Genomic DNA, 56,712 nt, shown 5'->3' on the forward strand with positions numbered 1-56,712 from the left:
GTCGACGTCCGAGCAGGCGAGGTCGAGGTGGGCGGCGGCGGGCCGGACGGTGTCCAGGCGCTGCAACAGGATGCGCAGCGGGAGCCCGGCGGGCGGCCGGACCAGATGGAACTCGGGGAGCGCGCCCGCCAGGGACTCCCAGCCGGTCAGCGCGGCCCAGAAGGCGGTCTCGGCGGCGAACGCGTCCGGCGCCACGTCGAGACACACCTGGTCGAGCCGGCTCGTCGCGCCGCCCGGCCCCCCGGTCACCGGCGGCCGCGCGGACTCGCCCTGCCAGGGCACCGCGCAGAACGACTGCCCGCCGGGGGAGCGCAGCACGGCCCAGCCGTCGTGCTCCGCGACGGTCTCGGCACCGAGCCCGAGGGCCCACGCCACCAGCGCCGGCACGTCCTCCACGGACAGGTCGAGATGCGCGCCCCCGGGACCGTCCCCGACGCCCTGCGCCTTCACACAGGCGTCCGCGCCGGCGGGCAGCAACGTCACGAACTCACCCCGGTCACCGCGTGGTTCCGAGACGGTCGTGCCGGTGACCGCGGTCCAGAAGGCCACAGCGGCTCCGAGCTCCGCCACGGGCCGGTCGACGAAGGCATGGGTCCACCGGATGTTCGGTCGCGTGCTCATCGGGACTGCTCCTCCTGCCGTACGGACGCTGCGGCTCGTACCGTCTCCTGGCCGATCAGCGCGCGCAAGGACGTTTTCATCCGGGAGACGAAGGCGTCCCGGACCTCGGGGGAGAGGGCGTCGAGGGACAGGTACGGGTTGAGGTCCTCCAGCTCGACGAGGAGCAGTCCGCCGTCCGGGGCCCGGCAGGCGTCGACACGCTGGATGCCGTACGTGATGTCGTTCCAGTCGACGAACCGCTGCGCGAACTCCCGGTCCTCGTCGGTGGGTTCGTAGGGCTCCAGGGCCCAGCGCCGCTCCGGGTCCGGTGCGTACAGGGCGTACTGGAGGGTGTCGTCGACGAAGTAGAACGACACCTCGTACCGGAAGTCGACGCGCGGCTGGACGAGGAGGTCGCCGAACGGCAGCCCGGCGAGCCGGTCGCGCGTCACGAACTCCAGGCCGATGGAGTCCGCGCCCTGTTTCGGCTTCACCGCGTAGCTGTCCGCCTCCGGCAGCCGGTCCAGGTCGGCCGCGCGGTCCACGGTGGGGATGACCGGGAACCCGGCGGCGGTCAGCTCCAGCAGGTACCCCTTGCCGGCCATGTCCCCCTTGCCGGACAGCTGGTTGTAGACCCGCACACCGTCGGCCAGCGCCCGCTCCCGGAACGCGTCGTACGCGGCCTGATGGTGCAGGACGGGCCCGCTGTTGCGGACCACCACGGCGTCGAAGCCGGCCATCAGCGCGGCCGCGTCCAGCGGATGGCACACGGCGATGTCGAAGTCCTCGCGCAGTCGCGCGGTGAGGGCGATGTCCTCGTCGCAGTACCGCCGTCCCCTGGCCGGATAGGCCAGGTCACTGACGTAGAGGACACGGGGGCGCGCGGACGGCACGGGGACTCCTCGGAGGACGCTCTGGGGCTCGGACCGCGGACGCGCCGCGGACACACGCACGTAGTGTCCCTCCCGAGGGAACCCGGTCTTCCGGCACCCCGGGCCGACGGCCGGTTCAGGCCTCCCGGCGGTTCTCCGCGAAGCGCAGCAGGTTGCCCGCCGGATCGCGGAACGCGCAGTCCCGCAGGCCGTACGGCTGGTCGGCGGGTTCCTGGAGGACCTCGGCGCCCGAGGCGCGGACCCGCTCGAAGAGGGCGTCGCAGTCGGTCGTCGAGAAGATCACCCCGCGCAGCATGCCCTTGGCCAGCAGTTCCGCCATGGCCTGCTTGTCCGCGGGGGAGGCGTCCGGGTCCGCCGCCGGGGGCTCCAGGACGATCTCCACGTCGGGCTGGAGCGGCGACCCGACCGTGACCCAGCGCATCCCCTCGAACCCGACGTCGCCCCGGACCTCCAGGCCCAGCACGTCACGGTAGAAGGCCAGCGCCTTGTCGTGATCGTCGACGGAGATGAAGCACTGGGAGAGTTTCAGGTCCATGCCCTACAACCTAGAGGCGTGTGCCCGGTTCCGCCTCGGGGTTGCGATGGCGGGCCGGGCGGGTCATCCGGCGGGCCACGCAGGACGGGATGGGCGCGCCGTGGTCGTGCGGACGGGCCCGGTACGCGCTCGGCGTCTCACCGACCAGCTCCGTGAACCGCGAGCTGAACGAACCGAGCGAGGTGCACCCCACGGCGAGGCACACCTCCGTCACCGTCATGTCGCCGCTCCGCAGCAGCGCCTTCGCGCGCTCGATCCGGCGGGTCATGAGATACGTGTACGGCGTCTCGCCGAAGGCGTCACGGAAGCTGCGCTGGAAGTGGCCCGGCGACATCAGCGCCGTACGCGCGATCGTCGCCATGTCGAGCGGCTCCGCGAACTCGCGGTTCATCCGGTCCCGCGCCTTGCGCAGCCGGACCAGGTCCTCCAGGACTCGGGGATTTCCCACCCGCCCAGAATGCCACGGGCCACCGACAACGGGCCCGGCCGCGCGCAACCGGTCAGGCGTCGGCCAGGACCTTGGCCTTGGCCTGCTCGAACTCCGCGGACGTGAGGTGGCCGCTGCTCTTGAGTTCCGCGAGCTTCGCGAGTTCGTCGGCCTTGCCGGTGGTCCCGGCGGTCTCACGGATGTAGGACTGCACGTCCTCCTGGCTCTTCTGGATGCGCTTCGCCTCGCGCTCGCCCATCCCGCGGCCCCGCGCGATCAGGTACACGAAGACGCCGAGGAAGGGCAGGATCACGACGAAGACGCACCAGCCGGCCTTGCCCCAGCCGCTCAGATCGTCGTCGCGGAAGATGTCCCCGATGACGCGGAAGAGCAGCATGAACCACAGGATCCACAGGAAGAACCACATCGTGGTCCAGAAGACGTTGAGCAGGGGATAGTCCGCTGCCAGTTCGAGCGTCGAGCCGTTCATGGTCGAACTCCTGTCGTCGTACGACATCGCCACGCTCGACCACAGTGCGTCGACGGCCCGCCCGGCCGCCTCACCCCCGGCGGGTGAGCTGGGGGATCCCCCAAGCGCCGACGATGGCAGGGGGATCGCGGCGGACCCCGGACCCGAAGGCGGGTCTCGAACCCCGGTCCTGAGGGAAGTGCTCGTATGCGCTACGAATTCCGCGTCGCCGGCATCGTGTCGGAGACGCTCGCCTCGGCGTTCTCCGAACTCGACAGCGTGCCCACGGCGGAACAGACGCTGTTCTTCGGCCCCGTCATCGACGACGCCCATCTGCACGGTCTGCTCGGCCGGTTCCAGGCGCTCGGCCTGCGCGTGGTCGAGCTGCGCCGGCTGCCCGCGTGACCGTGACAGCAGAACGCACCCGGACCGCCGGGCCACCGAGTTCGGCGGCCCGCGGACCAGGTGCGTGTCGCGTGACGTGCGGCCGGACGAACCGCAGGTCGGCGCGGCCGGACCCGAGAGGCCCGGCAACCCGGAGGTCCGGGGTCAGGCCTGCTTGGTCTCCCAGAAGATCTTGTCGATCTGGGCGATGTAGTCGAGGGCCTTCTGGCCGGTCGCCGGGTCGGCGGACGCCTTGGCGGCCGAGAGGGCCTTCAGGGTGTCGTTGACCAGCTGGTGCAGCTCCGGGTACTTCTCGAAGTGCGGGGGCTTGAAGTAGTCGCTCCAGAGCACCGACACGTGGTGCTTGGCGAGCTCGGCGCGCTGCTCCTTGATGACAACGGCGCGCGTCTGGAACTGAGGGTCGTCGTTTCCGGCCATCTTTTCCTGGACGGCCTTCACCGACTCCGCCTCGATGCGGGCCTGGGCCGGGTCGTACACGCCGCAGGGCAGGTCGCAGTGCGCGCTGACCTTCACCTTGGGGGCAAACAGGCGGGAGAGCATTGAGCTGTCCTTCCTCGTGATCGTCTTCTCAGGTGGGACATTACTCCGTAGGAGACCTGTTTTCGCGAGTGCCCCCATGGGCTTAGGACAAAAGTCCAGGGTGAGACTGGGACTGGTGGAGGATGGAACCGGGGAGGTGCCGGTGATGCCGGAGCTGTCGCAGGAGACCGAGCGGGGGAGGGCCCTGCTGCCGTTCGGGGCGGCGGAGGTGACGGGCCCGTCCATGGTGCCCACGCTCCAGCACGGGGATCGGCTCGTGGTGCAGTGGGGTGCGCGGGTGGGGCCGGGTGACGTGGTCGTCTTGCGGCATCCCTTCCAGCAGGACCTGCTCGTCGTGAAACGGATCGCGGAGCGGCGCGAGGGCGGCTGGTGGGTGCTGGGTGACAACGCGTTCGCGGGCGGGGACAGCACCGACTACGGAACCGTTCCCGAGGATCTCGTCCTCGGGAAGGTGCGGTTCCGGTTCCGGCCGCCGGGCGGTCAGCGTTCCCCGTTCGCCGTCGCCCGCTGGGTGCTGGTCGCCGCCAGGCCGGTGCTCTCCGCCCGGTCGGCCTCCAGGCGCTTGCGGGCACGGTAGGCCGCGACGTTGGCGCGGGTCGCGCAGCGGTCCGAGCAGTAGCGCCGGGAGCGATTGGTCGAGGTGTCCAGGTAGGCGTTGCGGCAGGGGGCGGCCTCGCACAGGCCGAGCCGGTTCGCGCCGTACTCGGTGAGGTGGAAGGCCAGGCCCATCGACGCGATCGCCGCGTAGCCCGCAGTCGCGTTCGACGGGTGGTCCGCCAGGTGCATGTGCCACAGCGGGCGGCCGTCGTCGTCGCGGTGGTCGTGCCCGGAGATCTGCGGGCTCACCGGGAACTCCAGGAGCAGCGAGTTCAGCAGGTCCACGGCGAGGGTCTCGTCGCCGGCGTCCGCCGCCTCGAAGACCGCGCGCAGCCGGGCCCGTACGGAGCGGAAGCGGGTGACGTCCGCCTCCGCCGCGCGGCGGGCCGCCGACGCGTTGCTCCCGAACAGGTCACGGACGGCCTCGACCGAGGTCAGCGTGTCCTTGCCGCGGGCCGGTTCCTCGCTGTTGACGAGACGGACGGCGTAATCCGCGTAATAGGCCAGTTCCACTTGTAGTCCTTACGGAGGGGCTCTATCGTCGTGACGGCGGTCAGGTAACAGATGATCGTGCTTACAGGGTATTACGTGGTCGAGTGGAGGAGGGGCTTTCATGGCCATCGGCACCGGAACGGACTGGCAGGCCTGGCAGCGGAGCTGGGACCGGCAGCAGGAGTGGTACATGCCGGACCGGGAGGACCGCTTCACGGTCATGCTCGACCTGACCGAGGCGCTCGTCGGACCGGCCCCCCGCGTCCTCGACCTGGCATGCGGCACCGGCACCATCACCGCCCGGCTGCTCGATCGCCTCCCCGGAGCCACCAGCACCGGCGTCGACCTCGACCCCGCGCTGCTCACCATCGCCGAGGGCACCTTCGCCGGCGACGACCGGGTCTCCTTCGTGACGGCCGACCTCAAGGACCCGGAGTGGCGCGCCCGGCTGCCGTACGACACGTACGACGCGGTGCTGACCGCCACGGCCCTGCACTGGCTGCACAGCGAACCCCTCGCGGTCCTCTACGGTCAGCTCGCGGAACTCGTCCGCGACGGCGGTGTCCTCATGAACGCCGACCACATGATCGACGAGACCACGCCCCGGATCAACGCGGCCGACCGGGCCCTGCGGCACGCCCGGATGGACCGGGCCAGGGAGACCGGCGCGCTCGACTGGGCCGAATGGTGGAAGGTGGCCGCGCAGGACCCCGTCCTCGCCGAACCCACCGCCCGCCGCTTCGAGATCTACGGGGAACACGCCGACGGCGACACGCCCTCCGCCGACTGGCACGCGCGCGTGCTGCGCGAGAAGGGCTTCGCGGAGGCCCGTGCGGTCTGGCGCTCGCCGTCGGACGCGCTGGTGCTGGCGGTCAAGTAGCCGAGTGGCCCACCGGAGACGGGGAAGGGGCGGTACGGAATCCCGTACCGCCCCTTTTTCCTCGACTTCTCGCGCGCAGGTCCTCAGGCTCTCCGGTCTCCCGGTTCTCCGGTCAGAGGACCTTCGACAGGAACGACTTGGTGCGCTCGTGCTGCGGGTCCGTCAGGACGTCGCGCGGGTTGCCGGACTCGACGACCACACCGCCGTCCATGAAGACCAGGCTGTCGCCGACCTCGCGGGCGAAGCCCATCTCGTGCGTGACGACGATCATCGTCATGCCGGACTCGGCGAGGTCGCGCATGACGTCGAGGACGTCACCGACCAGCTCCGGGTCCAGGGCCGAGGTCGGCTCGTCGAAGAGCATCAGCTTCGGGTCCATCGCCAGCGCGCGGGCGATCGCCACACGCTGCTGCTGGCCGCCGGAGAGCTGCGAGGGGTAGTTCTTCGCCTTGTCGGCGAGGCCGACGCGCTCCAGGAGCTGGCCCGCGCGTTCCCGTGCCTGGGACCTGCTGACGCCCTTGACCTGGACCGGTGCCTCCATGACGTTCTCGAGCGCCGTCATGTGCGGGAACAGGTTGAAGCGCTGGAAGACCATGCCGATGTCCCGGCGCTTCAGCGCGACCTCGCTGTCCTTCAGCTCGTAGAGCTTGTCGCCCTTCTGGCGGTAGCCGACCAGCTCGCCGTCGACGTACAGCCGGCCGGCGTTGATCTGCTCAAGGTGGTTGATGCACCTGAGGAACGTGGACTTGCCGGAGCCGGAGGGGCCGATGAGGCAGAACACCTCTCCGGACTTCACCTCCAGGTCGATGCCCTTCAGGACCTCGACAGGGCCGAAGGACTTGTGGACGCCCTCGGACTTGACCATCGCCGTGGCGGAGTCCGCCTTGGTCACGTCGGCGGTCATGCCGCACCTCCCGAGGGACGGCCCACCGACAGCACGTGGGTCTTGATCTTCTGGAACGGCGTGGCCGGGAGGCTACGGCTGCTGCCCCGGGCGTAGTACCGCTCCAGGTAGTACTGGCCGACGCTGAACACCGACGTCAGCAGCAGGTACCAGGCGGCGGCGAGGAACAGCATCTCGGCCGGCGCCCCCGAGGTCTGGCCGATGTCCTGGGCCACGCGGAACAGCTCGGAGTACTGGATGACGGCCACCAGCGAGGTCGTCTTCAGCATGTTGATGACCTCGTTGCCCGTGGGGGGCACGATCACACGCATCGCCTGCGGGATGACGATCCGGCGCAGGGTCTTGCTGTGGCTCATGCCCAGGGCGTGCGAGGCCTCGGTCTGGCCCTCGTCGACCGAGAGCAGGCCGGCCCGGCAGATCTCGGCCATGTACGCGGCCTCGTTCAGGCCCAGTCCCAGCAGCGCCGTCAGCAACGGCGTCATGAAGCTGGACCAGTAGTCCTTGTAGATCGGACCGAGGTTGATGTACGTGAAGACCAGGCCGAGGTTGAACCAGACCACGAGCTGTACGAGGACCGGCGTACCGCGGAAGAACCAGATGTAGAACCACGCGATGGACGAGGTCACCGGGTTCTTCGACAGCCGCATCACGGCGAGCAGAACGCCGCCGACGACGCCGATCAGCATCGAGAGGACCGTCAGCAGCAGCGTCTTGAGGACACCGTTGATGACGCGGTGGTCGAAGAAGTAGTCGGGGATCGCTCCCCAGTTGATCTTGCCCTGGGAGAACGCGTAGACCACGGAGACCAGGAGCGCGATCGCGATGACCGCGGAGACGTATCGCCCGTAGTGCCGGACCGGGATCGCCTTGATGGCTTCCGGTCGGGCCGGGGGAGCGTCCTCCGGGCCCGGTGTCTTGTCAGTGTCAACAGTCACGGGAGTTGTTGCCTTTCAGTGCCCGCTCGGTTCCGCGGTCACTTGCCGCCGTTGACCGCGGCCGCCTTGACGGCGCCGGCGTCGACGCCCCACTTCGCGATGATCTTGTCGTACTCGCCGTTCTTGATGATCGCGTCGAGCGCGGCCTTCAGGGCGTCCCGGAGCTGGGTGTTGGACTTGGCGACGGCGATGCCGTACGGAGCGGCCTCGACCTGGTCTCCCACGATCTCGAAGTCCTTGCCGCCGCCGGACGTCTTCACCGCGTACGCGGCGACCGGGAAGTCGGACGAGCCGGCGTCGGCGCCACCGCCGCGCAGCCGGGTCTGGGCCTGCTGGTCGTTGTCGTACGACTCGATGGCGATCTTCTTGCCACCCGTGCACTTCTTCGACTCGGCCTTGGCGAGGTCCTCGGAGACCGTGCCGCGCTGCACCACGAGCTTCTTGCCGCACAGGTCGGACCAGCTCTTGATGTTCTGGGTCTTGCCCTTGGGGGTGTAGATGGAGACACCCGCGGTGAAGTAGTCGACGAAGTCGACACCCTCGCCGACCTTCTTGCCGGTGTCCGAGTCGATGCCCTCCTGGCGGTCCTTGGAGTCCGTCATCGCGGACATCGCGATGTCGTACCGCTTGGAACGCAGACCCGTGAGCAGCGTGTCGAAGGTGCCGTTCTGGAACTCGAACTTCACGCCGAGTTGCTTGCCGAGCGCGTCCGCCAGGTCGGGGTCGATGCCGACGGTCTTGCCCGAGTCGTCCTTGAACTCGACCGGCGCGTAGGCGATGTCCGAGCCGACCTTGATGACGCCCGCGTCGCGGATCGCCTTGGGCAGCTTGCCGGCCAGCGGCGCCGAGCTCGTGCTCGCGGAAGAGTCGCTCGAGTCGTTCTTGGTCTGGTCACCGCAGCCGGTGAGGACAAGGGCGCCGGCGACCGCGATCGCGCCGACCGCTGCTATCCGGGACTGAGCGGTGGTACGACGGGTGGTGCTTGCGGTCATGAGGGTCCTCCGGCGGATGAGGGAGTAGCCGACAGGTCGACGAGAACACACACCTTCGGGTGTCGCGACCTCGTGTGATGACGGCATCTTGCCATTCGGACTGCGGCATTCAGGGTGCCCGCTATGTCAAAATCGGATAACGGGTGACCCCCGAACCGCTACGGGTCGGTACTACCTGACCGGATCTTGTACGGGAATCTCTTCTTCCGACCGGAAGATCTTCGGTACATCCCGCGACGCGGAGGGCCGCTATTGCGCGCCCCCGGACGAACGAGCGCATGTCCGGAAGTGTCAATGGATCACGGCATGAGTCATGTCACCGACGTGTGATCTTGGCGTTATGGACTCGTCCACGGCACCGTGCGTCGGGTAAGAAGGTTCTTTACACCCCTCATCCGGGGCTCAGGGCGCGTGTGCGGCGCGCCCGTCGCGCAGCCGCCCGTACGCAACCACGGCGGCAGGGCCTGCGCGGTGCCCGCCCACCCCTCAACCAGGAGTGGTCACCCTCAGACAATGAAGACTTAAGGGGTAAAACAAAGTGGCAGCGGAGATCGTCAATCCTCGCAGCGACAGCAGTACGGATCAGGAAGACGGGGCGGAGCCCCTCGACTCCTTCGACCCGGCTTTCGCGCTGCACCGCGGCGGCAAGATGGCTGTGCAAGCCACCGTGCCGGTCCGCAACAAGGACGACCTGTCCCTGGCTTACACGCCCGGCGTCGCGAAGGTGTGCAGCGCGATCGCCGAGCAGCCGGAACTCGTCCACGACTACACGTGGAAGTCGTCCGTGGTCGCCGTCGTGACCGACGGTACGGCCGTGCTCGGGCTCGGTGACATCGGCCCCGAGGCCTCCCTCCCCGTCATGGAGGGCAAGGCCATCCTCTTCAAGCAGTTCGGCGGCGTCGACGCCGTCCCGATCGCGCTGGCCTGCACCGGTGTCGACGAGATCGTCGAGACCGTGGCCCGGCTCGCGCCGTCCTTCGGCGGGATCAACCTGGAGGACATCTCGGCGCCTCGGTGCTTCGAGATCGAGCGGAAGCTCCAGGAGCGCCTGGACATCCCCGTCTTCCACGACGACCAGCACGGCACCGCGATCGTCACGCTCGCGGCCCTGCGCAACGCCGCCCGGCTGACCGGACGCTCCATCGGATCGCTGCGCGCGGTGATCTCCGGTGCGGGCGCCGCCGGTGTGGCCATCGCCAAGTTCCTGGTGGAGGCGGGCATCGGCGACGTCGCGGTCGCCGACCGCAAGGGCGTCGTGTCGCGGGACCGGGACGACCTCACGGACGTCAAGCGGGAACTCGCCGGGATCACCAACAAGGCCGGGCTCTCCGGTTCGCTGGAGTCCGCACTCGCGGGCGCGGACGTCTTCATCGGCGTCTCCGGCGGTACGGTGCCCGAGCCGGCGATCGCCTCCATGGCGGACGGCGCCTTCGTGTTCGCGATGGCCAACCCGAACCCCGAGGTGCATCCCGAGGTCGCCCACAAGTACGCGGCTGTCGTCGCGACCGGGCGGTCGGACTTCCCGAACCAGATCAACAACGTCCTGGCGTTCCCCGGCATCTTCGCCGGTGCCCTCCAGGTCCGGGCCTCCCGGATCACCGAGGCCATGAAGATCGCCGCCGCCGAGGCGCTGGCCGCGGTCGTCGGTGACGACCTCGCCGCGGACTACGTCATCCCCTCGCCGTTCGACGAGCGGGTGGCGCCGGCGGTGACGGCCGCTGTGGCCGCCGCGGCCCGTGCGGAGGGTGTCGCCCGCCGCTGAGGCACGCGCGTTCGCTGTGACCCCGCCGGGGGTTCCTCCCGGCGGGGTCATTGTTTTCGCCGCCCTCTCCGCCCCTACCCGTCCCGTAGCGGGGGCGCCGCCCCCGGACCCCCGCTCCTCAAGCGCCGGAGGGGCCGATTTCTCGCCTTCAGGGACGCGTGTCACAACGGGAGGCGGTTCCGCCGGGAGGGAGCGGAGCCTATCGTCGGGGCCATGTTCGCTGCCTATGCCGCCCGAATCGACCGTGACCAGCCGCTGAACGGCCTGGAGTTGGGGGAGCGTCCGGCTCCCGAACAGAGGCCGGGCTGGACCACCGTGAACGTACGGGCCGCGTCCCTCAACCACCACGACCTCTGGTCCCTGCGCGGGGTCGGTCTCGCCGAGGACAAACTCCCGATGATCCTGGGCTGCGACGCCGCCGGAGTCGACCAGGACGGCAACGAGGTCGTCCTGCACTCCGTCATCGGCCAGACCGGCCACGGGGTCGGCCCCGCCGAACCCCGCTCCATCCTCACCGAGCGCTACCAGGGCACCTTCGCCGAGCAGGTCACCGTACCGACCTGGAACGTCCTGCCCAAGCCCCGCGAGCTGTCCTTCGAGCAGGCCGCCTGTCTGCCGACCGCCTGGCTGACGGCGTACCGCATGCTCTTCACCAACGCCGGGGTACGACCCGGCGACTCCGTGCTCGTGCAGGGCGCCGGCGGCGGTGTCGCCACGGCGGCGATCGTGCTCGGCAAGGCCGCCGGCCTGCGGATGTTCGCCACCAGCCGCGACGAGGCCAAGCGGAAGCGGGCGCTCGAACTCGGTGCCGTCGAGGCCCTGGAGTCCGGGGCGCGGCTGCCGCAGCGCGTGGACGCCGTCATCGAGACGGTCGGCGCGGCCACCTGGTCCCACTCGATCAAGTCGCTGCGTCCCGGCGGCACCGTCGTCATCACCGGCGCCACCAGCGGGGACCGGCCCTCGCACGCCGAGCTGACGCGCATCTTCTTCCTCGAACTCAAGGTCGTCGGCTCCACCATGGGCACGAAGGACGAGCTGGAGGACCTGCTGGCGTTCTGCGCCACCACGGGCGTGCGGCCGGTCATCGACGAGGCGCTTCCGCTCGACCGGGCCCGCGAGGGCTTCGAGCGGCTGGAGGCCGGAGACCACTTCGGCAAGATCGTGCTGACGGGGAGCTGACCGGGAACGGGAGGCGGTAGGTGCCGCGTACGGCGGGTCCGGGTGTCCGGGCCCGCCGTTTCCGTTCCCTGTCCCCGGTCCTCGTCCTCGTCCTCGTGTCAATGTTGGTTGACATGACGGCACTGTCAACGTAAGTTGACAGCATGACCGAAGCAACGGATCTTGCCGAGCGCGCGGGTGATCGCGATCCGCGGGTCGGGCTGCGGGCGGTCTCCGCGCTGCGGAGGCTGCTGGAGCAGTTGGAAGCGGTGCAGGTGCGCAGTGCGCGCAATCAGGGCTGGTCGTGGCAGGAGATCGCCGCGGAACTCGGAGTGACCAGGCAGGCCGTGCACAAGAAGTACGGGAGGCAGTGATGTTCGAACGTTTCACGAAGGACGCGCGGGCCGTCGTCACGGGGGCGGTGTCGTACTCCGAGCGGGTGGGGGCCGCGACGGTGGAGGAGGAGCATCTGCTGCTCGCGCTCCTCGACCGTGAGGGCAGCCGGGGGTCGTTCGCCCTCGGATCGCTGAGGTCGGCCGGGCCGCGGGAGTCGCTGGAGCGGGACCTCGCCGAGGCCCGCCGCCGGGGCGGGCTGTCCCGTGCCGACGCGGACGCCCTCTCCGGGCTCGGTATCGACCTCTCGGAGATCGTCGCCCGCATCGAGGAGGCGCACGGGGAGGGGGCGTTGGAGTCGGGGAAGCGGTCCGGCCAGGGCAGGCGGACCGGACGTCGGCCCTTCGGGCGAAGCGCGAAGGAGACGCTCACGCGATCCCTGCGGGTCGCCGTCGCCCGGCGGGACCGTCACATCGGCGACGAGCACCTGCTGCTGGCCATCACCCTCCAGGGCGGGGTCGCAGGCGAGGTGCTGGGCGATCACGGCATCACGTACGGCTCGGTGACACGGGTGCTCTATGGAGAGGACGGCGTGGCCGAGGCGGGCTGAGAGCGGAACGCCCGGCGGGGCTCTGCGCGCGGGGGAGGCGATGCGCGCGGAGCCCCGCCGGTCCGGACGGTCGGCCGATCCCGGAGGAGCGTCCCGGAGGAACGCCCCGGAGGAACGCCCCGTGGGCGTTACGGTCGCCCGCTCCGCAGCGTCGATCCGATGTGCGCCGCCGCTGCCGACAAGTGGCGCCGGATGTCACGGAGTTGCTCTTCCGTCACGCCGTGGTCGCGGGAGGCGTCACGGATGTCGTCGCGGAAGCGGTCCAGGAGGCGGTCCAGGTCGCGGGCCGGGTTGCCCGTGGAGCCCTCGTGGGCCCAGGACGGTTCGTACTCCGCGGGGAAGTCCGCCGGGGTGGCCGTGTACTCCGGCTCGGCGCGGGTGCCGGACGGGGTGCGGCCGAAGCCGAACTCCTTGCCGAAGTCCTTCCCCAGGTCCTTGCCGAAGTTCTTTCCGAAGTCGCCGAACTCCTTGGCCAGTTCGGTCAGCCCCTCGCGGACGCCCGTCGGCCAGTCGCCCCGGGCGAAGTGGTCCTGAACCTGGTCCTGGACGCGCTTGGCCATGCGCTGCATCTCCTCCTGTGCCTGGGCGCGGGCGTGCTCCTGGGCCTCCTTGGCCTGGCGGCGGGCGCGCTGGGCCTCGTCACGGGCGCGGCGGCTCTCGTCCTTCGCCCGGCGGGCCTGCTCCTTCCACTCCTGCCGGACGCGCCGCATCTCCTCCTTGGCCGCCCGCCAGGACTCCCTGTCCTGGAAGTCGTCGGCGCCGGCGGAGCCGCCCGCCGCGGAGTCGTGCCGCTCGGCGCCGGCCGCGCCCTTGCTGCCGCCGCGCCGGGCCTCCGTGGCCGCGGCGCGCATCTCGCGGCGCAGGTCACCGGCCGCGCCCCGCACATCGGCGCGGATCTCCGCCGCGAGCTCCGCGACGGACTCACGGATCTCCAGTTCGAGGTCGGCCAGCTCACCGCTGCGGTCGGCCAGTTCGGCGCGGCCCGCGTCGGTGATCGCGTACACCTTGCGACCGCCCTCGGAGGTGTGCGTGACGAGTCCTTCGGCCTCCAGCTTGGCGAGGCGGGGATAGACGGTGCCCGCCGAGGGTGCGTACAGCCCCTGGAAACGCTCCTCCAGGAGCCGGATCACCTCGTACCCGTGGCGCGGCGCCTCCTCCAGCAGCTTGAGGAGGTAGAGGCGCAGTCGGCCGTGGGCGAAGACGGGAGCCATCTCAGAGCACCTTCTTGTCGGTCGGGGTGTCGGCCGGGCGGCCTCCGCCTGAACCGTCGCTCGCGGTGGCGTCGTCCGGTCCGGCGGTCTCGGGGCCGTCCGTGCCCTTCGTCAGGTCCGCGGCCTTCGCCGGATCGACGGCCTCGATGGTGTCCGTGGACGCGGGGGTGCTCGGTGACGCGGGAGGGCTCGTGGGCCTCGGGGAGTCCGTGGGCTGCGGGGCGTCCTCGAAGGGTTCCTCCTCCGCCGGGGGGCGGCGCAGCAGGGCGATGGAGCCCGAGACCGTCACCGCCTTCAGCCGGCCGTTGCCGGCGCCGAGCCGGCCGGTGATCTTCTTGGCGCCCCACTGGCCGGCGACCCGGAGGTCCTCGAAGGCGCTGGAGACGGTGCCGCTCGCGGTGTTGGCCTCCACTTCCGCGTCCGCCGGATGCGGGAGCCGTATGGCGATCTCGCCCGACACGTTCGACAGCTGGACGTCCGTCGGGGCGCCCGCGGCGTCGAGGTCGACGATCATCGAGCCGCTCACCGACTCGGCCCGCACCGAGGAGCCGGAGCCCTCGACCACGGTCAGGTCGCCGGAGACGGAGTTGAAACGCAGGTCGCCCGTGACGGCCTGGGCCTCCAGATTCCCGGAGACGGTCGTCACGTGGGTCGGGCCGGCGACGCGGACGAGGGTCGTGTCGCCGCTGACGCCCTTCACCTCCACCCGGCCGTCCACTCCGGAGACCACGGCGGCGGCGCCCACCACGCCCACCTCGACGCGGGTGCCGGCCGGAACGGCCAGCGAGACCACCGCCGAGCGGCGCCAGCCCTTGGTGTCGAACCACTTGAGGAAGCCCTTCCAGGGCAGGTCCTCGTACGCCACGGTGAGGGTGCCGTCCTGGTGGGCCACCTGGAGCGGGGGCCCGTCCAGCTCGGACACTTCCAGGCGGGCGGAACCCTCGTCGGTCCCCACGACGTTCACTGTTCCGTTGACGACGCGCACGTGCAGCGTCGTCACCGGGTCGTCGAAGGAGAGCTTCTTCGGCTCTGCCACGGACCACTCGGACATGGTGCAGACCTCCTCGACCGGGCCGGACCCGCTCGCGGATCCGAACTCGACGCGCCATATCGCGTCTAGCGCTATTCACGATATATCGCGGATGCGGAAAGTCAAGACATCCGTTCCGGTGCCATCGCTGAGCCGAGGTGGGCAAATCGCCCTAAAGTGACACCATGTCGACTGCCTCCGGCGCATCGGGCGACGGCCGCCCGCGGGGTGAGCGCCCGGCCCGCACCGCCGGCGCCCTCCTGTTGTGCCGGGCCCGCCCCGAAGCCGTCGGCCCGGCGGCTCCGCTGTTGCGCGAGCGGATGGTGCTCGCCGGAGCGGGGGTCGGGTGGAGCCTGCTGGTACCCGAGGGAAAGCCCTGGCAGGACGGCGCGGAACCGGTCGACCGCGTGCTCACCGGCTGGGCCACGGCACTCGCCGTCGGCGCCCCCTGGCCCGTCCTCGCCCTGTGGTGGGACGCCGACCGCAGCGGCTTCGTCCTGGCGTCCGGATTCCGCCGGCCCGTGGGCTATGAATGGCTCGCCGACGGCACCCCGGTCGGCGAGGACGAGGCGATGCGCACCTTCGCGGCCCGCCTCGGGCTCGACCCGGTCCTCGACGTACAGGCCCTGGAGCCGCTGACGCGACCCGATCCCGAGGCCGACGCCCCGGCCCGCGTGCGGGGACTGCTCGCCGTCCTCGCACGCGAGGGACTGCTGCTGCGGGCCGGTCTCACCCCGGGGGAGCCCGCCGACCGGCTCCGTGGCGCGGCCCGGATCCTGTACGACGCCGAGCAGATCGACCGGGTCGGCCGGCGTGCCGCCGTCGGAGCCGAACTCGACATCGTGGAGCGCGGCGCGCTCGGACCCTGGCTGCGCGGTCCACGCGCCCGCGCGCTCGCCGTCGCCCAGCTGGCGCTCGGCCTCCCGCTCACCGCCTGGGGGTTACGGCACCGCGGCGGCGGCTGGATCGTCGCGGGCTCGGTCCTGACGGCCCGCGGCGCCCTCGGCCTCGCGTACGACCGCCTGCGCGCCCACTCCTGACGCCTCTCCGTGAAGGGCGGCAGGGGACCGGACGGGAGTAGTCCCGGATCCGGACCGCACCGGACAAGGAACCGGTCAGGGAACCGGCCGACGTGGCAGGAGAGGCAGGCCAGGGGCGGCCGGGGGGAGCGCGGGACTACTCGTCGTCCTCGTCCTCGTCGTCCAGCCGCGCCAGCCACGTCGCCAGCCGCTCCACCGGGACCTCGAAGTCCGGGTTGAGGTCGACGAACGTACGCAACTGCTCGGCGAGCCACTCGAAGGTGACCTCTTCCTCGCCGCGCCGCTTCTCAAGTTCCTCGATGCCGCGGTCGGTGAAGTACATGGATGGTGCTCCGTCGGTGCAGGGGAAGTGGAACGCTGGGACGTGCTGGGAAAAGGATAGGCGGGCCGCCGTGCCCGTGAAGGGCCTCTGTCGTGTGCGGGGACCTGCGGCTAGCCTGCGAGGTCGGCGGTACCACGGGGGCGTGGGGGAACGGGGGATGCCATGGGTGACGCAGTGACCCGGATCGCACGGATCGAGATGCCGGACGGGACACCGGTGTGGGCCCGGATCTCGGGCGCCGACGAGCTGGAGGAACAGTCCGGGGAGCTGTCCCTGTCGGACGTCGCCTTCGGAGACCGGGTCGAGGCCCAGGTCGAGAGCCTGCAGTCCGTCATCACCAGTGTCGCGCGCTCGCTCGCGGCGCCGCTGCGTGCCGTGCGGCCCGACGAGGTGAGCGTCGAGTTCGGCATCGAGCTGACCGCGAAGGCCGGAAAGGTGGTCGGCCTGCTCGCGGACGGCGAGGCCAAGGCGGGCATCACCGTGACGCTCACCTGGAACGGCGGCCCGCCGGACCTGGACGACACCGCCGCCCCGCCGCACGCGGGCGCGTCTCCCGGCGCCCCGGCGCACGGCCCCGCCGGCGACGCCCCCGGCGGGGTCGGAGCATGAACGACGGGCACGCCCCGGGCGCACCGGGCGGCCCGGGCAACGGTCACCGTGCGCTGCACGACCTCGTCATGGCGGCCACCGTACGCATCCATCGCGCGGGCGCCGGGTATGCCCTGGACGAACCCGGCACGTTCCTCGGGAGCGGCTTCTTCATCGCTCCGAACTGGGTTCTGACCTGCGCGCACGTGGTCCGGAGCGGGGAGGGGGACGAGGTGACGGTGGTGTACGAGACAGGGCCGGGCCGGGGCACGTCCGCCGTCGCCGGAGTGGTGGCGACGGCCCTCCCCGACCATGTCGGCCTCCCCGTGCGCGGCACCTGGCCCTCTCCCGACCTGGCCCTGGTGCGGCTGAGCGAACCCGTGGACCACGACTGCGCCTATGTGACGGAACGCCCGGCGGCCTACTACGAGGAGGCCGTCGTCCTCTACTCCGGCTGGTCCGTGGTCGGCGGGGAGCTGCGCCGGCTGAGCGGCACCTGCACGGTGCAGGGCACCCTCGGCGGCTGGTCCGACGACGAACAGATCCGGCTGGGCGGCGACGTGCTGCCGCCCGGCGTCTCGGGCGGCCCCGTCGTCGATCCCGTACGCGGTGAGGTCGTCGGCGTCCTCAAGTCCCGCGCGGACCGCGGACTCGGGGGCACCTGCACCGGGGTCGAGCAGTTACGGTCCCTGCCGGTGCCCGCCGAGGAGCCGCGTGCCGAGCACGACGACAGCTATCAGGCCGTCTTCCACGCCCACGACCGCTACCACCGGGACCGGCAGCGCCATCCGGACACGGACCGCAGCACCTGGGCCGACGTGCAGAACCAGCTCGGAGCCCGCCCCGGCCGGGCGCTGAGCCCGGAGGAGCGGACCCAGCTGCTCGGCCGGCTCGCCGACCTGCCGCCGCCGGTCAGCACCCGCGCCCTCCTCGGCCTCCTCGAATCCCTGCTCGGCGACCAGACCGCGATCCCGCACCCGGCGCCGCGCGGCTGGCGCGACGGACTCGGCGCCCTCTACGAGAACTCCCGTCAGGACGCGGCCCTGGACCTCGTCCTCGACTACGCGATGCGGGCCATGTCCGCCGAGCGGCCCTTCGTCACCCCGGGCACCCAGGCCGCCGAGCGGGCGTTGTGGGAGTGGGTACGGCAGACCGCCGAAGGCCGACCGGGCCCCGGCTACCGGCGCCGCCTCGGCCAACAGTGGATCGAGCGGCTCCAGTTGCCGCCGCGCGGCCCGTCGGCCGCGGGAGCAGGAGCGGCGCGCACACCCGCGCGGAGCGCCGACCGTGCGCCCCGGCTGTTCGTCCTGCTCGAACTGGAGCAGCTCGGGTGGGAGCCGGGCCGCTGCGACTGGCACGTCGCGGTCGGCCGGCCGACCGGCGAGGTGGTGCGGCTGCGCGACGGCGAACGCACCCCGCTGGAGGACTTGCCGGCCGTCCTCGCGCCGGCTCTCACGGAGGCCTTCCGCCAGTGCGACGAACCCGGGCGGCCCGCCGACCTCCAGGTCGCGCTGCCCCATCTGCTGCTCGGACTCGACGTCGACGCATGGCAGTTGGGCCCCGACGAGCCACCGCTCGGCGCGCACCGGCCCGTCGTCGTGCGCTGCGCCGACCGGGAGCAACTGCCCGACCCCGGCGACGGGAACGGGCTCCCGGACGGCAAGGAGGAGCCGCTGCCCGAGGAGGAGCGACACGAACGGGAGGCGCGCTGGAAGTGGATCCACACGCACGGCGCCCAGGCCGAAGTCCTCGACTGTGAGGACGGGTTGCGGGTTCCCGTGCCCGCCGCGGAGTCGCTGCGCGGACTGCCGCACCGGACCGTCCCGGTGCTCTGCCGGTACGGCGACCACCGCTTCGAGGACGACCGGGTGGCGCTCGTGCGGATCGTGCACGGCGGCTACGGGGTGGCGCTGTGGCGGCGCTGGCGCGGGCAGGCCGACGCGGTCTGCGGCGAGTTCCACCGCCGGGCCGGCGACACGGTGGCCGGGGCGGGCGGCGCCGACCGGCTCCCCGAGCTGGTGCACGCGCTGCGCGCCGGTCTGCGCGCGGGCAAACCGGAGACCTACTGGGCCGACGGGATCGCCCTCTTCTACGACGATCCCCGCAGGCCCCTGCCCGGCACCGGAGACCTGCTGGAGGCGCCGTGACCGCGCAGGCCGGGGCATGGTCGCGTGATGCGCCGGGAGAGCCCAAGTGGGCTGCCGTGAGCCCGCCTTGGGACCTTACGGGGCCTCCCGAGGGTCGATACGGTGATGCAGACTCCGACGGCTGCCGTGGTGGACGAGTGACGACGAGGACTGGGCAATGACCGAATCCAGCGAGTGGCTCATCTACCGGGGTGCCGGCGAACCCCACGACGGCCTGGACCGCCTTCCGGCCCCGCCGCCCTGGCGCGACTTCGCGAGCCGGGAAACGGCCGGAGCCGGCGCCGACGGTTCCGAGGACCGCAGGCTGGGCGCGCACCGACACCTGGCCGAACTGCACCGGCCCGGCGCCGAGGAGCTGGAGATGATCAACGCGGCGCTGTACCTGCGCCGCCCGCTGCTCGTCACCGGCAGCCCCGGCGCGGGAAAGAGCACCCTCGCGCACTCGGTCGCGTACGAACTCGGTCTGGGCAACGTGCTGCGCTGGCCCATCGTCAGCCGTTCCACGCTCCAGGACGGGCTCTACCACTACGACGCGATCGCCCGGCTCCAGGACGTGCAGATCGCCGCGCCCCAGAGCGCCGACCCGGCCGCGCCCGGCGCCCCCGGCTCCGTCGAGGGCATCGGCAGCTACATCCGGCTCGGCCCCCTCGGCACCGCGCTGCTGCCGTCCGACACGCCGCGCGTGCTGCTCATCGACGAACTCGACAAGAGTGACATCGACCTGCCCAACGACCTCCTGAACGTCCTGGAGGAAGGCGAGTTCGCGATCCCCGAGCTGGAGCGCGTCGCCGACCGGCTGCCCGGCGGCGAGGCCGAGGTGCTCACCGCCGACGGCAGCAAGGCCCGGGTCCGCGACGGACGGGTGCGCTGCCGCGCCTTCCCCTTCGTGGTCCTCACCAGCAACGGCGAGCGCGACTTCCCGGCCCCCCTGATGCGCCGCTGCATCCACCTCGAACTGGGCCGCCCGGACCACAAGCGGCTCGCCACCTTCGTCCGCGCCCACCTCGGCGACGAGGCCGCCCGTGCCGGGGACGACCTCATCACCCACTTCCTGGAGCGCTCGCGCAGCGAACTCGTCGCCGCCGACCAGCTCCTGAACGCCATCTACCTCACCGACGCCGCCGCGCCGCCCAGTCGCGACCGGCTCGCCGACCTGCTCATCCAGCGACTCGACCGCCCGAGGTGACGCGCTGATGCCCGGCGGCGACCCGATCGCCGAACTCGTCGCCCGGATGCGGCAGATCGGGCTCGATCCCGACGCCGGACAACTGGCCGACGCGCTCTGGCTGGCGCGCTGGTCCCGTCCGACGGACACCGTGGAGCGCGGGCCGGGGAGCGTGCCCCGGGACGGCGCGGCGACGCCGGGCGACGATCCGGGTCCCGTACGGCCCGACCCGCGGCCCACCGACCCGCCGGCGCCCGGCGACAGGACCGGACCGCCGCGCCGGGACACCGGCACGGACCGGCGCGTCGCGCTGTACCCGGTCCCGCGCGACGGCGCGCCCCGCGGACCCGTACGGGGCCGAGCGGCGGAGCTGCCGGTCGGCGTCCCGGCCGCGCCCGCGTTCCCCGCCCCCCTCGAACTCCAGCGCGCCCTGCGCCCGTTGCAGGGATACCGCACCGCCGCGCCACCCCTGCGCACCACCCTCGACGAGACGGCCACCGCCGAACTCAGCGCCCGCGCGGGCGGACTGGTCCTCCCGGTGTTCCGGGGGGTCACCCGCGCGGACGCGGCACTCCAGCTGGTGATGGACGCCTCCTCGTCGATGCGTGTCTGGGACCGCATGTTCACCGAACTGGAGCAGGTCTTCAGCCAGTTGGGTGCCTTCTGGGGGGTCGAGGTCAGTCATCTGCACCAGGGGCCCGACGGCGAGCCCGCCGTCAGTCGCAGTCCCGAGCCCGGCGCGGCCCCGCTGCACTCCGCCGACCGGCTCAGCGACCCCACCGGCCGCCGGGTCACCCTCCTCGTCAGCGACTGCGCCGGCCCCCTGTGGCACAGCGGCCGCGCCCACCGGCTGCTCCACCACCTGTCCCGGCTCGGCCCCGTCGCCGTGCTCCAGCCGCTGCCGCAACGCATGTGGAACCGCACCCGCCTGCCGGTGTCGTACGGCCGGCTGACGCGCGGCGAAGCCCTCGCGGGTGCCGCCACGCTGAAGGTCAGGCTGCCCGCGGGAACCCCGCCGGAGGCGCGCGGGGGCGCCCTGCCGGTGCCCGTGCTGCCTCCCGAGCCCACCGCGCTCGGCGCCTGGGCGCGGCTGCTGTCGGGGGCCGGAGCGGGGCCCGTCGCCGGCGCGGTCGGATGGGTCCGCCACGACCACGGACCGGCCCAGGGACCCCGCGCCGGGCGACGGCCGTCCGGTCTCGAACTGGTCAGCCGGTTCCGGTCCAACGCCTCCAAGGCCGCCGGGAGACTGGCCGGATATCTCGCGGCGGCCCCCCTCAGCCTCCCCGTGATGCAACTCGTCCAGCGCACCATGCTCCCCGACTCCGGGCCCTCCGAACTGGCGGAGGTCCTGCTCAGTGGACTGGTCTCGCGCGCCAAGGCCGAGGACCACGGCGAGGACGGCGCCCAGTGGTACGAGTTCGCCCCCGGGGTGCAGGAGGCCCTGCTGTCACCGCTGGGCCGCGACGAGGCGATGCTCGTCCTCAAGCACTGCTCCGAGTACATCGAGTACCGCTTCGGCAGGGGCGGCCCCAACTTCCCCGCCCTGGCGCTCGCCCAGCTCGGCGACGGCGGCTCCGGACGGCCGTATCCGCCCGGCACCGGATACGCGGGCGAGAACGGCGACAACGGCGGCGCCACCCTCGTGCCGCAGCCCTTCGCCGAGGTCGCCGCGCGGGTGCTGGAGCGATTCATGCCCCTGCCCGAACAGTTCGCGCTGTACGGCGGACGCGGGCGGGACGACCTGCCCGGCGGCCGCCCCACGCACGCCGCCGTGACCCGGGCCCGCACCCTGGCCGGCCGGTTCGACAGCGACGGCATGGTGCAGGACCTCATCGACGCCGTCCAACTGCTGCGCGGCGCGACCGAACACGAACGGCCCGCGGGCGCCGACCCCGAACTGTGGGCCGAGTACGCCACCTGCGTGCTGCGGCTGTGGGAGGTGCAGGGCGGCGCCGACCTGCTGCGCGAGGCGGAGACCGCCGCCGAACGGGCCGTCGCGCATCCCCGGGCGCTGCGTGAACGCGCCGCCCTCGCAAGGGTGTTGCACGCCGCCGCCACCGACCGCAGGCGGCGCGGCGACCGGCGCGGCGCGCTCGACCTGCTGCGCCGCGCCGACCGCGAGTACGCGGTGGCCTGCGCCGCGCCCGGCCTGGAGGACACCGAGGCCCTGCGGCTCACCCTGGAGCGGGTCCGCGCCCTGGAGGCCCAGTGGCGCCTCGGCGGCGACAGCGCCCTCCTGCAGGGCGCGGTCGGCATGCTGGAGGCCTTCGCCGACGCCTGGCCCGACGAGCGGCCCCGCCCGACCGAACTGCCGCTCGCCCACGGCCGCGTCCTGCTGCGCCTCTCGGGCGCCACGGCCGACCACGAACAGTCCAGGCTCTACGCGGAACAGGGTGCCCACTCGCTGCGGGCCGCCCTCGAACCCGGCGGCCCGGCGACGGTGCCCGGCGTCGCCGACGAGACCGACCGCGTCCGGATCCTCCTCGACCTCGTCGACGCGGTCCTGCGGTCCGGCGGCCCGCTCGACGACGCCCGCACCCATGTCGACGAGGCCCTCGGACTGACCCGCGACCAGGGGCTGCGCGCCGCCCTGCACGTGCGGGCCGGCCGCATCCACGTCGCCCGGTACGCCGAGAGCGGCGACCCCCGTGAGCTCCAGGACGCCGCCGACCGGTTCCAGCAGGCCTCCCGCGGAGTGCCCCGGGACGCCCCCGCGCACGCGGACGTCCTGGCCGAGTGGGGCGAAGCCCTGCTGCACCGAGCCGTCCTGGACCGCGGCCCCGAGTCGCTGTCCCGGGCCATCCGGGTGCTGCGCGACTGCCGCGCCGAGACCCCGTCGGGCAGCCGCGACCTCGCCCACCGCCTGCTGCTGCTCGGCCGCGCCCTGATGCTGCGGTACCGCGCCCGCGGCGACCGGGTCGACCTGCGGGAGGCCGAACACCTGCTCGGGCTCGCGGCGCTGGAGGAGGGCCCGCCGCTGACCACCGCGCGCTGCTGGCTGGAACTCGGGCAGGCGCAGTTCGAGGCGTACCAGAGCCTCGGCCGCAAGGCCCGCCTCGACGAGGCCATCGACGCCTTCCGGGCCGCAGCCGAGACGGCGCGTGACGCCGAGGGCGAGGCGGAGACGGACCGGCAGCGCCAGGAGGCCGTGGAACTGGGAGCGCGGGCACAGCACTGGCGGGGTATGTCCTACGAGGCGGCGGCACGGCCACGGGCCGCACGGGAGGCCTACCGCGCCGCACGCACCGAGTGGTCCAGGCTCCCGGAGGGCGCCCTGAGCACGGGCGAGCCGACGGCCCGGCAGACGGCGCAGCGGCTGGCCGAGCTGGAGTGAACGAGCAGGTGCCCGCCGGCGACCGCCGGTGCGGCGACAGGGAGACCCAGGGGGATGACATGGGCGTACGGGACGAAGCACGGGACGCGGACGTCACGGGGGACGGGCCGGCGGGCCCGCCGGAGCCGTGGGAGGCCGGGGAACTGCCCGACCTGCTGGACCTGGACCTGGCGGGCCTGCGGGCCGTCCGGCACCCGGTGCTGGACGAGGTGCTGGCCGATCTGCGGGAACGCGCCGCCCGTCCCAGCGAGATCCTCTGGGGATTCAACAACTCCTTCTGAGGGACGGGATGGACGGGGGGGGGGAACGCCGGCACGGCCGGCGCAAGGCGTCGGTTCCGGTCCCCTCCGGTGGCTGAACCGGACAACTTCCGACGCGCCGCGTTTGTGTCCGGGCCCCGCCCGGGAATGCCGCCCCGTACGGGCAGGGGCCGAGGCGCGGTGCGCGCCGCGGAACCGCGGGGCCGTACGTCATGGGGGTGCCGGAGTGTCGGACGAGGTGACCTCCGCGCTCCCCACGACGTCCACCCCGCACCGGGACACCCCACATCCCGGTCCGCGCGCCACCGCGACCTCCCGTCCGCCGGACCCCGCCCCGGCGCCGGACCGAGCGCACCGCACCGGCGAACCGCCCTTTCCCTTCCGGCAGTTCATCGTCAAGATGCACGGCCGCTGCAACCTCGCCTGCCGCTACTGCTACCTCTACGAGGGCCCCGACCACGGCTGGCGCGCCCGCCCCGCCGTCACCCCGCCCGCCGTCCTGGAACGCACCGCGCGGCGCATCGGCGAACACGCCCGCGCGCACGGTTCGACGGCGCTGTCCCTGGTCCTGCACGGCGGCGAGCCGCTGCTCGCCGGCACCGGCACGCTCGCCCGGTTCACCGACCGCGTCCGCCATCTGGTGCCGGACGACTGCACGGTGCACGCCACCGTCCAGACCAACGCCACCCTGCTCACCGAACGCCGGCTGGCCGTCCTCGCCCGGCACGGCATCCGCGTCGGCATCAGCCTGGACGGCGGACTGCCCGAGCACAACACGCTGCGCACCGACCGCGCCGGACGCCCCTCCTGGCCCGCGGCGACCCGCGGCGCCCGCCTCGCCGCGACACACCACCCGGGGGCGTTCGCCGGAATCCTCACCGTCGTGGACCCCGCGACCGACCCGGTGGAGCTGTACGAGTCGCTGCTCGAACTGCGGCCGCCCGCTCTCGACCTGCTGCTCCCGCACGGCAACTGGTCGGCGCCTCCCCTGCGGTGGACCGCCGGGGCGACGCCGTACGGGGACTGGCTGAGCGCGGTCTTCGACCGCTGGTGGGGAGCGGGACGGCGGGAGACGCGCGTCCGGCTCTTCGAGGAGTGCCTCGCCCTGCTCCTCGGGCTGCCCGCCGCCACCGAGTCGCTCGGACTCGCGCCGTTCGACGCCGTCGTCGTGGAGACCGACGGTTCCATCGAACAGGTCGACTCGCTGAAGTCCTGCTACGCGGGGGCCGCGGAGACCGGACTCGACGTCTTCCGGCACGGCTTCGACGAGGCGCTCGGCCACCCCGGGATCGCCGCCCGGCAGGCGGGCGCCGCCGCGCTCGCCGCGGACTGCCGGGCCTGCCCGCTGCTCACGGTCTGCGGCGGCGGCCACTACGCCCACCGGTACCGCGCCGGACGGGGCTTCGCCAACCCGTCCGTCTACTGCGCCGACCTCCAGCGCTTCATCCGGCACGTCGCGCGGAGACTGGCCGGGGCCGTCCCCGCGGCTTCCGAAGGAGGCGTCCCGTGATCCCGCCGCCGGTCCCGGACCGGGCCCTGACCGAACTGGGCCGTACCGAAGGCGGTCCCGAGACCCTCGGGCTGCTCGTACGCGACCAGCACACCCGCCGGCTGCTCCTGCTCCGCGCGGTCCTCGACGCCGCGGAGGCCGCCGGCCCGCGCGTCCTGCCCGCCGCCGCACTCGACCGGCTGCACGAGGACTGGGCCCTGCTGGAGGAGGCGGAACACCTGGAACGGGCCGCCCACCGCACGCGCCGGGCGGCCGGGCCGAGACCTGAAGCAGGTCCGGTGCCCGGCGCCGCTCCGAGGGAACCGGGCGCCTTCACCGGGGTGTTCGGTCCGGCGGGCGGTGTCGTCCCCCAGGGCGCGGCCGGACGGCCCGCCCGCGACGCGGACGCCTGCGGGCCCCCGCCCCCGGCCGGACGGCCCCTGGACGGCGAGAGAGGGCGGGCCCCGGGGCGCCGCGCGCCGTCGCCGACCCGCACTCCGCACCGGACCGGCGACGGCACCTCCGCCCCCGTTCCCCCCGACCCGCCTCCGAGCGGCGTCCGGGCCCTGATCCTGCACCCCTTCATCGGGCCCTGGGCCCGTGACGCCCTGCGCGGACTCGACACCGTGACGGGCCCGGGCGCCGAGCGCGACCCCCGCGAACCGGCCCGCGCCCTCGCCCACTTCGGGGCGCTCGCCGCCGTGGCCGCCGTCCGCGCCGGGGTGTCCTGCGCCGTGCGCCTGAGTGCCCGCGACGGCGTCCTCACTCTGCCCTCGCTCGGCGCACTGCGCACCGGCCGTCCCGGGGACACCGAGGTGGGCCTCGTGCACCGGCGGGGACGGCTGACGTTCCGGCAACCCGGCGAGGCCGACGTGGTCGTCCACGTGCAGAGCGGCGTCGGCGCCTGGTCCGAGGCAGCGGCCTGGACCCCCGCGTACGCGCTGCCCGGGCTGCTGCCGGGCTCCGCGCCCGTGCCGCTCGACGACCTCGACCCCTACCGGACGGCGCGCGACGGCCCCCGGGCGCACACCCTCAGCGGCCCCGTCACCCTCGACGACGCCGACCGCAAGCACTGGCTGCACGCCTGGTCCGGTACGGCGGCGGCACTCGGGCTCGGCGGCGAGCGGCGCCTGACGGAAGCGGCGGCCCTGCTGCGCTGCCTCGTCCCCCTCTCCGCGCCCCCCGGCGCGGTGCCGGGCCGGCCGGCCGGAAGCTGCAGCGCCACCCGCCGTGAGGCCTTCGGCGCTGTCCTGAGCAGCACCCCGGCGACGGCCACCGCCTTCGCCGCTACCCTCGTCCACGAGATCCAGCACACCAAACTCGCCGCGCTCAGCTCCATGGTGACGCTCCATCAGGCCGGTTCCGAAGCGCGGCACTTCGCGCCCTGGCGGCCCGACCCCCGCCCGTACGACGGCCTGTTGCAGGGCGCCTACTCGCACCTCGCGCTGGCCGACTTCTTCCAGCGCACGGCGCTCGCCACCCCGAACCCCGTGCGGAGGGACACCGCCTGGGCCCGGCACGCCCGCTATCAGGAACAGGTCGGCGCCGTCCTGCCCGCGCTCGTCGGATCCGGCGATCTCACCCCGCGGGGACGCCAGTTCGTCGACCGCATGGTCGAGGTGTACGAACGGCTCGCCGAGCAGCCCGCGCCGCGCGGCCAGACCGCACGGGCCACCGCCTATGTGCGGGCCGCCCGCACCCTGTGGACACAGCGGCACACGCCGGGCCGGTGAACGCCTTCACGCCACCGGCCGGATCGAGCCATCCTCGCCGAAAGCCGCGGCTTCCCGGACGCGGGACCCTCCGTGCGCCAAGATCGTCGCTGAACACGTTTGACCCAGGACCGTGGGCAGGCGACGGGCGGCCGTGTCGGCGCCCTATCGCAGGCCCTCGCGGCGGTTCTAAAATCACGCGCGGGGAGGCCGCTGCATGTCTGGAGCTCGTACGCCGGTCCGGCCAGCCGAGAGGGGGGCCGTGAAGCAGACCGTCACGATCAGCTTCGCCGGGTTCAACCGGGCCTGGGCCGCCTGGATCGGTGACCGCCTGGAGCGGCGCGGCCATCGCGTGGTCTACCAGCGCTGGGACTCCCCGGCCGAGATCCCGCTCGTCGACCTGCTGCGCGACCTGACCCTCGCCCAGGGGCGGATCCTGATCGTGGTCAGCGAATGGTACTTCCAGCTCGGCCCGCGCACCCAGGAGGAGTGGAACACCGCCCTGCGCGAGGTCGTCGCCCCCGATCCGTCCCGGTTCGCCGCCGTGTCCGTCACCACCAGCCCGGTCCCGACGGCCACCGCCGTGCTCGGCGCCGTCGACCTGAACAACATGGGCGCCGACGAGGCCGAACGCCGCGTCCTCGACCGCCTCGACCTGCCCTCCGACGCGCTGCCGGAAGCCACCGAGACCGCACGCCGCGGCCCCCGCTATCCGGCCGCCATGCCCGAGGTCTGGGGCGGCGTCCCCCGCCGCAACACCCGCTTCACCGGCCGCGAGCCGCTCCTGAACGACGCCTACCACCTGCTCCAGGGCGCCGAGCCCGGCGCAGGCGTCGTCACCCTGCACGGCATGTCCGGCGTCGGCAAGACCCAGCTCGCCGCCGAGTACGTCTACCGCTTCGGCTCCGAGTACGACGTCGTGTGGTGGGTCAACGCCGAGAAGCGGGTCACCTACCGACGCCGACTGGCCGAGCTGGCACCGCAGTTGGGGCTGAGCACCGGCGCCGAGTACGGCGAGCGGCTGCGTGCCGTACGCGATTCGCTGCGCCGAGGCGAACCCTTCGGACGCTGGCTGCTGATCCTGGACGGCGCGGACGAGCCCGACCAGATCTACGACCTCGTGCCCACCGGCCCCGGACACGTCCTGATCACCTCGCGCAACCCCGAGTGGAGCGAGCACAACAGCAAGCTCCTGGAGGTGCCGGTCTACGACCGCGACGAGTCCGTCGCCTTCATCCGCCGCCGCGCGCCCCGCCTCACCGAACCCGAGGCCGACCAGCTCGCCGAGGCACTGGAGGACCTGCCCCTCCTGCTGGACCAGACGGCCGGGTGGCTCAACGACTCGGACCTGTCCGTCGAGGAGTACATCGCCCTCCTCGACGGCGGTATCGACCAGGACGTCGTCAAGATCTCCGCCGACTTCCCGGTCGCCTTCCAGACCGCCTGGTCGATACTGCTCAACAAACTCCGCGACACCGTCCCGGAGTCCGTCGACCTGCTCCGCCTGTGCACCTTCTTCGCACCCGGCTTCATCCCCGTACGGCTCCTCAAGGAGATGCCCCACGACCAGCTCCCCGAGCAGATCGCGGGCCTGCTCAACGACCCGCTGCTGTGGAACCGGGCGATCAACCAGCTCCGCCAGTACTCCGTCGTCCGCCTGGAGTCCCACGAGGCGGCCGGCGACGAGACCGCCTCCTCCGGCGAGTCCCTCTACCTGCACCGCATGGTCCACCAGATCGTGCACAAGGACATGCCCGACGAGGACCGCCGTGAGTTCGTCGACGTCGTCCGGCGTGCCCTGGCCGCCGCCGACCCCCGGCGGCCCACCGACACCCGCCTGTGGCCCGGCTACGCCGAGATCGTCCCGCACCTGAAGTTCGCGGACGTCCTGCAGAGCAAGGACCCCGCGGTGCAGTCGCTGGTCTTCAACTGCCTTCGCTACATGTACATCTCGGGCGAGTACCGGGCCGGCACCAAGCTCGGCGAGCGCGCCCTGGCGGCCTGGAAACCGCTCCTCGGCGAGAACCACCCGCGCGTGTGGGAACTGACCTACCACTACGCCAACCTGCTCCGCGCCGCCGGCGACTACCAGGCCACCGAGGTCCTGGAACGCGCCACCGTCGAGCACCTGTACGAGCAGCGCGGCGAGCAGGACCTCGACCATCTGCGGGCCCTCGGCGGACTCGCCGCCGACCTGCGGGGCCTCGGCCGCTACGACGAGTCCCTGCGCCTCTCCGAACGGCTGCTGGCGCTGTACCGCGACCTCCTGGGCGACGCGGACTCCCGCACCCTGAACGCGCAGAAGAACCTGGCCGTCTCCTTCCGCCTCCTCGGCCGCTACCAGGAGGCCCACGACGCCGACCTGCGCACCCTGGAGTCCCGGCGCCTCCTGCTGCGCGGACGGCACCCCTGGACGCTGTACTCGGAGATCTCCTACGCGACGGACCTGCGCCTCCTCGGCCGCTACGCGGAGGCCGAGTCAGCGCAGCGCACCAGCGTCCGCGAGCACCGCAACGTCATGGGCCGCGACAACCCGCAGACCCTGGACGCCGAGCACAACCTCGCCCTGTGCCAGTACCGCAGCGGCGACCGCACCGCGGCGGGCCCCATGTTCGCCAGCGTGCTGGAGCGCTGCGAGCGGGTCCTCGGCGAGACCGACCCCCAGACCCTGCGGTTCGCCGTCGGCACGAGCTGCTTCTACCGCGAGCACGGCGACATCGACCAGGCCCGGGAGATCGGTGAGGCCGTCCTCGCCCGGTACGAGGTGATGCTGCCCGAGGGACACCCGTTCATCGTCGGGGCCCGCGCCAACCACGCCCTGATCCTGCGCGGCGTGGGGGAGTGGGACCAGGCCCACGAGGTCGTCGAGCAGGCGCTGGCCGACATGACGGCCGCCGTGGGAGAGCACCACCCCTGGACGCTCGGCTGCGCCCTGAACGCCGCCGCCCTGCGCAACCTCGTCGTCGGCCCCGAACCGGCCACTGAGCTGAGCCGGGAGACGGTCGCGCGGGCCACCGAGACCCTCGGCCGCACCCACCCGCTCACCCTCTCCGCACGCGTCGCGCTCGCCGCGGACCTGCGCGGCATGGCGGACCGCCAGGAGGCCGAGAAGGTCGAACAGGAGGCGCTGGCCGACCTGGACGCCACCCTCGGCGCCCGGCACGTCCACACCATCTCCGCCCGCTCCCGCAACCGGCCCCACTGGGACTTCGAGCCCCAGTCCACCTGAGCCCGGTGCCCCGCACCCCCGCGGGGAGACCCCGGGGGCGAACGACGAAAGGGCCCGGCCCGAGTCCACAGGGACTCGGGCCGGGCCCTTCGTTCGTACGGCCGTGACCGAGGGAGCCGAGGACTAGGCCTCGAACACCTCACGCACCAGCTGCTCCTGCTCCGCCTGGTGCCGCTTCGCGGAACCGACGGCGGGCGACGAGGAGTGCGGACGCGAGATGCGGCGCAGCCGCTCGCCGTGCGGGACGTCCGCTCCGACCGCGAGGTCGAGGTGGTCGATCAGGTTGAGCGCGATGAACGGCCAGGCACCCTGGTTCGCCGGCTCCTCCTGGGCCCACAGGTACTTCTCGGCGTTCGGGTACTTGGCGATCTCCGCCTGGAGCTCGGCACCCGGCAGCGGGTACAGGCGCTCGATGCGGATGATCGCCGTGTCCGTGGAGCCGCGCTTCTTCCGCTCGGCCTCCAGGTCGTAGTACAGCTTGCCGGCGCAGAACACGACCTTGCGCACGGCGGCCGCGTCGACCGTGTCGTCGCCGATGACCGGGCGGAACTCGCCCGTCGTGAACTCCTCCGCCTTCGACGCCGCCGCCTTCAGACGCAGCATCGACTTCGGGGTGAAGACCACCAGCGGCTTGTGGTGCGGGTTGTGCACCTGCCACCGCAGGAGGTGGAAGTAGTTCGACGGGAGCGTCGGCTGCGCGACCGTCATGTTGTTCTGCGCGCACAGCTGGAGGAAGCGCTCGATCCGGGCCGAGGAGTGGTCCGGGCCCTGGCCCTCGTAGCCGTGCGGGAGCAGCAGGGTGACGCCGGACGTCTGGCCCCACTTCTGCTCGGCGGCCGAGATGTACTCGTCGACGACCGTCTGAGCGCCGTTGACGAAGTCGCCGAACTGCGCCTCCCACATGACCAGCGCGTCCGGGCGGGCCAGCGAGTAGCCGTACTCGAAGCCCATGACCGCGTACTCGGAGAGCAGCGAGTCGTAGACGTTGTAGCGGGCCTGCTCGTCCGAGAGGTACTGGAGCGGGGTGTAGTCCTCGCCGGTGACCCGGTCGATCAGCACCGCGTGGCGCTGGCCGAAGGTGCCGCGGCGCGAGTCCTGGCCGGACAGCCGGACCGGCGTGCCCTCCAGGAGCAGCGAACCGATGGCGAGGGTCTCGCCCATGCCCCAGTCGATCGTGCCGTCCTCGATCATCGCCGCACGGCGCTGGAGCTGCGGGAGCAGCCGCGGGTGCACGGTGACGTTGTCCGGGATGTTGACCTGGGACTCGGCGATCCGCTTCACGACCTCCTGGGAGACCGCGGTGGGCACGGCGACCGGGAACTCGGCCTGGACGTCCGGGGTGTGCGCCTCGGGCGCCTGGGCGACGGCCTCGCGGACCTCCGTGAAGACCTTCTCCAGCTGGCCCTGGAAGTCCTGCAGCGCCTGCTCGGCCTCTTCGAGGGTGATGTCGCCGCGACCGATGAGGGACTCGGTGTAGAGCTTGCGCACCGAGCGCTTCTTGTCGATCAGGTCGTACATCAGGGGCTGCGTGAACGCCGGGTTGTCGGACTCGTTGTGACCGCGGCGGCGGTAGCAGATGAGGTCGATCACGACGTCCTTGTTGAACGCCTGACGGAACTCGAACGCGAGCCGCGCGACCCGGACGACGGCCTCGGGGTCGTCGCCGTTCACGTGGAAGATCGGCGCCTCGATCATGCGGGCCACGTCGGTGGCGTACATGGAGGAGCGCGACGACTCCGGGGCGGCGGTGAAGCCGACCTGGTTGTTGATGACGATGTGGACCGTGCCGCCCGTGCGGTAGCCGCGCAGCTGCGACATGTTGAGCGTCTCGGCGACCACACCCTGGCCGGCGAAGGCCGCGTCACCGTGCAGGGCGACCGGCAGGACGGTGAAGTCCGTGCCGCCCTTGTTGATGATGTCCTGGCGGGCGCGGACGATGCCCTCGATGATCGGGTCGACCGTCTCCAGGTGGGACGGGTTCGCGGCCAGCGAGACCTTGATCTGCTCGCCGTCGAGGCCCGTGAAGGTGCCGTGGGCGCCCAGGTGGTACTTGACGTCGCCGGAGCCGTGCATCGACTTCGGGTCGAGGTTGCCCTCGAACTCGCGGAAGATCTGCGCGTACGACTTGCCGACGATGTTCGCGAGGACGTTCAGCCGGCCGCGGTGGGCCATGCCGATGACGACCTCGTCCAGGCGGGACTCCGCGGCGCTGTCGATGACGGCGTCGAGCAGCGGGATGACGGACTCGCCGCCCTCCAGGGAGAAGCGCTTCTGGCCGACGTACTTCGTCTGCAGGAAGGTCTCGAAGGCCTCCGCGGCGTTCAGCCGGCGCAGGATGCGCAGCTGCTCCTCGCGCTCCGGCTTGGAGTGCGAGCGCTCGATGCGGTCCTGGATCCACTTGCGCTGCTTCGGGTCCTGGATGTGCATGAACTCGACACCGGTGGTGCGGCAGTACGAGTCGCGCAGCACGCCGAGGATGTCGCGCAGCTTCATCAGGGACTTGCCGGCGAAGCCGCCGACCGCGAACTCCCGCTCCAGGTCCCACAGGGTGAGGCCGTGCTCGGTGATGTCCAGGTCGGGGTGCTTGCGCTGGCGGTACTCCAGCGGGTCGGTGTCGGCCATGACGTGGCCGCGGACCCGGTAGGAGTGGATCAGCTCGAAGACACGGGCGGCCTTCGTGACGTCGTCGTCGTGGCTGGCGTCGATGTCCTTGAGCCAGCGGACCGGCTCGTAGGGGATGCGCAGCGCCTCGAAGATGTCGTCGTAGAAGCCCTGCTCGCCGAGGAGCAGGTTCGCGACGATCCGCAGGAACTCGCCGGAGGCGGCGCCCTGGATGACCCGGTGGTCGTAGGTCGACGTGAGCGTCATGACCTTCGAGATGCCGAGCTTGTTCAGGGTGTCCTGGGAGGTGCCCTGGAACTCCGCGGGGTAGTCCATGGAGCCGACGCCCATGATGACCGACTGCGCGGGCATCAGGCGCGGCACCGAGTGGACGGTGCCGAGGCCGCCGGGGTTGGTCAGCGAGACCGTGACACCGGAGAAGTCGTCCATCGTCAGCTTGCCGTCACGGGCCCGGCGGACGATGTCCTCGTAGGCCTGCCAGAACTCGAAGAAGTTCAGCGTCTCGGCCTTCTTGATGCCGGCGACGACGAGCTGGCGGTCGCCGTTCGGCTTCACCAGGTCGATGGCGAGACCGAAGGTGACGTGCGCGGGCTTGACGAGGGTGGGCTTCCCGTCCTTCTCCGCGAAGTGCCAGTTCATCGACGGCATGGCCTTGATGGCCTGCACCATCGCGTACCCGATGAGGTGGGTGAAGGAGATCTTCCCGCCCCGGGCCCGCTTCAGGTGGTTGTTGATCACGATGCGGTTGTCGAAGAGCAGCTTCACCGGGACCGCGCGCACGGACGTGGCCGTGGGCACCTCCAGCGAGGCGTTCATGTTCTTCGCGACGGCACCGGCGGGACCGCGCAGGGTCACGTACTCCGGGCCCTCGGGCGCCTCCGTGGCCGGCTCGGCCTTCGGCTGCGCGGCGGCCGGAGCGGCCTTCGCGGGAGCCGGGGCGGCGGCAGCGGGCTTCGGAGCCGCGGGAGCGGCCGCCGGAGCGGGCGCGGGCGCCGGAGCGGCGGGAGCCGCCTGAGGGGGAGCCTGGCGCGCCGCTGGCGGCGCGGGCGCGGCCGGAGCGGCCGGCGCGGGTGTGGTGGTCCCTGCGGCCCCCGCGGCCGCAGTACCCGCCGGAGCCGAGGCGGCGGGCGCCCCGGGCTTGTAATCGGCGAAGAAGTCCCACCAGGCTCGGTCTACGGAGTTCGGGTCCTGGAGGTACTGCTGATAGATCTCGTCGACGAGCCACTCGTTGGGTCCGAAGGCGGCAGCGGGGTTCTTCCCGGCTTGGCCCTCGGTCGAAGTGCTCGAGTTACTGGGGGACTGTGGCGACACGGCGGCAACCGCCCTCTTCCGCTTCACAAGGTGATGGACAGCGGGAATAAAGGCTACGCCTCCCCGGCCGGGTAGGTCAGGCCGGGCCCGTCCAACGTCGTGCAAGTCACATCGGAATCCGTGTTTCGCGCAGGGAAATGGCGGGAAACAAGCGGGGTTCCGCTTCTGGAAGCGTACGCCCGGACACGCCGGACACGGGCTGCGGCGCGACCCGCGCGGCCGTGTGCCTGATCACACGTGTACGTGTGCGGCGACCCTGATGGATCTTGCGGCTCCGCTTCGAACTTTACGTCAACTTGGCAGAGAAGGAAGTCCCGGAAGGATGACCTGGATCCGGCAACCCCGCTCGGATTCGGCCACACCGATCCGGCCGCCGTGCAGATCGACCGCCCAGCGGGCGATGGCCAGGCCGAGGCCCGTACCGCCGTCGCTGCCCGGGCCGTGCGGTGCGGGTACCCCGCCGCGGTTGAACCGCTCGAAGACGCGGTGCCACTCCGACTTCGGGATGCCGGGTCCCTCGTCCAGGACCTCCAGCGACAGCGACTCCGGGTGATCGCCGCGTCGCGCCCTGACCGTCACCCGGCCGTGCGCCGGACTGTGCTTGACGGCGTTGTCGATGAGATTCGCCACGACCTGGTGGATGCGCTCCGGGTCCGCGTGCGCGGTCAGCTCCGGAGGGGACACGTCGAGGTGCAGATGGACGTCGGTGCGGGTGTGGCTGCCGGAGCCGGACGCGATGTCCGCGCGCGCCGAGGCGACCATGTTGGCCTCCTTCAGCACGCCCGACAGATACGGCCACACCTCGAAGCGCCGGCGGCGCAGCGGGACCACGCCGTTGTCCAGGCGGGACAGGTCGAGCAGCGTCTCCACGAGACGTCCGAGCCGCTCCGTCTGCTTCAGCGCCGTGCGCATCGTCTCGGGGTCGGCGGCGGACACCCCGTCCACGACGTTCTCCAGCACGGCCCGCAGTCCCGCGATGGGGGTGCGCAGCTCGTGCGAGACGTTCGCCACGAGTTCCTTGCGCTGGCGGTCCTGGGCCTCCAGTTCGTCCGCCATGAGGTTGATCGTCTGGGCGAGGTCGCCCAGCTCGTCCCGCCGGTCGTCCCGCACCCGGCGCGTGTAGTCGCCGTGCGAGATGGACCGGGCCACCGCGTTCATCTCGTCCAGCGGCGCGGTGAGCGAGTGCGCCACGAACTGCGTGATCAGCAGAGTGGCGATCATCGAGAACACCGTGATGAAGCGGAGTTCCGTCTTGGTGTGCACCGCGATCATGGACAGACCGGTGGTGATGAGCACCGAGATGACGACCAGGGTGCCCAGCTTGGTCTTGATCGAGAAGGGCCGGAGACCGCCCCAGGGGCCCGTGCCCCTGTGCTCCCCGGAGGAGCGCGCACCGAGCCCGCGCCCCCGCTCGCCGAGCACGCTCATCCCATCAGCCCCTCACGAAGGTCCCGGCCATGAAGGTCCCGACGTTCCGACGGCGGCCCCGCTCAGGGAGTCGGGGTCTCCAGCGCGTAGCCCACGCCGTGCACCGTACGGATCCGCTCGGCACCGATCTTGCGGCGCAGCGCCTTGATGTGACTGTCCACGGTCCGGGTGCCGGACGCGTCGGCCCAGTCCCACACCTCGGCGAGCAGCTGCTCGCGCGAGAGTACGGCACGCGGGGTGTTCGCGAGGCAGACCAGCAGGTCGAACTCGGTGGGCGTGAGGTGCACGTCCTCGCTGCGCACCCGCACCCGGCGCTGTGCGTGGTCGATCTCCAGCTCGCCGAGGCGCAGGATGCCGCTGCGGGGTGTGGAGGCGGCGACCACGGCGCGCTCGACCCTGCGCAGCAGGACGTGCACGCGAGCGGCCAGCTCACGCATCGAGAACGGCTTCGTCATGTAGTCGTCGGCGCCGACGCCGAGTCCGACCAGCATGTCGGTCTCGTCGTCACGCGCGGTGAGCATCAGCACCGGCACCGGGCGGGCGGCCTGCACGCGACGGCAGACCTCCAGGCCGTCGAAGCCGGGCAGCATGATGTCGAGGATCAGCAGATCGGGCTGCCAGGCCTCGGCCGTGTCCACCGCGGCGGGACCGTCGCCCGCGGTTTGCACGAGGAATCCCTCGGCGCGCAGGCGGGCCGCGATGGCCTCGACGATCGTCGGGTCGTCCTCGACCACCAGCACCCGGCGCTGAGCGCCCTGTGTCGCCGCCGTGCCGTTCTGGGAGGTGTGTGTCTGCTCCATCGCCCGCCCCTGAGTGTGCTTTCCGGAATCCGTGGGGTGATCCCATGACTGCGCTTGACGCTTGAATGATCCGCGTCAGGAAAGCAGAGTACGGGCAGGCAAGGGGCCTCGGCTATCCAGGCCTTACCGCGAGATGCACCACGTCGGGAACGCCCCGGGCAACGGGGATCTCTTCGGTACGGACCCGTTGGAATCCGGCATTCCGCAAGGTTCCTTCAAATTCCGGAGAGGGCTGGGCCGACCACACGGCCAGTACACCGCCCGGCTTCAACGCCCTTGCGCAGCTTGCGAGTCCGGCCTCCCCGTACAGGCCCGCGTTGCCCTCCGTGACCGTCCAGCCGGGTCCGTTGTCGATGTCGAGGCACAGGGCGTCGAACGTGTCGGAGATCTCATTGACGTAGTCGAGGAGATCGTCCTCGACGATCTCGGTCCGCGGGTCGGCCAGGGCCGTCGCCGACAACTCGGCGAGGGGACCCTCGCGGTGCCAGTCGACGATGGCCGGCTCCCGCTCGACCACCGTGATCCGCCCCCAGCGCGCGTCCGCGGCGGCGTGCGCGAGGGAGAATCCGACGCCGAGCCCGCCGATCAGCACGCTCGGCTCCGGCCGTGCGCCCAGGGCGTCGCGGGCGGCGTCCACCAGCAGGCGCTCGGAACGCCCGTCGGAGGTGTCCATCAGGAAGCACCCGTTGGCGATGATCTGGAGCAGCGCCCCGTGACGCCGCAGTACCACCTCGCCGTACGGGCCCTGGCGCCGGTCGAGGACCACAGGCGTGTCGTACGTGGCAGTCATGGCCGCCATCCTGGCACCGGTGCGGGCGCGGAGGGGTGGAATATCCGGGGTGGTGCACCGGTCCGAGGCCCAGGGGATGCCTCAGTGGGCGTCGCCGTCCCCCTCACGCCGCCTCGCTCCGCGCTCTCTGCCTCTCCCTGCCTCCCTGCCTCTCCCCTCTTTTCTTTGCTTTCCGCATCGCGAGGAATCCCGGAGGTGTCCTGAGGAGTTGCTGTGAATCGCCCCGTACGCGCGGTGCCGGTCATGGACGGCGGCTGACGGGGAACGGAGCCTGGGACGCGAGGGAAGGGGTCCCGCACGGTGAACCGGAACAGCGACGGGCGGCACCCGGCCGACGGGACGTCCGCCGAGCGTGGCGTGGCTCGCGTGGAGCGGTCCCTCACCGGTGGCCCGTCGGGACCGGGCGGGACCGGGCCGGGGCTTCTCGGCGGACTGCCCCGGCAGCGGAGCGTGCCGCCGACGACGGGGCCCGGCCCGGCCCCGACGGGGCCGGGCGTGTCCGGACCCACGGTCCAGGCGGCGCGTCTGCCGGTGGCGATCCGGTCCGTCCTCCGGCTCCTGCCCACTCCGCTGGGCACGCCCTTCACGTCCGGGTACGCCCTCGTCCTCGCGGTCACCTCGTACGTCGCGAGCCACGCGGACCCCGCGATCGTCCGCTCCCTGCACCAGGGGTCCAGCACGGACGTCGCGCACCTCGCGCGGTATCCCGTGGCGGTGCTGTTCGCGAGTGCGCTGTGGATCGTCGGCGGATTCCTCTCGCCGTACGCGGCCGGGTTCCTGCTCGTGCTGACCGCGCTGGAGCGGCGGATCGGAGGAGTGCGGGCCGCCGGCGTCTTCCTGCTCGGGCACGTGGTCGCCACGCTGGCCACCGAGGTGCCGGTCGGGCTGGCGGTGTGGGCGGGGCACCTGCCCGGCAGTTCGCTGCACCGTTTCGACTACGGCATCAGCTTCGGTGTCGCCGCGAGCGTCGGCTCCCTCGCGGGGCTCCTCTCGCCGTGGCTGCGGTGGCCGCTGCTGACCCTCTTCGGCTCGGTTCTCGCCGAGGACCTGATCCTGCTCGACGACCCGTTGACGAACTGGGGCCACCTGCTGGCACTGGCCCTCGGCGTCGCCACCTGGCCCCTGGTGCGGCGCGCGGCGCGGGCACGCGCGGTCGCTTCCGGAGCGGTCCGGACCTGACCCACCGGCTTACGGACCCCTCGCCGCCGGCTCCCCTCACCTGCCGAGTCCTTCACCCGCCGGTGTCCCGGCCCACGGGACCGCCCCCGGCACGGCACGGCGCCGCCGTTTCCCGGGCCCTAGCGACGGTCTGCCCCGGTGTACCGCGCGCTCAGCAGCGGTGCCTCCACGCGCCAGCCCAGGGACGCGTAGAGCGCCCGTCCCTCCGGCGTTCCCGCGAGAACGGCGGTCTCCGCGCCCTGCTCCGCCGCCGCCCGGGCGAGGGTGCGCATGACCGTGCGGCCGAGCCCCCGCCGCCGGTGCCCGGGCGACGTCTCGACCTGGTCCACGACGGCCGTCGCTCCCGTCGTGGCGATCTGGCCCCGGGCGGCCCAGGAGCCGTCCGACGCCGTGACCAGGACGCGGGTGACGCCGGCGCGGGACCAGGCGCGCAGCCGGTAGCCAGGGGGGAGGGGGTCGTCCGGACCGGTGTCCTCGGCGGCGGTCAGGGGAGCGGACATCAGGTATCCGGGCTCGGGGTCGGTCCACCAGCCCTCGCCGAGCAGGGGGCGGACGGCCGACGGGTCGGCGAAGACCTTGAGCCAGACGCCGGGCGCGGTCACCGCGTCCGCGACCTTGCGCAGCGCCGCCGCCTCGACCCGGTCGTTCGTCTCCCCGATCACGTGGCGCGTGACGTGCCCCTCCTGCCCGACGTCGATCGTGTAGCCCCACTCCCGGACCACCGGCGGCGCCGCCCCGCGTGAGACGACCCATCCGTCCACCCAGGCCCGCACGATCCTGTCCACCCCTGCCCCCTGTTTCCCCAGCCGTCCCCCGGGCGGTACGCCGACCGGTGATGTAACGGCTCAATGTATTGAGTGACCCTTACGAAGGGGATGATGTCAGGCCCGTCGCCCCCGCGCCACACCTGCCGCGCGGGGGACCCGATTCCGGCGGCCCCCGCGTGATCGCTCACAGCGAACGGCCCGCGGGGAACATTGGGGGACTCCGATGCATTGAGTCGACATAGCTCAACTTGTATGCCGAAGGGAAGATCATGGCTTCGACGTCCGCATCACTCACCCTGCCCGTGCTGCCGCTCGACGACGAGGTCGTGCTGCCCGGAATGGTGGTTCCGCTCGATCTGAACGACGCCGACGTGCGGGCCGCCGTGGAGGCAGCCCAGGCCGCCGCTCGTTCAACGCCCGGCAAGCCCCAGGTACTCCTGGTCCCGCGCATCGACGGGACGTACGCGAGCACCGGTGTGCTCGGCACCGTCGAGCAGGTCGGCCGGCTGGCCGACGGCGACCCCGGCGCGCTGATCCGCGGCCGCGGGCGCGTGAAGGTCGGTGCGGGCACCACCGGTCCCGGAGCCGCGCTCTGGGTCGAGGGCACCCGGGTCGACGAGACCGTGCCCGATCCGCTGCCCGGCCGCGTCACCGACCTGGTCAAGGAGTACAAGGCCCTGGCCACCAGCTGGCTGCGCAAGCGCGCCGCCTGGCAGGTCGTGGACCGCGTCCAGCAGATCGACGACGTGTCCGCGCTCGCCGACAACTCCGGTTACTCCCCCTTCCTCTCCGTCGAGCAGAAGGTCGAGCTGCTGGAGACCGCCGACCCGGTCGCCCGTCTGAAGCTCGCCACCGAGCAGCTCCGCGAGCACCTCGCCGAGCAGGACGTCGCCGAGTCCATCGCCAAGGACGTCCAGGAGGGCGTCGACAAGCAGCAGCGCGAGTTCCTGCTGCGCCGCCAGCTCGAAGCCGTACGCAAGGAGCTGCGCGACCTCAAGGGCGAGGAGGGCGAGGAGGAGTCCGACGACTACCGCGCCCGCGTGGAGGCCGCCGACCTGCCGGAGAACGTGCGGGAGGCCGCCCTCAAGGAGGTCGAGAAGCTGGAGCGGTCCAGTGACCAGTCGCCCGAGGGCAGCTGGATCAGGACCTGGCTCGACACCGTCCTCGAACTGCCGTGGAACGAACGGACCGAGGACCAGTACGACATCCAGGGCGCTCAGGCCCTGCTCGACGCCGAACACGCCGGCCTGGCCGACGTGAAGGAGCGCATCACCGAGTACCTCGCCGTGCGCAAGCGCCGCTCGGACCGCGGCCTCGGGGTCGTCGGCGGCCGGCGCGGCGGTGCCGTGCTCGCGCTCGTCGGTCCGCCCGGCGTCGGCAAGACCTCGCTCGGTGAGTCCGTCGCGCACGCCATGGGCCGCAAGTTCGTCCGGGTCGCGCTCGGCGGCGTCCGGGACGAGGCCGAGATCCGCGGCCACCGCCGTACGTACGTCGGCGCGCTGCCCGGCCGGATCGTCCGCGCCATCAAGGAGGCCGGGTCGATGAACCCGGTGGTCCTGCTCGACGAGATCGACAAGGTCGGCTCCGACTTCCGGGGCGACCCGGCGGCGGCGCTGCTCGAAGTCCTCGACCCCGCGCAGAACCACACCTTCCGCGACCACTACCTGGAGGTCGAACTCGACCTCTCGGACGTGGTGTTCCTCGCGACGGCCAACGTGCTCGAAGCCATCCCGGAGGCCCTGCTCGACCGTATGGAGCTGGTCCGCCTCGACGGCTACACCGAGGACGAGAAGGTCGTCATCGCCCGGGACCACCTGCTGCCGCGCCAGCTGGAGCGGGCCGGTCTGGAGAAGGACGAGGTCGTCCTCGACGAGAGCGCGCTGCGCAAGCTCGCCGGGGAGTACACCCGGGAAGCCGGCGTCCGGAATCTGGAGCGGGGCATCGCCCGGCTGCTGCGCAAGGTCGCGGCCCAGCACGAGCTGGGCGAGCGGGAGCTGCCGTTCACGGTGACCGACGCCGACCTGCGCGGACTCGTCGGGCGCCCGCACCACGTGCCCGAGTCCGCCCAGGACCCGGCCGAGCGCCGCACCGCGGTGCCCGGTGTCGCCACCGGTCTCGCGGTGACCGGAGCGGGCGGTGACGTCCTCTTCGTCGAGGCGTCGCTGGCCGACCCGGAGACCGGCGCCGCCGGTCTGACCCTGACCGGTCAGCTCGGCGACGTGATGAAGGAGTCCGCGCAGATCGCGCTCTCCTTCCTGCGCTCGCACGGCGCGGAGCTCGAACTCCCCGTCGGCGACCTGAAGGACCGGGGCGCGCACATCCACTTCCCGGCGGGCGCGGTCCCCAAGGACGGACCGAGCGCGGGTGTCACCATGACGACCGCCCTCGCGTCGCTGCTCTCGGGCCGGCTGGTGCGCACCGATGTGGCCATGACCGGTGAGGTCTCGCTGACCGGCCGGGTGCTGCCCATCGGCGGGGTGAAGCAGAAGCTGCTGGCCGCGCACCGGGCGGGTGTCACGACCGTGATCATCCCGAAGCGCAACGAGGCCGACCTGGACGACGTCCCGGCGGAGGTCCTGGAGAAGCTGGACGTCCACGCCGTCACGGACGTCCGCCAGGTGCTGGAGCTGGCGCTGGCGCCGGCGACGAACGGCGCGGTGCCGGAGGTTCCGGTGGCGGCGTGACGGACGCCCATCGGAGGGGAAGGCCCGGGTCCCGTGAGGGAGGCCCGGGCCTTTCCCGTGCGCCGGGTGCGGGCCTCGCGATGCGCCCGGTGCGCCCGGTGCTTACGGGGTGGTCGTCCGGGTGACCGCCCCGTACGCACGCCGCCGACGCTCAGCCGTTGGCGAGGGCCACCACGCGGTCCAGGGCTCCGTTGAACCTGTCGTGGTCACCGACCGTCGGGCCGGACGACGTGTACTGCCACATCGTGTAGTAGCCCCAGCCGGCCGGCAGTGTCCCCGGCCCGGTGTCGTACCGGGCGATCCACAGCGGGTTGGCGGCGGCGAAACCGGCGTAGTTGCCGGTGCACTGGCTCCACCAGCTGGTGGCCGTGTAGATCACCGCGTCGCGCCCGGTGCGGGCCTTGTACTGGGTGAGGAAGCTGCTGATCCAGCTGACCATCGCGCTCGGGGTCTTGCCGTAACAGGCGGCACCGTACGGGTTCCACTCGATGTCGAGCGTGCCCGGCAGCGTCTTCCCGTCCTTGGACCAGCCGCCTCCGTGATCGACGAAGTAGTTCGCCTGGACGGCGCCGGTCGTGGTGTCGGGGGTGGCGAAGTGGTACGCGCCGCGGATCATGCCGACGCCGTAGGAGCCGTTGTACTGCTGGGTGAAGGAGGGATTCGTGTAGTACGTGCCCTCGCTCGCCTTCGTGTAGGCCCAGCGGACCCCGCTGTTCCACAGCGTGGCCCAGGCCACGCTGCCCTGGTAGCCGGAGACGTCCACGCCCTCGGTCTGGGCGGCACGGGTGCCGGTGGGCAGGCCGCCCTGGCCGTCGTGGGCGACGACTCCCATGCCCATCCGCGCGGAACCCCGGGCGGGGACGTCCGCGGCGGACGAGGGGAGTGTGGACAGGAGGGAGAACGCGGCGAGCAGGGTTCCGGCCGCGAGCAGGCGCAGGCGGCGGGCCGTTCCGGATCTGTGCACGGGCATGTGCGTGCCTCCGAAGGGCGATGGAGCTCCGCTGGAGCTCGGTGGGGGGAGAGCGCGGACACGCGGGCCTTGGGGAACAGGTCGTCGTTGACCCAGAATGGCGTGCGCATGCCAGCGATATAAGTGCCTGATAAAGAAGCTACGCACGTAGACCGCGGCGTGGGAAGAGGGGCCGGACGCTGCCGTTGGTCTACGCCTGCGAAATACTGGCGGAGCTGCGGTAACGGGCGAGTTCCGGCGGAAACTTTCAGGATCGGGAAACCGAGTCAGGGGTGCTGACGTGCACGATCACGGCAACGGCGACGGGCGTCCGGTCGCGTCCGACGCGTCGGGCCACGGGGCGGACCGGCCCGTGGATCACGGCGACGGGGTGCACGAGTTCCTGTCCCTGGAACGCGAGTTGACGTTGTTCCTGCGCCGGGCCCGCGCCAGCCAGGGCGAGATGGCCCGCGAGGTCCACCCCGATCTGGAGTCCGCCGCCTACGGGCTGCTCGTCCGGCTCGACGAGTGCGGCCGCCAGCGCGCCACCGAACTCGCCGCCTACATCGGCGTCGGCAAGGCCACCATGTCCCGGCAGCTGCGCGCCCTGGAGGAGTTGGGCCTCGTCGCCCGCGAACCCGACCCGGCCGACGGCCGCGCCTGGCTCGTCCACCTCACCGACGAGGGCCGCGGCCGGGTGACCAGCGTCCGCGAGGCCCGCCGCGCCCGCTACGTCCGCCAGCTCGCCCACTGGGACCAGGACGAGGTCGCCGAACTCGCCCGGCTGCTGCACCAGCTGAACTCCGGCATGGAGAAGCACGCCCACGGCTGAACTTCGAAGCGGAGAGGCCCGCCCACGGCTGGACCGGCCGGACGCCGGAAGGCAGGGGTCCGCCCACGGCCGAACTCCCTCAAGGGGAGGCCCGTCGGCGCCGCCCGGCACCGCCCGGCCCGGTCCGGCGTCGCTCACAGTTCCGCGAACAGCACCGTCGCGTCGTCGTGCGTCTTGCTCCGCCGCAGGTGCAGCCGCTCCACCGCGTCCGCGCGCTCCAGTTCCCTGACGCGGTCCACGAGGGACGCGGAGCCCTCCTTGCGCACCAGCGCGAACAGATCGGCCCAGTCGCCCTCGTGGAACTTCTCCACCCAGCGGGTGGGGCCGTCCGTGAGAGCGGCCAGGGCGCGGACCGAGGCGCGGGGGAGCGTGCCCGTCACCGCGCGGGCGGCCACCGCCGGATCCGCCGCCGCCGTGAAGAAGCCGCCCTCCCTGTTGCGGACGGTGGCATCGGCCACCGCGTCCGAGGCGAGGGAGGCGCGCGGCACGCGGGAGAGGCGGTCGTCGAGCAGTGCGGTCACCTCGCCTGCGGGCGATTCCACCAGCAGGGCCGAGTCGGACAGGACCAGATACTCGACCCCGGAGGCGGACCACCGTACGAGGACGACGGTTGCCTGAGGCGTCCTTGGGTGAGAAAGGTCACAGGTCGCGCCGTGCGCGTCGGCCACCCGGCGGATCGCCTCGGCCAGCACCTCCCGCAGCGTCACATCGCCCTGCGAAACGGACAGTTCGAGCAGGGCTCCGCCGAGCCGCGCCGAGAACCAGGCGACCGTGTGCCGGCAGCCGTAGTCGCTCCGGGGCGGAGTCACCCCGTCCAGCACGACCAGTGAACCGCCCTGTCCTGAAGCGGGAAGCCCGACCGATGCGAAGTCCTCATTGGGACGGGCCGGGTCGCCGGGCTCCGTGACGAGTTCAGTGCGCATCACGCCAGTCTGCACGAGCCCTTCACAAGGCTCACGAAAGCCCGGCAACGGTCGCCGAACTCCTGCCGACCACCAGCCCGGAAGCCTGGTTTGGCATGGAATGATCGACTCCGGGAACACGTGGCGGCGAATACTGCCAAAGCCCGGTCCCGACGTCCAACCGGCCCGCCGGGCGGGCCCGTGGCAAGCGCCGCAGGAACTTGCCCGCCAACTCCCCTCCGGGGTTCACTCCTTCGGGTGGCGGGCCGGACGAAGCGGGACCACCGCCCACCGGCACTGGGAGGGTCGGGAGCCGTACCGGGCGGACGCCGCGATCGACGGGACGTCACCCGGGCCCCAGATGGGTACACGAGTCAGGAATGCGAGCACCGGTGCAGAAGACGCGGCCGAGGCGCACAGGCAAGAAGACGGTCTCCACCTCCGCGGAGGGCGGCGCCGTCGGCGACGCCACCGGCTCCACGCGCCGGGGCAGGACCGCCCACGTACGCAACCGGCTCATCGTCGCCGTGGCGGTCGTCGCGGCAGCCATCGCCGGAGCCGGCGCGCCCACGGTGCTGGCCGCCTCGCGGCAACTGAACGACTCCCAGAACCTGGTGACGCTCTCGCAGCGCACCCAGCAGGCCCTCACCCTCGCGCACTCCCTGGCCGACGAACGCGACGACGTCACCTCCTACGTCGCCGCCGGCCGCCCCAAGGCCAAGGCGCCCTCCGAGCAGCGCGGCGCCCGCGTCGACCGGCAGGTCGACGAACTGCGCGCCGACGAGGACGCCCCCGCCGCACTCCTCAAGGACCTGGACGGGATCGCCGCTCTGCGGCGCGCGGCCCTCACCGGCAAGAGTTCCGCCCTCGAAGCGCACCAGGCGTACTCCGAGGCCATCGCCGAACTCCACGCCCTCGCCGAGGACCTGGCCGACCGCATGCCGGCCCGGGCCGGCTCCGGCGCGCACGCGCTCGCCGAACTGGACACCGCCGTCCAGCAGTCCGCCGCCGCCCGCGGCCTGCTCCTCGCGGCCCTCGCCATCCCGCGCACCACGCAGACCGTCGTCGACCCCATCACGGGCCTGGCGACCACCACGAACACCTCCTCGGCCGCCGGCACCAAGCAGCGCGACGCGCTGAGCGGTGCCGCCCAGCAGGCCAGGGTCCGCTCCGACGCGGCCCTCGCCGGCTTTCGGGAGACGGCACCCGAGAAGGCCGTCGCCTCCTACGACTCCACGGTCACCGGCCCCGACGTCGGCTCCGCGGACAAGTACCTGGCGGGCCTCACCGACGAACCGAAACTCGCGGACGACGAACTCGACACCTCCGCGGAGAAGCTGAACGCCGCGCTGTCCGCCCGCATCGACCTGATGCGCGGCGCCGAGTCCTCGCTGAACGACCACCGCACCAAGGACCTCGAACAGCTCCGCGACGACGACGTCACCGCCCTGGAGATCCGCGTCGTCCTCCTCGGCGCGCTCCTCCTCGTCGCGGTCGGCGTCACGATGGCCATGGCCCGCACGCTCACCCGGCCGCTCTCCGTGCTCCGCCGCGGTTCGGCCCGGCTCGCCGCCGACCCCGGCTCCCAGGAACCGGTCACGTTCACCGGCCGCAACGACGAGTTCGCCCAGGTGGTCCGCTCCGTCAACGCGCTGCACGAGCACGCCGCCGCCCTCCAGGAGCGGCACGCCACCCTCGAAGGCGACCGCAAGCACCTCATCGGCCAGCGCCAGCTCATGGCCGACGAGCGCGACAAGCTCCGCATCGAACTCGCCGCGGCAGCAAGTCACTTGGACCAGGTCCGCGGCACCATCCACGGCACCTTCGTCAACCTCGCGCTGCGCACCCTCGGCCTGGTGGAGCGACAGCTCGGCGTCATCGAGGGCCTCGAGGAGCGCGAACAGGACCCGGACCGCCTCGCCACCCTCTTCAAGCTCGACCACTTCGCCACCGTCATGCGGCGGCACAGCGAGAACCTCCTCGTCCTCGCGGGCGCCGAGCACGTCCAGCACCACGCGAGCCCCGTCCCGCTGGTCGACGTCGTACGGGCCGCGGTCAGTGAGATCGAGCGCTACGAGCGCGTACGGATCGCCGCCCTGCCGCCGCACGCCCACCTCGCCGGGTTCGCCGCCGACGACCTCAGCCACCTGGTGGCCGAACTCCTGGAGAACGCCTCGTCGTTCTCGCCGCCCGACCTGCCCATCGAGGTCTCCGGCTGGCTCCTGGAGAGCGGCGAGGTGATGCTCTCCGTGCAGGACGAGGGCATCGGCATGACGGACGAGCGGATGAGCCAGCTCAACACCCGGCTCGCCGACTTCGACCCCGAGGACGCCTACGACCAGGAGAGCGGCGAGGGCCTCGGACTCGGCCTCTACGTGGTGGCCCGGCTCGCCCACCGGCACGGCGTCCGCGTACAGCTGCGCGAGCAGAAGCAGGGCGGGGTGGCCGCCGTGGTCGTCCTGCCGAAGTCCCTGCTCGCGGCCGCGCCCTCGTCCACCGTCCCGGCGCCGGCCACCCGGCTCGCCGGAGCCGCTCCCTCGGTCGCCCTGCCCGGCGCCGACGCGGAGGCCAACTCCAACGTCCTGCGCGGCCGTTCGGTCATCGCTCCGCCCCCCGCCGGGGACGAGGACCCGCTGATCGCCGCGGCCCAGGCCGCCGAACGGGACGCCGGTGACCCCACCCCGGACGGAACGCCCGAGCAGGCCGCCGACCCCGCGCCCGCCTCCGCGCAGACCCCGGTCATCCCGGCGCCCCGCGAGCCGCTCCCGGCCGCGTCCCCGGCACCCGAGGCCACGCCCGAGACCACCATGGAGCTGCTGCTCCCGGACCTCGCGGCGGACACCCAGGACCCGCACCCCGCCGCCCCGGCGGCCGAATCGAGCACCGAGACCCCCGCGGTCGTCGGCGAACCGGACTCCGGCCCCACGCCGGCGCCGTCCGGCACGGACGTCTCCGCCGAGCCGCTGCCCCGCCGCGACGGCACCCGCAGCCCGGCCGGAGCCGCGTCCGGAGCCGAAACCCGCCCCGACGCGGCCCCCGCGCCCTCGGAGCCGCTGCCCGCACCGACCGGCACCGGCACCGACCCTTACGCCATCGGTCCCGACAGCCATGAGCGAGCCCCCGATGAGCGCCCCCGGCTCACCGACAAGGGCCTGCCCAAGCGGACGCCGAAGATCTCCGCCCCCGCCGCGGCGCCGCGCCCCCGGGTGGGCGGCGTGGACGCCGACGCCCTGCGGCGCCGGCTCGGCGGATTCCACCGGGGCGCGGTCGAAGGCCGCCGTGAAGTGGAGGCCGAGATCGCCGACCGGACGGCGGAGACACCCGCCCCCGCGGGACACACCCCGCCGCCACCCGGGCCCACCGCACACGCGCCCGCGGGAACCGCGCCCACCGGGCGCCCGCGCACCGCACAGGACGTAGAAGCATCGGGGGGCACCGTCGAGGAGGCAAGCAGTTGACCGCGCCCAGTACCTTCGGCCTGAGCAGCGAAGCCCGAAACCTGCACTGGCTGTTGACGAATCTCGTCGAGGAGGTGCCGGGCCTCCAGTCGGTCGCGGTCGTCTCCTCCGACGGCCTGCTGCTGCTGTCCTCCGACCCCGGCCGCAACGCCGAGGCCCGGACGGCCGACACCACCCGGCCCGCGGGACCCAAGGGTTCCGCGGCCGACCTCGCCACCATCGTCTCCGGCATCGGCAGCCTCACCATCGGTGCCGCCAAGCTGATGGACGGCGGCGGCGTCAAGCAGACGATGGTCGCGATGGAGGAGGGCAGCCTCTTCGTCATGTCGATCAGCGACGGCTCGCTCCTCGGCGTGCACGGCTCCCCGGACTGCGACATGAGCGTGGTGGCGTACCACATGGCGCTCTTCGTCGGCCGGGCCGGACACGTGCTCACGCCCGAACTGCGCACCGAGCTCCGAAAATCCCTGGAGACCGAAGCGCTCGGGAGTGCCCGATGACCGTGTCGAACGGTGCTCAGAAGCTCCCCGTGCGCGGCGGCGACCGCAAGCCCGCCCGGGTACGCCCGTACTCGCTCACCGGCGGACGGACCCGCTTCGGGCACGTCCTGCTCGTGGAGACCTTCGTGGCCGCGCTGGAGGCCCCGGAGGAACGCAAGGAACTGACGAACGGCTCGCTCGCCACCCGGGTCATGCCCGAGATGCGGGCCATCGTCGAACTCTGCCGCCGTATGCGCACGGTGGCCGAGATCGCCGCCCTCCTCAGGATGCCCCTCGGCGTGGTCCGAGTGCTGCTGAGCGACCTGGCGGACCAGGGAAAGATCCGTGTGTACGGAACAGGTCACGGCCCGGGACAGCCGGACCGCGCTCTGCTGGAAAGGGTGCTGAGTGGACTCCGTCGTCTCTGACGCCGCACCTGGCGTCGCCCCCCTCCTCGACGATGAGGAGAACCTTCAGGCCTGGCAGACGGACCGCACGCGTGCGCCGATCGCCACCAAGATCGTGGTGGCGGGCGGCTTCGGCGTCGGCAAGACCACCATGGTCACCGCCGTCTCGGAGATCACGCCCCTCCAGACGGAGGCGCTGATGACCCAGGCCAGCGAGGAGACCGACGACCTCACGGGGACGCCGGACAAGGTGACCACCACCGTGGCCATGGACTTCGGCCGCATCACCCTCGACGACGACCTGGTGCTCTACCTCTTCGGTACGCCGGGACAGCAGCGGTTCTGGTTCATGTGGGACGACCTGGTGCGCGGCGCGATCGGCGCGGTGGTCCTCGCCGACACCCGCCGGCTGTCGGACTGCTTCCCGGCCCTCGACTACTTCGAGAGCTGCGGTCTGCCGTACGTCGTCGCCGTCAACCACTTCGACGGCAGCGAGCGGTTCGAGCCGGACGACGTGCGCGAGGCCCTGACCGTGCCCCCGCACATACCTGTCATGATCATGGACGCGCGCCGCCGGATCTCGGTCGTCGAGACCCTGCTGGCCGTGGTCGGCCACGCGCTGGAAGTCAGCCCCGAATAGGGACGCCTAGGTCCTAGGAGAAACACCCGCATGCGGAAGATACTCGTCGTCGGAGCCGGCCAGTCCGGACTCCAGCTCGCCCTCGGCCTCCAGTCGCAGGGATACGAGGTCACCCTGATGTCGAACCGGACGGCGGACGAGATCCGCACCGGCCGGGTCATGTCGACACAGTGCATGTTCGACACGGCACTTCAGCACGAGCGTGATCTCCAGCTGAACTTCTGGGAGTCCCAGGCCCCGCGGATCGAGGGCCTCGGCGTCTCGGTCGCCGCCCCCGGCTCCTTCGACCCGGGCCCCTCGCAGCGCGCCATCGACTGGGTCGGCAAGCTCGACGGATACGCGCAGTCGGTCGACCAGCGGGTCAAGATGGCCGGCTGGATGGAGACCTTCGCCCAGCGCGGCGGCCAGCTGGTCATCCACGGCGCGGCCGTCTCCGACCTCGACTACTTCTCCCGCACCTACGACCTGGTGCTGGTCTCGGCCGGCAAGGGCGAACTCGTCTCCATGTTCGGCCGCGACGCCTCCCGCTCGCCGTACACCGAGCCGCAGCGCGCCCTCGCGGTCGCCTACGTCCACGGACTGGGCCCGCGCCCCGAGCACCCGGACTTCGACGCCGTGCGCTGCAACCTGGTCCCGGGCGTCGGCGAGCTGTTCATCATGCCGACCCTCACCACCTCGGGCCGTGCCGACATCCTCTTCTGGGAGGGCGTCCCCGGCGGCCCGCTCGACGTCTTCAACGGCGTCAAGGACCCCGCCGAGCACCTCTCGCTCACCCTGGAACTCATGGAGCGGTTCACGCCCTGGGAGTACGCGCGGGCGACGAACGTCGAACTCACCGACGCGGGCGGCACGTTGTCCGGGCGCTACGCCCCGACGGTCCGCAACCCGATCGGCCGGCTGCCCGGCGGCGGCCTGGTCCTCGGTGTCGCCGACGTCGTCGTGGCCAACGACCCGATCACCGGCCAGGGCTCCAACTCGGCGTCCAAGTGTGCCGCCGCCTACCTCTCCTCGATCGTCGAGCACGGCGACAAGCCGTTCGACGAGGAGTGGATGCAGGCGACGTTCGACCGCTACTGGGACACCGCGCAGCACGTCACCAAGTGGACGAACGCCATGCTCGGCGTCCCGCCGGAGCACGTGCTCAACCTGATCGGCGCGGCCGGCCAGCTCCAGCCCGTCGCCGACCGCTTCGCCAACGGCTTCAACAATCCGGCGGACTTCGAGAACTTCTTCTACGACCCGGAGAAGACGGGCGCCTACCTGGCCTCGGTCGCCGGGGCCACGGAGGCGTAGCCCTCGTCGGTTCCGTCCGTGGCGTTCTCGGGGAGCTTCGGCGGCGTGTAGTGCCGCAGGGGCTCCCCGCCCGCGTCGGGGCGGACCGCGCCGAGCAGCGGGTTGGCCGCGATGGGGGAGACCTTGACGTCGGTGCCGGGCCGCGGCGCCTGCACGACCATGCCGCCGCCCAGGTAGAGGGCGACGTGCGTGGCCTCGGGGAAGTAGACCACCAGGTCGCCGGGGCGCAGCTCGTCCAGCGGGACCCTCGGGAGGTCGGCCCACTGTTCCTGGCTGGTGCGCGGGACGGGTTGCCCCGCCCGGTCCCAGGCCTGTGAGGTGAGCCCCGAGCAGTCGTAGGCGGCCGGGCCCTCGGCGCCCCACTCGTAGGGCTTGCCGATCTGTCCGACGGCGTAGCGCACGGCTCGCTCGCCCGCAGGAGACGGCGCCCGCTCGGTGCTGAGCGCCCCGGACGCCATGATGGCCCGCTGCGCCGTGTCCGTCCCGGCCTTCTCGGTCCTGTCCAGGTCGGCGATCTGGTCCGCGGTGAGCGAGGCGAGCAGTTTCTGCACGGCGTCGAGGCGCGCGCGCACCGCGTCGCGTTCCTTCTTCTGCCGTGCGGCGAGCGACAGCTGACCGTCGAGCGCCTTGCGGGCCGCCCGCGCGAGCACGTCGATCCGCTTCTCGCTGCCGCTGACCCGCTGCACGGTCTCGGCCCGCTCCAGCGACAACTGCCCGATCACATGGCCCTGGTCGAGCGCGTGCTGCGGATCGCGGGCGAGCAGCAGCCGTACGTACGAGGAGATCTCGCCGCTGCTCTGGTACTGCTGCCGGGCCAGCCGTCCGGCGGCACCGCGGCTGTCGTGCAGCGAGAGACGGGCCGTGGCGAGGCGGGCGTCGAGCCGGTCGGTCTCCGCGCGCTGCTTCTTGAGTTTCTCGGCGGTGCCGTTGTACGTCTCGGTGGCCTTCTCGGCCTCCCGGTACAGCCGCTGAAGCTCCGTCAGAAGCGTGGCCGCGGACCGCGGGGCGTCGGGGGAGGCGGCGCCGTCGGTGCCGCCCCCGCCGTCGGCCGTGAGGCCGGCGGAGCTGTCGGCGGTCGGGGCGGGGTCCGGGACGGCCACCGCGGGGGACGGAGCGAGCAGTGCTCCCGTCACCACCGCGGCCGTACAGACCAGACGCAGAAGCCTTCCTGACATGCCATCACCTCCGGTGCCGGGGTGGCCCGTCGACCACCCGTCTCGCACCGGCAGGATCGAGCCGCCGCACCACGGGCGCGCGCCGGGTGGCCGCTTCGGCCCAAGAAGGTCACTCGTCGGCGTTGCCGCCCGGCGTGGCGTCACCCGTGCCGGTGCCCTTGTGCCTGCGCGCGGACCAGGGCCACGCGAACCGGGGGCCCGACCCGTCGTCCTCGGGGTCGTACTCGTACCTCCACCCCTTGTGGAGCCCGAGCCGCCTGCTCGTCGCCGCCTGGACGCGCCGGTACACGAGCACGGTGGGCGGTCCACCGTCGGCGGCGGGCACCGGGACCCGGTACGTCTTGGGCGGGTGACCGGTGATCCCGAGCAGCACGGGCAGCACGCGGCCGTCCAGCGGGCCGCCGGAAAAGGGGGTGTCTTCGCTCTTCACCGGACCAGTGTCACAGCAGGTGGGCCGCGTCCCCGACAACGGGCAGCACCCGGCGCACCAGCGTCCCCGCGATGCCGTCCGGACGCTCCATCGCGAGCGAGGCCCGGACCACCGCGGCGGTCTGTGCGTCGCGCCCGGCGCTCGCCGTGAGCACGGCCACGAACTGCTCGACGAGCCAGTCCCGCAACTCGTCCAGCGGCGGTTCCTTGCCCTCGTCGAGCCAGACCAGCGAGGCGGCCTCCACCGCCGTGATCCACATCCGTACGGTCATCCGCAGCCGGGGCCCGGGGTCCTGCACCGCGAGGTGGTCGAGGATGTGGTCCGCCGCGGCCCGCCGGACCCCGTCGACGATGGCCGTCGTCCGTGAGGTCTCGATGACGCTGCCGCCCTGGAGCAGGGCGCTGAACCCGGCGTCGTGCTGGTCCACGAAGGCGAGGTAGCGGTCCAGGGCGTGCGAGAGGCGCTCGGTGAGCGGCCCCTCGGGAGGTTCCGCGAAGCACTGCTCCAGCTCGTCCGCCGCGGAGCGCAGGGCGGCCTCGTACAACTGCTGCTTGCCGCCCGGGAAGTACCGGTACACCAGCGGCCGGGACACCCCGGCCGCCTCCGCCACGTCGTCCAGCGAGACCTCCTCGGGCACCCGCTGGGCGAACAGCGAGAGCGCGGCTTCGAGGAGCTGGCTGCGCCGTTCCTCGACGCTGAGACGGCGGTAGGCGGGGGTGGAGGCCTGCGAGGTCATGTCGGGCAGCGTAACCGGCCCGTACACAACTCCCACACAACGGAGGGTGACCGGCGGGACCGGCCCGGGGCCGGTCCCGCCGGTCACGGCGCTCAGGCCAGCAGGCCCGACGACTTCCACAGCCGCCGTCCCGCTCCGCGCAGCACCCCGATGTCGTCCAGGAAGTCCGTCAGGCGCTTGGCGCCGGTCTGCATCACCTCGCGCCGGTGTCCGCTCGCCTTGACCTGGGCCATCGCCTCGCGCTGGTCGAGGCCGACGTTGGTGTACACCTCGGGGTTGATGAAGGCCACCGAGAAGACGCGGGCGAACTCGCCCGAGGTGACGCGGGTGAACTCCTGGGACCAGCGCGGCGCCGTGACCATCTGCCGCCGCAGCTCCTCACGGGCGTACCGGACGTGCCGCGCCTCCTCCACGACGTGGATGCGCGTGACGCCGCGGACCAGGGTCTGCACCCGCTCGTCCGGGAACGTCAGCCGCTGCATCCAGTCGAGGATCTCCTCGCCGAGCAGCGTCGCCGTGAACGAACCCGGCGTCGTCGAGATGGTCTTGAAGAGCCGCCCGAGGTTGAGGTGCGCCCGGCTCACCGGGTAGTGCGGGGTGCCGCCGCGGGTGATCAGCCGGGCGAACATCTTCGAGTGCCGGCACTCGTCCTCGATCTCGGTCAGCGCGTAGCGCACGTGCGCGCTCGTCGCCGCCTTGTCGTAGATGTGCCGCACCAGCAGCTGCATCAGGATGAGTTCGAACCAGATGCCCAGCGAGGCCAGCGCGGCCGCTTCGTGCTGGGACAGCGCGATCCGCTGCTCCTCGCTCATCCGGTGCCACATCGGGGTGTCGTACAGCGACACCAGCTCGGGCGGCCAGAACCACTTGCCCTCCTCGAGGGGCGCGTCCCAGTCGAGCTCCTTGTCGGGGTCGAAGGAGTGCTTGGCGGATGAGTCGAGGAGGCGCTCGGCCACCTGCTCCCGGTCCTTGAGCAGACCGAGCGCGTCACGGAGCACCTCGGCTTCGGTCACCGTCGTCATGACTGTTTCCACCTCGTCGTACGGGATCTGCGGGGGTTACCGGCGGTCACAACTTATGAGACTGCTTGTCAGCAAGCTCGTCAATCCCCTGGGCGGGACGAGTTCACGCAACCGGTGGACGACCGTCCGCGACGCGACACTCCCGACGCGCGAAAACCACTGCGCAACCGGCCGCCGGGCCCGGCATCATCACCCCATGACCCCGCCGATCCCCGCCGACCGCAGCGCCGACCGCCGAGCAGCCCGCCGCAGTCTCGACGGCCTGGCGCTCGGCGACGCCTTCGGCGAGCGCTGGTTCCCGCTCTTCCGGGACCGCCTCCAGGCGTACGAGGAGATCCGCGCCCGGCGCACGCCCGAGGAACACACCTGGCACTGGACCGACGACACCGCCATGGCGCTCGGCGTCCTGCGCGTCCTCGACGAACACGGCGAGATCCGCCAGACGGAACTGGCCCACGCCTTCGCCCTCGGCTACGACGCGGACCCCGCCCGCGGCTACGGCTACGGCATGCACGAGCTGCTGCCCCGGCTGCTCCAGGAGCCGCACCGCTGGCCGGAACTGGCGCGCGCCCTGTTCGGCGGCGAGGGCAGCCTCGGCAACGGCGCGGCCATGCGGGTCGCCCCGCTGGGAGCCTGGTTCCACACCAGCCTGCCGGCCGTCGCCGAACAGGCCGCGCTGTCCGCCCAGGTGACACACGCCCACCCGGAGGGCGTAGCCGGCGCGGTCGCGGTCGCCACCGCGGCGGCACTGTCCGCGACCGGCCGCCTCGACCTGGGCGCCGTCGCCGCCGCGACCCCGCCGAGTGCCGTACGCGACGGTGTCGAGAAGGCGGCGGCGCTCCCGTTCGGCACCCCGCCCTGGAAGGCCTCCGACATCCTCGGCAACGGTCAGCGGATCCGCGCCGACGACACCGTGCCCTTCGCCCTCTGGTGCGCCGCCCGGCACGCCACCGACCTGACCGAGGCCCTGTGGAGCACCGCCGAGGGCTTCGGCGACGTCGACACCACCTGCGCCATCACCGGCGGCGTCGTGGGTGCCCGCACCGGTGTCGACGACGTCTCCGACGACTGGCTGCGCCGGAGGGAACTCGTGCCCGGGGGCCTCTAGACCCCGGTCGGGGCCACCGGCGGGAAGGAGGTCCGCAGCGTGAACGCGTGCGGCGTGGGACCGTGTTCCCGCAGGTGCAGCAGGCGCGACTCGGCCTCCGGGACCGTCGGTCGGTGCCCTGCCGGAACCCACCACAGCGCGGTCATCGCCTCCGCGACCCGCTCGAACCAGTCGTGCCGACGGGACAGCAGTTCGCGGTGCCGCCCCCGGTACATGAACGCCGTCAGGGCGTCCGGGTCGCGCCAGACGGACAGGTTGACGATCAGCCGGTCGTCCCCGAGCACGGGAACGTCGGTCGCGTTCCCGGAGTCGCTCTGCAGCCGCCACACGAAACCGTCGGCCGCGTCCGCGACGGCGTTCACCGGGTCGAGACCGTCGACGAAGTCCTTCAACTGCGGTGATTCCAGCGGGGCTTTGAGGCGGGCTATGTTCACTTCGGCGAGTTGGTGCGCACCTGTCGGCAAGGTCATGAGCGAACGGTAGGCCGCCCCGAAGGGCCGTCACACCCACGTCTCACAGGACGAGAGAGCAGAGGCGTCCGGTCGGAGCCGCGCCCCGGTGCACCGGTCCCCGCCGGCCTCTGTTCACCGGTCCCCGCGGTCCCGCGTGTCCAGCACCGCCTCCATCACCGACCGGGCGATCGGACCCGCGAACCCACCGCCACTGATGTCCCCGCGATTCGCCGCCGCGTCCTCGACGACGACCGCCACCGCCACCGCCGGCTCCATCGAGTCGTCGGGCCGGGCCCAGGAGATGAACCACGCGTACGGGGTTCCCGCGTTGCCGACGCCGTGCTGCGCCGTGCCGGTCTTGCCGCCGACGGTGGCACCGGGCAGGGCCGCCACCTTCCCCGTGCCCTCCTCCACCACGTCGGTCATCAACTCGCGCATCTGCTGCGCCGTCGACGCGCTCATCGCCTGATGGAGGGTCCGCGGGCCCGTCGTGCCCAGGGTGCCGCCGCCACGCCGGGTCGTCCTCTCCACCAGGTACGGCCTGCGGACCGTGCCGTCCCCCGCGACGGCCGCCGAGATCATCGCCATCTGGAGCGGGGTCGCCCGGGTGTCGAACTGGCCGATCGACGACAACGCCAACTGCGCCTTGTCCAGCCGCAGATCGAAATTGCTCGGCGCCACCGCGAAAGGGATGCGCAGCTTGCGGTCGTTGAAGCCGAAATCCGCCGCCGTGTGCGTCATCGTGTCGAGCCCGACATCCACCCCCAACTTGGCGAACACCGTGTTGCACGACCAGGTGAACGCGTACCGCAATGACGCGTCCTCGCAGCCCTCGATCTCGTTCGTCAGCCGTGTCGTCGTCCCGGGCAGCCGGTACGGGTTCGGCGAGTCGCTCGGCGCGTCCACGTCGTCCACCACCCCCGCGTCCAGCGCCGCCGCCGCGGTCACCACCTTGAACGTCGACCCCGGCGGGTACGTCTGCCGGATCGCCCGGTTGAGCATCGGCTTGGCGTCCTCCGCGTTCAGCCGCGCCCACGCCTTCGAGACCGCCGGCCCCGTCCCGGACAGCACCCCGGGGTCGTACGACGGGGTCGAGACCAGCGCCAGGATCCGGCCGGTGGACGGCTCGATCGCCGCGACCGCGCCCCGGCGCGCACCGAGCCCGTCGAACGCCGCCCGCTGCGCCGCC

Annotated in this window: 50 protein-coding genes and 1 pseudogene (2 of these 51 only partly in view); 25 read left to right on the forward strand and 26 right to left on the reverse strand. The window is 72.3% G+C overall.

Annotated elements, in window-relative coordinates:
* The 5 genes from B0675_RS15230 to B0675_RS15250 all read right to left on the reverse strand — a co-directional run.
* Window positions 1-621 carry the 5' portion of a VOC family protein gene (locus B0675_RS15230; RefSeq protein ID WP_081219363.1) on the reverse strand. 135 nt of this gene lie to the left of the window's left edge, so only the first 621 of its 756 coding nucleotides appear in the window; its start codon is at window positions 619-621; the stop codon falls past the left edge of the window.
* The gene (locus tag B0675_RS15235) at window positions 618-1,493 is read right to left on the reverse strand and encodes a hypothetical protein (protein ID WP_081219364.1); all 876 of its coding nucleotides are present in this window, start codon (window positions 1,491-1,493) and stop codon (window positions 618-620) included. The genes B0675_RS15230 and B0675_RS15235 overlap by 4 nt, the downstream gene beginning before the upstream one ends.
* Before the next feature lie 115 nt (window positions 1,494-1,608).
* Window positions 1,609-2,028 carry a VOC family protein gene (locus B0675_RS15240; protein ID WP_081219365.1) on the reverse strand — a complete coding sequence of 140 codons (420 nt, stop codon included), beginning with the start codon at window positions 2,026-2,028 and terminating at the stop codon, window positions 1,609-1,611.
* 10 nt (window positions 2,029-2,038) lie between these two features.
* A complete protein-coding gene (locus B0675_RS15245) occupies window positions 2,039-2,419 on the reverse strand; it encodes a helix-turn-helix transcriptional regulator (protein ID WP_081219366.1) in 381 nt (126 codons plus the stop codon).
* Between the two features lie 109 nt (window positions 2,420-2,528).
* The gene (locus B0675_RS15250) at window positions 2,529-2,945 is read right to left on the reverse strand and encodes an SHOCT domain-containing protein (protein WP_081219367.1); all 417 of its coding nucleotides are present in this window, start codon (window positions 2,943-2,945) and stop codon (window positions 2,529-2,531) included.
* A gap of 186 nt (window positions 2,946-3,131) precedes the next feature.
* On the opposite strand from B0675_RS15250, the gene B0675_RS15255 reads away from it, so the two are divergent.
* On the forward strand, window positions 3,132-3,329 hold the full coding sequence (locus B0675_RS15255) for a hypothetical protein (protein ID WP_081219368.1): 198 nt from the start codon (window positions 3,132-3,134) through the stop codon (window positions 3,327-3,329).
* 144 nt (window positions 3,330-3,473) lie between these two features.
* On the opposite strand, the gene sodN is transcribed toward B0675_RS15255, so the two are convergent.
* Window positions 3,474-3,869 (reverse strand): superoxide dismutase, Ni, encoded by a 396-nt coding sequence (gene sodN / locus B0675_RS15260; protein ID WP_081219369.1) that lies wholly within the window; start codon window positions 3,867-3,869, stop codon window positions 3,474-3,476.
* A gap of 145 nt (window positions 3,870-4,014) precedes the next feature.
* On the opposite strand from sodN, the gene sodX reads away from it, so the two are divergent.
* The gene (sodX, locus tag B0675_RS15265; protein WP_081221807.1) at window positions 4,015-4,446 is read left to right on the forward strand and encodes a nickel-type superoxide dismutase maturation protease; all 432 of its coding nucleotides are present in this window, start codon (window positions 4,015-4,017) and stop codon (window positions 4,444-4,446) included.
* Here the strand turns inward: sodX and B0675_RS15270 are convergent.
* Window positions 4,350-4,979, reverse strand: coding sequence for a CGNR zinc finger domain-containing protein (locus B0675_RS15270; protein WP_081219370.1), 630 nt, complete (start codon window positions 4,977-4,979; stop codon window positions 4,350-4,352). The two genes, sodX and B0675_RS15270, sit on opposite strands and share 97 nt — an antisense overlap.
* A 100-nt stretch (window positions 4,980-5,079) precedes the next feature.
* On the opposite strand from B0675_RS15270, the gene B0675_RS15275 reads away from it, so the two are divergent.
* Window positions 5,080-5,838, forward strand: coding sequence for a class I SAM-dependent methyltransferase (locus B0675_RS15275; protein WP_081219371.1), 759 nt, complete (start codon window positions 5,080-5,082; stop codon window positions 5,836-5,838).
* Window positions 5,839-5,950: 112 nt separating this feature from the next.
* Here B0675_RS15275 and B0675_RS15280 read toward each other — a convergent pair whose 3' ends face one another.
* Genes B0675_RS15280 through B0675_RS15290 form a run of 3 tightly spaced genes read right to left on the reverse strand, consistent with a single transcriptional unit; the run spans window position 5,951 to window position 8,669 of the window.
* Window positions 5,951-6,742 carry an amino acid ABC transporter ATP-binding protein gene (locus B0675_RS15280; RefSeq protein ID WP_081219372.1) on the reverse strand — a complete coding sequence of 264 codons (792 nt, stop codon included), beginning with the start codon at window positions 6,740-6,742 and terminating at the stop codon, window positions 5,951-5,953.
* A complete protein-coding gene (locus B0675_RS15285; RefSeq protein ID WP_081219373.1) occupies window positions 6,739-7,677 on the reverse strand; it encodes an amino acid ABC transporter permease in 939 nt (312 codons plus the stop codon). Before B0675_RS15285 ends, B0675_RS15280 begins: the two co-directional genes overlap by 4 nt.
* Before the next feature lie 38 nt (window positions 7,678-7,715).
* A complete protein-coding gene (locus B0675_RS15290) occupies window positions 7,716-8,669 on the reverse strand; it encodes an ABC transporter substrate-binding protein (RefSeq protein WP_081219374.1) in 954 nt (317 codons plus the stop codon).
* A 538-nt stretch (window positions 8,670-9,207) separates the two neighbouring features.
* On the opposite strand from B0675_RS15290, the gene B0675_RS15300 reads away from it, so the two are divergent.
* From B0675_RS15300 to B0675_RS15315, 4 genes are all read left to right on the forward strand, one after another.
* Window positions 9,208-10,431, forward strand: coding sequence for an NADP-dependent malic enzyme (locus tag B0675_RS15300; protein ID WP_081219375.1), 1,224 nt, complete (start codon window positions 9,208-9,210; stop codon window positions 10,429-10,431).
* 213 nt (window positions 10,432-10,644) lie between these two features.
* Window positions 10,645-11,610 carry a zinc-binding dehydrogenase gene (locus B0675_RS15305; RefSeq protein ID WP_081219376.1) on the forward strand — a complete coding sequence of 322 codons (966 nt, stop codon included), beginning with the start codon at window positions 10,645-10,647 and terminating at the stop codon, window positions 11,608-11,610.
* A 143-nt stretch (window positions 11,611-11,753) separates the two neighbouring features.
* A complete protein-coding gene (locus B0675_RS15310) occupies window positions 11,754-11,963 on the forward strand; it encodes an HTH domain-containing protein (protein ID WP_081219377.1) in 210 nt (69 codons plus the stop codon).
* Entirely contained in the window at window positions 11,963-12,532 is a 570-nt protein-coding gene (locus B0675_RS15315; protein WP_081219378.1) for a Clp protease N-terminal domain-containing protein, read from the forward strand. Before B0675_RS15310 ends, B0675_RS15315 begins: the two co-directional genes overlap by 1 nt.
* A gap of 128 nt (window positions 12,533-12,660) precedes the next feature.
* On the opposite strand, the gene B0675_RS15320 is transcribed toward B0675_RS15315, so the two are convergent.
* Window positions 12,661-13,743 (reverse strand): PadR family transcriptional regulator, encoded by a 1,083-nt coding sequence (locus B0675_RS15320; RefSeq protein WP_081219379.1) that lies wholly within the window; start codon window positions 13,741-13,743, stop codon window positions 12,661-12,663.
* Between the two features lies 1 nt (window position 13,744).
* Window positions 13,745-14,794 (reverse strand): DUF4097 family beta strand repeat-containing protein, encoded by a 1,050-nt coding sequence (locus B0675_RS15325; protein WP_081219380.1) that lies wholly within the window; start codon window positions 14,792-14,794, stop codon window positions 13,745-13,747.
* 164 nt (window positions 14,795-14,958) lie between these two features.
* Here B0675_RS15325 and B0675_RS15330 point away from each other — a divergent pair, with 164 nt between their 5' ends.
* On the forward strand, window positions 14,959-15,813 hold the full coding sequence (locus B0675_RS15330; RefSeq protein ID WP_081219381.1) for a hypothetical protein: 855 nt from the start codon (window positions 14,959-14,961) through the stop codon (window positions 15,811-15,813).
* 136 nt (window positions 15,814-15,949) lie between these two features.
* Here B0675_RS15330 and B0675_RS15335 read toward each other — a convergent pair whose 3' ends face one another.
* Window positions 15,950-16,135, reverse strand: a complete 186-nt coding sequence (locus B0675_RS15335) for a DUF6104 family protein (RefSeq protein WP_007266501.1) — start codon at window positions 16,133-16,135, stop codon at window positions 15,950-15,952.
* 162 nt (window positions 16,136-16,297) lie between these two features.
* On the opposite strand from B0675_RS15335, the gene B0675_RS15340 reads away from it, so the two are divergent.
* The 8 genes from B0675_RS15340 to fxsT all read left to right on the forward strand — a co-directional run bounded on the left by B0675_RS15340 (window position 16,298) and on the right by fxsT (window position 30,059).
* Window positions 16,298-16,744, forward strand: a complete 447-nt coding sequence (locus B0675_RS15340; protein WP_081219382.1) for a CU044_2847 family protein — start codon at window positions 16,298-16,300, stop codon at window positions 16,742-16,744.
* Entirely contained in the window at window positions 16,741-18,870 is a 2,130-nt protein-coding gene (locus tag B0675_RS15345) for a trypsin-like peptidase domain-containing protein (protein ID WP_081219383.1), read from the forward strand. The genes B0675_RS15340 and B0675_RS15345 overlap by 4 nt, the downstream gene beginning before the upstream one ends.
* A 157-nt stretch (window positions 18,871-19,027) precedes the next feature.
* Window positions 19,028-20,056: a MoxR family ATPase gene (locus B0675_RS15350; protein WP_081219384.1), complete on the forward strand. Its 1,029-nt coding sequence runs from the start codon at window positions 19,028-19,030 to the stop codon at window positions 20,054-20,056.
* Window positions 20,057-20,063: 7 nt separating this feature from the next.
* On the forward strand, window positions 20,064-23,369 hold the full coding sequence (locus B0675_RS15355; RefSeq protein ID WP_081219385.1) for an SAV_2336 N-terminal domain-related protein: 3,306 nt from the start codon (window positions 20,064-20,066) through the stop codon (window positions 23,367-23,369).
* A gap of 59 nt (window positions 23,370-23,428) precedes the next feature.
* Window positions 23,429-23,650, forward strand: coding sequence for an FxSxx-COOH cyclophane-containing RiPP peptide (fxsA, locus tag B0675_RS15360; protein WP_081221808.1), 222 nt, complete (start codon window positions 23,429-23,431; stop codon window positions 23,648-23,650).
* Between the two features lie 370 nt (window positions 23,651-24,020).
* Window positions 24,021-25,139, forward strand: coding sequence for an FxsB family cyclophane-forming radical SAM/SPASM peptide maturase (locus B0675_RS15365; protein ID WP_277625248.1), 1,119 nt, complete (start codon window positions 24,021-24,023; stop codon window positions 25,137-25,139).
* The gene (locus tag B0675_RS15370) at window positions 25,139-26,851 is read left to right on the forward strand and encodes an HEXXH motif-containing putative peptide modification protein (protein WP_081221810.1); all 1,713 of its coding nucleotides are present in this window, start codon (window positions 25,139-25,141) and stop codon (window positions 26,849-26,851) included. Before B0675_RS15365 ends, B0675_RS15370 begins: the two co-directional genes overlap by 1 nt.
* 196 nt (window positions 26,852-27,047) lie before the next feature.
* Window positions 27,048-30,059, forward strand: coding sequence for an FxSxx-COOH system tetratricopeptide repeat protein (fxsT, locus tag B0675_RS15375; RefSeq protein WP_081219386.1), 3,012 nt, complete (start codon window positions 27,048-27,050; stop codon window positions 30,057-30,059).
* 123 nt (window positions 30,060-30,182) lie between these two features.
* On the opposite strand, the pseudogene B0675_RS15380 reads toward fxsT, so the two are convergent.
* The 4 genes and pseudogenes from B0675_RS15380 to B0675_RS15395 all read right to left on the reverse strand — a co-directional run.
* Window positions 30,183-33,884 (reverse strand): annotated as a pseudogene (locus B0675_RS15380) (multifunctional oxoglutarate decarboxylase/oxoglutarate dehydrogenase thiamine pyrophosphate-binding subunit/dihydrolipoyllysine-residue succinyltransferase subunit); the annotation flags it as partial.
* A gap of 399 nt (window positions 33,885-34,283) precedes the next feature.
* On the reverse strand, window positions 34,284-35,420 hold the full coding sequence (locus B0675_RS15385; protein ID WP_081219388.1) for a HAMP domain-containing sensor histidine kinase: 1,137 nt from the start codon (window positions 35,418-35,420) through the stop codon (window positions 34,284-34,286).
* A 62-nt stretch (window positions 35,421-35,482) separates the two neighbouring features.
* The gene (locus B0675_RS15390; protein WP_081219389.1) at window positions 35,483-36,220 is read right to left on the reverse strand and encodes a response regulator transcription factor; all 738 of its coding nucleotides are present in this window, start codon (window positions 36,218-36,220) and stop codon (window positions 35,483-35,485) included.
* 112 nt (window positions 36,221-36,332) lie between these two features.
* Window positions 36,333-37,010 (reverse strand): spermidine synthase, encoded by a 678-nt coding sequence (locus B0675_RS15395; protein ID WP_081219390.1) that lies wholly within the window; start codon window positions 37,008-37,010, stop codon window positions 36,333-36,335.
* A gap of 366 nt (window positions 37,011-37,376) precedes the next feature.
* On the opposite strand from B0675_RS15395, the gene B0675_RS15400 reads away from it, so the two are divergent.
* Complete coding sequence (locus B0675_RS15400) at window positions 37,377-38,189, forward strand: rhomboid-like protein (protein ID WP_081221811.1); 813 nt, start codon at window positions 37,377-37,379, stop codon at window positions 38,187-38,189.
* 119 nt (window positions 38,190-38,308) lie between these two features.
* Here the strand turns inward: B0675_RS15400 and B0675_RS15405 are convergent, their stop codons facing one another.
* A complete protein-coding gene (locus B0675_RS15405) occupies window positions 38,309-38,974 on the reverse strand; it encodes a GNAT family N-acetyltransferase (protein ID WP_081219391.1) in 666 nt (221 codons plus the stop codon).
* 251 nt (window positions 38,975-39,225) lie between these two features.
* Between B0675_RS15405 and lon the strand changes: the two genes are divergently transcribed.
* Window positions 39,226-41,640 (forward strand): endopeptidase La, encoded by a 2,415-nt coding sequence (gene lon / locus B0675_RS15410; protein ID WP_081219392.1) that lies wholly within the window; start codon window positions 39,226-39,228, stop codon window positions 41,638-41,640.
* Window positions 41,641-41,791: 151 nt separating this feature from the next.
* Here the strand turns inward: lon and B0675_RS15415 are convergent, their stop codons facing one another.
* The gene (locus B0675_RS15415) at window positions 41,792-42,610 is read right to left on the reverse strand and encodes a lysozyme (protein ID WP_081219393.1); all 819 of its coding nucleotides are present in this window, start codon (window positions 42,608-42,610) and stop codon (window positions 41,792-41,794) included.
* A 280-nt stretch (window positions 42,611-42,890) separates the two neighbouring features.
* Here B0675_RS15415 and B0675_RS15420 point away from each other — a divergent pair, with 280 nt between their 5' ends.
* Window positions 42,891-43,421 (forward strand): MarR family transcriptional regulator, encoded by a 531-nt coding sequence (locus B0675_RS15420; RefSeq protein ID WP_081219394.1) that lies wholly within the window; start codon window positions 42,891-42,893, stop codon window positions 43,419-43,421.
* Window positions 43,422-43,555: 134 nt separating this feature from the next.
* Here B0675_RS15420 and B0675_RS15425 read toward each other — a convergent pair whose 3' ends face one another.
* Window positions 43,556-44,344 (reverse strand): protein phosphatase 2C domain-containing protein, encoded by a 789-nt coding sequence (locus B0675_RS15425; protein ID WP_081219395.1) that lies wholly within the window; start codon window positions 44,342-44,344, stop codon window positions 43,556-43,558.
* Window positions 44,345-44,703: 359 nt separating this feature from the next.
* On the opposite strand from B0675_RS15425, the gene B0675_RS15430 reads away from it, so the two are divergent.
* The 5 genes from B0675_RS15430 to B0675_RS15450 are packed head-to-tail and all read left to right on the forward strand — an operon-like array spanning window position 44,704 to window position 50,600.
* Window positions 44,704-47,781, forward strand: a complete 3,078-nt coding sequence (locus tag B0675_RS15430; RefSeq protein WP_081219396.1) for a nitrate- and nitrite sensing domain-containing protein — start codon at window positions 44,704-44,706, stop codon at window positions 47,779-47,781.
* Complete coding sequence (locus B0675_RS15435; RefSeq protein WP_081219397.1) at window positions 47,778-48,281, forward strand: roadblock/LC7 domain-containing protein; 504 nt, start codon at window positions 47,778-47,780, stop codon at window positions 48,279-48,281. Before B0675_RS15430 ends, B0675_RS15435 begins: the two co-directional genes overlap by 4 nt.
* Window positions 48,278-48,688 (forward strand): DUF742 domain-containing protein, encoded by a 411-nt coding sequence (locus tag B0675_RS15440; protein ID WP_081219398.1) that lies wholly within the window; start codon window positions 48,278-48,280, stop codon window positions 48,686-48,688. Before B0675_RS15435 ends, B0675_RS15440 begins: the two co-directional genes overlap by 4 nt.
* Window positions 48,669-49,307 carry an ATP/GTP-binding protein gene (locus tag B0675_RS15445; RefSeq protein ID WP_081219399.1) on the forward strand — a complete coding sequence of 213 codons (639 nt, stop codon included), beginning with the start codon at window positions 48,669-48,671 and terminating at the stop codon, window positions 49,305-49,307. Before B0675_RS15440 ends, B0675_RS15445 begins: the two co-directional genes overlap by 20 nt.
* A 30-nt stretch (window positions 49,308-49,337) precedes the next feature.
* Window positions 49,338-50,600, forward strand: coding sequence for a styrene monooxygenase/indole monooxygenase family protein (locus B0675_RS15450; protein WP_081219400.1), 1,263 nt, complete (start codon window positions 49,338-49,340; stop codon window positions 50,598-50,600).
* On the opposite strand, the gene B0675_RS15455 is transcribed toward B0675_RS15450, so the two are convergent.
* The 4 genes from B0675_RS15455 to B0675_RS15470 all read right to left on the reverse strand — a co-directional run bounded on the left by B0675_RS15455 (window position 50,564) and on the right by B0675_RS15470 (window position 53,963).
* A complete protein-coding gene (locus B0675_RS15455; protein WP_081219401.1) occupies window positions 50,564-51,775 on the reverse strand; it encodes an NlpC/P60 family protein in 1,212 nt (403 codons plus the stop codon). The genes B0675_RS15450 and B0675_RS15455 overlap by 37 nt on opposite strands.
* 109 nt (window positions 51,776-51,884) lie before the next feature.
* Complete coding sequence (locus tag B0675_RS15460; RefSeq protein ID WP_081219402.1) at window positions 51,885-52,205, reverse strand: hypothetical protein; 321 nt, start codon at window positions 52,203-52,205, stop codon at window positions 51,885-51,887.
* Between the two features lie 10 nt (window positions 52,206-52,215).
* The gene (locus B0675_RS15465) at window positions 52,216-52,941 is read right to left on the reverse strand and encodes a TetR/AcrR family transcriptional regulator (protein WP_081219403.1); all 726 of its coding nucleotides are present in this window, start codon (window positions 52,939-52,941) and stop codon (window positions 52,216-52,218) included.
* 92 nt (window positions 52,942-53,033) lie between these two features.
* Window positions 53,034-53,963, reverse strand: a complete 930-nt coding sequence (locus tag B0675_RS15470; RefSeq protein ID WP_081219404.1) for a diiron oxygenase — start codon at window positions 53,961-53,963, stop codon at window positions 53,034-53,036.
* A gap of 196 nt (window positions 53,964-54,159) precedes the next feature.
* Between B0675_RS15470 and B0675_RS15475 the strand changes: the two genes are divergently transcribed.
* Complete coding sequence (locus B0675_RS15475; RefSeq protein ID WP_081221813.1) at window positions 54,160-55,071, forward strand: ADP-ribosylglycohydrolase family protein; 912 nt, start codon at window positions 54,160-54,162, stop codon at window positions 55,069-55,071.
* Here the strand turns inward: B0675_RS15475 and B0675_RS15480 are convergent.
* Both B0675_RS15480 and B0675_RS15485 read right to left on the reverse strand, forming a co-directional pair.
* Window positions 55,068-55,541 (reverse strand): DUF3291 domain-containing protein, encoded by a 474-nt coding sequence (locus tag B0675_RS15480; RefSeq protein WP_107482635.1) that lies wholly within the window; start codon window positions 55,539-55,541, stop codon window positions 55,068-55,070. The two genes, B0675_RS15475 and B0675_RS15480, sit on opposite strands and share 4 nt — an antisense overlap.
* A 114-nt stretch (window positions 55,542-55,655) precedes the next feature.
* Window positions 55,656-56,712, reverse strand: the 3' portion of a protein-coding gene (locus tag B0675_RS15485; RefSeq protein ID WP_081219405.1) for a penicillin-binding transpeptidase domain-containing protein. The gene runs 419 nt beyond the window's last position; only the last 1,057 of its 1,476 coding nucleotides appear in the window; its start codon lies beyond the right edge, outside the window — the gene reads right to left on this strand; its stop codon occupies window positions 55,656-55,658.

The organism is Streptomyces sp. M41(2017) (genome assembly GCF_002078175.1).
Lineage (GTDB): Bacteria > Actinomycetota > Actinomycetes > Streptomycetales > Streptomycetaceae > Streptomyces.

Coding starts and splice junctions, on each gene's coding strand:
- B0675_RS15425 (WP_081219395.1), bottom strand. CDS start 44,344: ATGCGCACTGAACTCGTCACGGAGCCCGGCGACCCGGCCCGTCCCAAT.
- B0675_RS15330 (WP_081219381.1), top strand. CDS start 14,959: ATGTCGACTGCCTCCGGCGCATCGGGCGACGGCCGCCCGCGGGGTGAG.
- B0675_RS15245 (WP_081219366.1), bottom strand. CDS start 2,419: ATGAACCGCGAGTTCGCGGAGCCGCTCGACATGGCGACGATCGCGCGT.
- B0675_RS15310 (WP_081219377.1), top strand. CDS start 11,754: ATGACCGAAGCAACGGATCTTGCCGAGCGCGCGGGTGATCGCGATCCG.
- B0675_RS15455 (WP_081219401.1), bottom strand. CDS start 51,775: ATGTCAGGAAGGCTTCTGCGTCTGGTCTGTACGGCCGCGGTGGTGACG.
- B0675_RS15315 (WP_081219378.1), top strand. CDS start 11,963: ATGTTCGAACGTTTCACGAAGGACGCGCGGGCCGTCGTCACGGGGGCG.
- B0675_RS15465 (WP_081219403.1), bottom strand. CDS start 52,941: ATGACCTCGCAGGCCTCCACCCCCGCCTACCGCCGTCTCAGCGTCGAG.
- B0675_RS15340 (WP_081219382.1), top strand. CDS start 16,298: ATGGGTGACGCAGTGACCCGGATCGCACGGATCGAGATGCCGGACGGG.
- B0675_RS15385 (WP_081219388.1), bottom strand. CDS start 35,420: ATGAGCGTGCTCGGCGAGCGGGGGCGCGGGCTCGGTGCGCGCTCCTCC.
- B0675_RS15255 (WP_081219368.1), top strand. CDS start 3,132: ATGCGCTACGAATTCCGCGTCGCCGGCATCGTGTCGGAGACGCTCGCC.
- B0675_RS15415 (WP_081219393.1), bottom strand. CDS start 42,610: ATGCCCGTGCACAGATCCGGAACGGCCCGCCGCCTGCGCCTGCTCGCG.
- fxsT (WP_081219386.1), top strand. CDS start 27,048: ATGTCTGGAGCTCGTACGCCGGTCCGGCCAGCCGAGAGGGGGGCCGTG.
- B0675_RS15350 (WP_081219384.1), top strand. CDS start 19,028: ATGACCGAATCCAGCGAGTGGCTCATCTACCGGGGTGCCGGCGAACCC.
- fxsA (WP_081221808.1), top strand. CDS start 23,429: ATGGGCGTACGGGACGAAGCACGGGACGCGGACGTCACGGGGGACGGG.
- lon (WP_081219392.1), top strand. CDS start 39,226: ATGGCTTCGACGTCCGCATCACTCACCCTGCCCGTGCTGCCGCTCGAC.
- B0675_RS15240 (WP_081219365.1), bottom strand. CDS start 2,028: ATGGACCTGAAACTCTCCCAGTGCTTCATCTCCGTCGACGATCACGAC.
- B0675_RS15325 (WP_081219380.1), bottom strand. CDS start 14,794: ATGTCCGAGTGGTCCGTGGCAGAGCCGAAGAAGCTCTCCTTCGACGAC.
- sodX (WP_081221807.1), top strand. CDS start 4,015: ATGCCGGAGCTGTCGCAGGAGACCGAGCGGGGGAGGGCCCTGCTGCCG.
- B0675_RS15390 (WP_081219389.1), bottom strand. CDS start 36,220: ATGGAGCAGACACACACCTCCCAGAACGGCACGGCGGCGACACAGGGC.
- B0675_RS15345 (WP_081219383.1), top strand. CDS start 16,741: ATGAACGACGGGCACGCCCCGGGCGCACCGGGCGGCCCGGGCAACGGT.
- B0675_RS15470 (WP_081219404.1), bottom strand. CDS start 53,963: ATGACGACGGTGACCGAAGCCGAGGTGCTCCGTGACGCGCTCGGTCTG.
- B0675_RS15395 (WP_081219390.1), bottom strand. CDS start 37,010: ATGACTGCCACGTACGACACGCCTGTGGTCCTCGACCGGCGCCAGGGC.
- B0675_RS15355 (WP_081219385.1), top strand. CDS start 20,064: ATGCCCGGCGGCGACCCGATCGCCGAACTCGTCGCCCGGATGCGGCAG.
- B0675_RS15335 (WP_007266501.1), bottom strand. CDS start 16,135: ATGTACTTCACCGACCGCGGCATCGAGGAACTTGAGAAGCGGCGCGGC.
- B0675_RS15290 (WP_081219374.1), bottom strand. CDS start 8,669: ATGACCGCAAGCACCACCCGTCGTACCACCGCTCAGTCCCGGATAGCA.
- B0675_RS15275 (WP_081219371.1), top strand. CDS start 5,080: ATGGCCATCGGCACCGGAACGGACTGGCAGGCCTGGCAGCGGAGCTGG.
- B0675_RS15440 (WP_081219398.1), top strand. CDS start 48,278: ATGACCGTGTCGAACGGTGCTCAGAAGCTCCCCGTGCGCGGCGGCGAC.
- B0675_RS15320 (WP_081219379.1), bottom strand. CDS start 13,743: ATGGCTCCCGTCTTCGCCCACGGCCGACTGCGCCTCTACCTCCTCAAG.
- B0675_RS15450 (WP_081219400.1), top strand. CDS start 49,338: ATGCGGAAGATACTCGTCGTCGGAGCCGGCCAGTCCGGACTCCAGCTC.
- B0675_RS15305 (WP_081219376.1), top strand. CDS start 10,645: ATGTTCGCTGCCTATGCCGCCCGAATCGACCGTGACCAGCCGCTGAAC.
- B0675_RS15430 (WP_081219396.1), top strand. CDS start 44,704: ATGCGAGCACCGGTGCAGAAGACGCGGCCGAGGCGCACAGGCAAGAAG.
- sodN (WP_081219369.1), bottom strand. CDS start 3,869: ATGCTCTCCCGCCTGTTTGCCCCCAAGGTGAAGGTCAGCGCGCACTGC.
- B0675_RS15250 (WP_081219367.1), bottom strand. CDS start 2,945: ATGAACGGCTCGACGCTCGAACTGGCAGCGGACTATCCCCTGCTCAAC.
- B0675_RS15475 (WP_081221813.1), top strand. CDS start 54,160: ATGACCCCGCCGATCCCCGCCGACCGCAGCGCCGACCGCCGAGCAGCC.
- B0675_RS15280 (WP_081219372.1), bottom strand. CDS start 6,742: ATGACCGCCGACGTGACCAAGGCGGACTCCGCCACGGCGATGGTCAAG.
- B0675_RS15480 (WP_107482635.1), bottom strand. CDS start 55,541: ATGACCTTGCCGACAGGTGCGCACCAACTCGCCGAAGTGAACATAGCC.